The sequence below is a fragment of the Mangrovimonas spongiae genome (assembly GCF_003944795.1).
GTDB classification, from domain to species: domain Bacteria; phylum Bacteroidota; class Bacteroidia; order Flavobacteriales; family Flavobacteriaceae; genus Mangrovimonas; species Mangrovimonas spongiae.
The window spans coordinates 1-57671 of record NZ_RWBG01000004.1 but is presented as its reverse complement, the minus strand read 5'-3'; the positions used below and the strand labels follow the sequence as shown (position 1 = coordinate 57671).

Annotated in this window: 61 protein-coding genes; 17 read left to right on the top strand and 44 right to left on the bottom strand. The window is 34.8% G+C overall.

What is annotated here, in order from left to right; translation table 11 throughout:
- Positions 1 to 60 precede the first annotated feature (60 nt).
- The 3 genes from EJA19_RS12715 to EJA19_RS09175 all read left to right on the top strand — a co-directional run bounded on the left by EJA19_RS12715 (position 61) and on the right by EJA19_RS09175 (position 2947).
- A complete protein-coding gene (locus EJA19_RS12715; RefSeq protein ID WP_158611376.1) occupies positions 61 to 228 on the top strand; it encodes a DUF5522 domain-containing protein in 168 nt (55 codons plus the stop codon).
- Between the two features lie 167 nt (positions 229 to 395).
- Complete coding sequence (locus EJA19_RS09180) at positions 396 to 2384, top strand: urocanate hydratase (protein ID WP_125468078.1); 1989 nt, start codon at positions 396 to 398, stop codon at positions 2382 to 2384.
- Between the two features lie 23 nt (positions 2385 to 2407).
- Positions 2408 to 2947, top strand: coding sequence for a DUF4136 domain-containing protein (locus tag EJA19_RS09175; RefSeq protein WP_125468077.1), 540 nt, complete (start codon positions 2408 to 2410; stop codon positions 2945 to 2947).
- Positions 2948 to 3005: 58 nt separating this feature from the next.
- Here the strand turns inward: EJA19_RS09175 and EJA19_RS09170 are convergent, their stop codons facing one another.
- The 20 genes from EJA19_RS09170 to EJA19_RS09075 all read right to left on the bottom strand — a co-directional run bounded on the left by EJA19_RS09170 (position 3006) and on the right by EJA19_RS09075 (position 21635).
- The gene (locus EJA19_RS09170) at positions 3006 to 3353 is read right to left on the bottom strand and encodes a hypothetical protein (protein ID WP_125468076.1); all 348 of its coding nucleotides are present in this window, start codon (positions 3351 to 3353) and stop codon (positions 3006 to 3008) included.
- 103 nt (positions 3354 to 3456) lie between these two features.
- Positions 3457 to 5532, bottom strand: a complete 2076-nt coding sequence (locus tag EJA19_RS09165) for an alpha-ketoacid dehydrogenase subunit alpha/beta (protein WP_206075167.1) — start codon at positions 5530 to 5532, stop codon at positions 3457 to 3459.
- 82 nt (positions 5533 to 5614) lie between these two features.
- A complete protein-coding gene (locus EJA19_RS09160; protein ID WP_125468074.1) occupies positions 5615 to 6673 on the bottom strand; it encodes a branched-chain amino acid aminotransferase in 1059 nt (352 codons plus the stop codon).
- Positions 6674 to 6720: 47 nt separating this feature from the next.
- Complete coding sequence (locus EJA19_RS09155) at positions 6721 to 8040, bottom strand: dihydrolipoamide acetyltransferase family protein (protein ID WP_125468073.1); 1320 nt, start codon at positions 8038 to 8040, stop codon at positions 6721 to 6723.
- Positions 8041 to 8064: 24 nt separating this feature from the next.
- Positions 8065 to 8661 (bottom strand): acyltransferase, encoded by a 597-nt coding sequence (locus tag EJA19_RS09150; protein WP_125468072.1) that lies wholly within the window; start codon positions 8659 to 8661, stop codon positions 8065 to 8067.
- Entirely contained in the window at positions 8661 to 9419 is a 759-nt protein-coding gene (locus EJA19_RS09145) for an enoyl-CoA hydratase/isomerase family protein (RefSeq protein ID WP_125468071.1), read from the bottom strand. Before EJA19_RS09145 ends, EJA19_RS09150 begins: the two co-directional genes overlap by 1 nt.
- 2 nt (positions 9420 to 9421) lie before the next feature.
- The gene (paaZ, locus tag EJA19_RS09140) at positions 9422 to 11932 is read right to left on the bottom strand and encodes a phenylacetic acid degradation bifunctional protein PaaZ (protein WP_125468070.1); all 2511 of its coding nucleotides are present in this window, start codon (positions 11930 to 11932) and stop codon (positions 9422 to 9424) included.
- A 49-nt stretch (positions 11933 to 11981) separates the two neighbouring features.
- The gene (gene pcaF, locus EJA19_RS09135; RefSeq protein ID WP_125468069.1) at positions 11982 to 13193 is read right to left on the bottom strand and encodes a 3-oxoadipyl-CoA thiolase; all 1212 of its coding nucleotides are present in this window, start codon (positions 13191 to 13193) and stop codon (positions 11982 to 11984) included.
- A 103-nt stretch (positions 13194 to 13296) separates the two neighbouring features.
- Positions 13297 to 13701: a PaaI family thioesterase gene (locus EJA19_RS09130; protein ID WP_125468068.1), complete on the bottom strand. Its 405-nt coding sequence runs from the start codon at positions 13699 to 13701 to the stop codon at positions 13297 to 13299.
- Positions 13698 to 14117, bottom strand: coding sequence for a hypothetical protein (locus EJA19_RS09125; RefSeq protein ID WP_125468067.1), 420 nt, complete (start codon positions 14115 to 14117; stop codon positions 13698 to 13700). The genes EJA19_RS09130 and EJA19_RS09125 overlap by 4 nt, the downstream gene beginning before the upstream one ends.
- A 16-nt stretch (positions 14118 to 14133) precedes the next feature.
- Positions 14134 to 15309: a 3-hydroxyacyl-CoA dehydrogenase NAD-binding domain-containing protein gene (locus EJA19_RS09120; protein ID WP_125468354.1), complete on the bottom strand. Its 1176-nt coding sequence runs from the start codon at positions 15307 to 15309 to the stop codon at positions 14134 to 14136.
- Positions 15310 to 15362: 53 nt separating this feature from the next.
- A complete protein-coding gene (locus EJA19_RS09115) occupies positions 15363 to 15722 on the bottom strand; it encodes a four helix bundle protein (protein ID WP_125468066.1) in 360 nt (119 codons plus the stop codon).
- 45 nt (positions 15723 to 15767) lie between these two features.
- Positions 15768 to 16553 carry an enoyl-CoA hydratase-related protein gene (locus EJA19_RS09110; protein WP_125468065.1) on the bottom strand — a complete coding sequence of 262 codons (786 nt, stop codon included), beginning with the start codon at positions 16551 to 16553 and terminating at the stop codon, positions 15768 to 15770.
- A 107-nt stretch (positions 16554 to 16660) separates the two neighbouring features.
- Entirely contained in the window at positions 16661 to 17161 is a 501-nt protein-coding gene (gene paaD / locus EJA19_RS09105; RefSeq protein WP_125468064.1) for a 1,2-phenylacetyl-CoA epoxidase subunit PaaD, read from the bottom strand.
- Between the two features lie 52 nt (positions 17162 to 17213).
- Entirely contained in the window at positions 17214 to 17966 is a 753-nt protein-coding gene (paaC, locus tag EJA19_RS09100; RefSeq protein ID WP_125468063.1) for a 1,2-phenylacetyl-CoA epoxidase subunit PaaC, read from the bottom strand.
- Between the two features lie 45 nt (positions 17967 to 18011).
- The gene (locus EJA19_RS09095; protein ID WP_125468062.1) at positions 18012 to 18353 is read right to left on the bottom strand and encodes a four helix bundle protein; all 342 of its coding nucleotides are present in this window, start codon (positions 18351 to 18353) and stop codon (positions 18012 to 18014) included.
- A gap of 54 nt (positions 18354 to 18407) precedes the next feature.
- Positions 18408 to 18698, bottom strand: coding sequence for a 1,2-phenylacetyl-CoA epoxidase subunit PaaB (gene paaB, locus EJA19_RS09090; RefSeq protein ID WP_125468061.1), 291 nt, complete (start codon positions 18696 to 18698; stop codon positions 18408 to 18410).
- Positions 18699 to 18782: 84 nt separating this feature from the next.
- Positions 18783 to 19739 carry a 1,2-phenylacetyl-CoA epoxidase subunit PaaA gene (gene paaA / locus EJA19_RS09085; protein ID WP_125468060.1) on the bottom strand — a complete coding sequence of 319 codons (957 nt, stop codon included), beginning with the start codon at positions 19737 to 19739 and terminating at the stop codon, positions 18783 to 18785.
- Between the two features lie 133 nt (positions 19740 to 19872).
- Positions 19873 to 20946: a 2Fe-2S iron-sulfur cluster-binding protein gene (locus EJA19_RS09080; protein WP_125468059.1), complete on the bottom strand. Its 1074-nt coding sequence runs from the start codon at positions 20944 to 20946 to the stop codon at positions 19873 to 19875.
- 110 nt (positions 20947 to 21056) lie between these two features.
- Positions 21057 to 21635, bottom strand: coding sequence for a TetR/AcrR family transcriptional regulator (locus tag EJA19_RS09075; protein ID WP_125468058.1), 579 nt, complete (start codon positions 21633 to 21635; stop codon positions 21057 to 21059).
- A gap of 47 nt (positions 21636 to 21682) precedes the next feature.
- Here EJA19_RS09075 and EJA19_RS09070 point away from each other — a divergent pair, with 47 nt between their 5' ends.
- Positions 21683 to 21988 (top strand): rhodanese-like domain-containing protein, encoded by a 306-nt coding sequence (locus EJA19_RS09070; protein ID WP_125468057.1) that lies wholly within the window; start codon positions 21683 to 21685, stop codon positions 21986 to 21988.
- Here EJA19_RS09070 and EJA19_RS09065 read toward each other — a convergent pair.
- From EJA19_RS09065 to alaS, 7 genes are all read right to left on the bottom strand, one after another.
- Positions 21983 to 22597, bottom strand: coding sequence for a DUF4230 domain-containing protein (locus tag EJA19_RS09065; protein WP_125468056.1), 615 nt, complete (start codon positions 22595 to 22597; stop codon positions 21983 to 21985). The genes EJA19_RS09070 and EJA19_RS09065 overlap by 6 nt on opposite strands.
- Before the next feature lie 134 nt (positions 22598 to 22731).
- Positions 22732 to 23382 carry a response regulator gene (locus EJA19_RS09060; RefSeq protein ID WP_125468055.1) on the bottom strand — a complete coding sequence of 217 codons (651 nt, stop codon included), beginning with the start codon at positions 23380 to 23382 and terminating at the stop codon, positions 22732 to 22734.
- Between the two features lie 61 nt (positions 23383 to 23443).
- On the bottom strand, positions 23444 to 25258 hold the full coding sequence (locus EJA19_RS09055) for a tetratricopeptide repeat-containing sensor histidine kinase (protein WP_125468054.1): 1815 nt from the start codon (positions 25256 to 25258) through the stop codon (positions 23444 to 23446).
- Positions 25259 to 25369: 111 nt separating this feature from the next.
- Entirely contained in the window at positions 25370 to 25942 is a 573-nt protein-coding gene (locus tag EJA19_RS09050) for a hypothetical protein (RefSeq protein WP_125468053.1), read from the bottom strand.
- 240 nt (positions 25943 to 26182) lie between these two features.
- Complete coding sequence (locus tag EJA19_RS09045; RefSeq protein ID WP_125468052.1) at positions 26183 to 26704, bottom strand: DUF6252 family protein; 522 nt, start codon at positions 26702 to 26704, stop codon at positions 26183 to 26185.
- A 79-nt stretch (positions 26705 to 26783) separates the two neighbouring features.
- Positions 26784 to 27731: a GSCFA domain-containing protein gene (locus EJA19_RS09040; RefSeq protein ID WP_125468051.1), complete on the bottom strand. Its 948-nt coding sequence runs from the start codon at positions 27729 to 27731 to the stop codon at positions 26784 to 26786.
- Complete coding sequence (alaS, locus tag EJA19_RS09035; protein WP_125468050.1) at positions 27731 to 30343, bottom strand: alanine--tRNA ligase; 2613 nt, start codon at positions 30341 to 30343, stop codon at positions 27731 to 27733. Before alaS ends, EJA19_RS09040 begins: the two co-directional genes overlap by 1 nt.
- Before the next feature lie 132 nt (positions 30344 to 30475).
- On the opposite strand from alaS, the gene EJA19_RS09030 reads away from it, so the two are divergent.
- The 5 genes from EJA19_RS09030 (at position 30476) to EJA19_RS09010 (ending at position 33731) form a co-directional block, all read left to right on the top strand.
- Positions 30476 to 31447, top strand: a complete 972-nt coding sequence (locus EJA19_RS09030; RefSeq protein ID WP_125468049.1) for a M23 family metallopeptidase — start codon at positions 30476 to 30478, stop codon at positions 31445 to 31447.
- Positions 31447 to 31776 carry a MerR family transcriptional regulator gene (locus tag EJA19_RS09025; protein ID WP_125468048.1) on the top strand — a complete coding sequence of 110 codons (330 nt, stop codon included), beginning with the start codon at positions 31447 to 31449 and terminating at the stop codon, positions 31774 to 31776. Before EJA19_RS09030 ends, EJA19_RS09025 begins: the two co-directional genes overlap by 1 nt.
- 69 nt (positions 31777 to 31845) lie before the next feature.
- Entirely contained in the window at positions 31846 to 32469 is a 624-nt protein-coding gene (locus EJA19_RS09020) for a LemA family protein (protein ID WP_125468047.1), read from the top strand.
- 2 nt (positions 32470 to 32471) lie between these two features.
- Positions 32472 to 32909, top strand: coding sequence for a TPM domain-containing protein (locus tag EJA19_RS09015; RefSeq protein ID WP_125468046.1), 438 nt, complete (start codon positions 32472 to 32474; stop codon positions 32907 to 32909).
- A gap of 3 nt (positions 32910 to 32912) precedes the next feature.
- The gene (locus tag EJA19_RS09010) at positions 32913 to 33731 is read left to right on the top strand and encodes a TPM domain-containing protein (RefSeq protein WP_125468045.1); all 819 of its coding nucleotides are present in this window, start codon (positions 32913 to 32915) and stop codon (positions 33729 to 33731) included.
- Positions 33732 to 33790: 59 nt separating this feature from the next.
- On the opposite strand, the gene EJA19_RS09005 is transcribed toward EJA19_RS09010, so the two are convergent.
- Both EJA19_RS09005 and der read right to left on the bottom strand, forming a co-directional pair.
- Positions 33791 to 36607: an outer membrane beta-barrel protein gene (locus EJA19_RS09005; RefSeq protein WP_125468044.1), complete on the bottom strand. Its 2817-nt coding sequence runs from the start codon at positions 36605 to 36607 to the stop codon at positions 33791 to 33793.
- Positions 36608 to 36701: 94 nt separating this feature from the next.
- On the bottom strand, positions 36702 to 38006 hold the full coding sequence (gene der, locus EJA19_RS09000; RefSeq protein WP_125468043.1) for a ribosome biogenesis GTPase Der: 1305 nt from the start codon (positions 38004 to 38006) through the stop codon (positions 36702 to 36704).
- 85 nt (positions 38007 to 38091) lie between these two features.
- Between der and EJA19_RS08995 the strand changes: the two genes are divergently transcribed.
- Both EJA19_RS08995 and EJA19_RS08990 read left to right on the top strand, forming a co-directional pair.
- The gene (locus tag EJA19_RS08995) at positions 38092 to 38589 is read left to right on the top strand and encodes a GTP-binding protein (protein WP_125468042.1); all 498 of its coding nucleotides are present in this window, start codon (positions 38092 to 38094) and stop codon (positions 38587 to 38589) included.
- Between the two features lie 50 nt (positions 38590 to 38639).
- The gene (locus tag EJA19_RS08990; protein WP_125468041.1) at positions 38640 to 39371 is read left to right on the top strand and encodes an SIMPL domain-containing protein; all 732 of its coding nucleotides are present in this window, start codon (positions 38640 to 38642) and stop codon (positions 39369 to 39371) included.
- 2 nt (positions 39372 to 39373) lie between these two features.
- Here the strand turns inward: EJA19_RS08990 and era are convergent, their stop codons facing one another.
- Both era and EJA19_RS08980 read right to left on the bottom strand, forming a co-directional pair.
- Positions 39374 to 40258 carry a GTPase Era gene (gene era, locus EJA19_RS08985; RefSeq protein ID WP_125468040.1) on the bottom strand — a complete coding sequence of 295 codons (885 nt, stop codon included), beginning with the start codon at positions 40256 to 40258 and terminating at the stop codon, positions 39374 to 39376.
- 26 nt (positions 40259 to 40284) lie between these two features.
- Positions 40285 to 40743, bottom strand: a complete 459-nt coding sequence (locus EJA19_RS08980) for an RNA methyltransferase (protein WP_125468039.1) — start codon at positions 40741 to 40743, stop codon at positions 40285 to 40287.
- A gap of 144 nt (positions 40744 to 40887) precedes the next feature.
- On the opposite strand from EJA19_RS08980, the gene EJA19_RS08975 reads away from it, so the two are divergent.
- From EJA19_RS08975 to EJA19_RS08965, 3 genes are all read left to right on the top strand, one after another.
- Entirely contained in the window at positions 40888 to 41619 is a 732-nt protein-coding gene (locus EJA19_RS08975) for a sulfite exporter TauE/SafE family protein (RefSeq protein ID WP_125468038.1), read from the top strand.
- A 149-nt stretch (positions 41620 to 41768) separates the two neighbouring features.
- A complete protein-coding gene (locus EJA19_RS08970; RefSeq protein ID WP_125468037.1) occupies positions 41769 to 42332 on the top strand; it encodes a hypothetical protein in 564 nt (187 codons plus the stop codon).
- Positions 42329 to 42769 carry a hypothetical protein gene (locus EJA19_RS08965; protein WP_125468036.1) on the top strand — a complete coding sequence of 147 codons (441 nt, stop codon included), beginning with the start codon at positions 42329 to 42331 and terminating at the stop codon, positions 42767 to 42769. Before EJA19_RS08970 ends, EJA19_RS08965 begins: the two co-directional genes overlap by 4 nt.
- A 15-nt stretch (positions 42770 to 42784) precedes the next feature.
- On the opposite strand, the gene EJA19_RS08960 is transcribed toward EJA19_RS08965, so the two are convergent.
- Positions 42785 to 43108: a hypothetical protein gene (locus EJA19_RS08960; protein WP_125468353.1), complete on the bottom strand. Its 324-nt coding sequence runs from the start codon at positions 43106 to 43108 to the stop codon at positions 42785 to 42787.
- Between the two features lie 198 nt (positions 43109 to 43306).
- On the opposite strand from EJA19_RS08960, the gene EJA19_RS08955 reads away from it, so the two are divergent.
- A complete protein-coding gene (locus EJA19_RS08955; RefSeq protein ID WP_125468035.1) occupies positions 43307 to 44734 on the top strand; it encodes an amidohydrolase family protein in 1428 nt (475 codons plus the stop codon).
- Between the two features lie 15 nt (positions 44735 to 44749).
- On the opposite strand, the gene EJA19_RS08950 is transcribed toward EJA19_RS08955, so the two are convergent.
- The 12 genes from EJA19_RS08950 to EJA19_RS08895 form a co-directional block, all read right to left on the bottom strand.
- A complete protein-coding gene (locus tag EJA19_RS08950) occupies positions 44750 to 45667 on the bottom strand; it encodes a DMT family transporter (RefSeq protein ID WP_125468034.1) in 918 nt (305 codons plus the stop codon).
- Complete coding sequence (locus EJA19_RS08945) at positions 45668 to 46033, bottom strand: DUF2255 family protein (protein ID WP_125468033.1); 366 nt, start codon at positions 46031 to 46033, stop codon at positions 45668 to 45670. It lies immediately after the preceding gene.
- A gap of 14 nt (positions 46034 to 46047) precedes the next feature.
- Positions 46048 to 46446 carry a (R)-mandelonitrile lyase gene (locus EJA19_RS08940; protein WP_125468032.1) on the bottom strand — a complete coding sequence of 133 codons (399 nt, stop codon included), beginning with the start codon at positions 46444 to 46446 and terminating at the stop codon, positions 46048 to 46050.
- A 19-nt stretch (positions 46447 to 46465) separates the two neighbouring features.
- The gene (locus EJA19_RS08935; RefSeq protein ID WP_125468031.1) at positions 46466 to 47686 is read right to left on the bottom strand and encodes an alcohol dehydrogenase catalytic domain-containing protein; all 1221 of its coding nucleotides are present in this window, start codon (positions 47684 to 47686) and stop codon (positions 46466 to 46468) included.
- Positions 47687 to 47697: 11 nt separating this feature from the next.
- Positions 47698 to 48225, bottom strand: a complete 528-nt coding sequence (locus tag EJA19_RS08930) for a cupin domain-containing protein (protein WP_125468030.1) — start codon at positions 48223 to 48225, stop codon at positions 47698 to 47700.
- 273 nt (positions 48226 to 48498) lie between these two features.
- Complete coding sequence (locus tag EJA19_RS08925) at positions 48499 to 48855, bottom strand: cyclophilin-like fold protein (protein ID WP_125468029.1); 357 nt, start codon at positions 48853 to 48855, stop codon at positions 48499 to 48501.
- Positions 48856 to 49020: 165 nt separating this feature from the next.
- Positions 49021 to 50073, bottom strand: a complete 1053-nt coding sequence (locus tag EJA19_RS08920; RefSeq protein WP_125468028.1) for an alpha/beta hydrolase — start codon at positions 50071 to 50073, stop codon at positions 49021 to 49023.
- 7 nt (positions 50074 to 50080) lie between these two features.
- Complete coding sequence (locus EJA19_RS08915; protein ID WP_125468027.1) at positions 50081 to 50650, bottom strand: sugar O-acetyltransferase; 570 nt, start codon at positions 50648 to 50650, stop codon at positions 50081 to 50083.
- A 93-nt stretch (positions 50651 to 50743) separates the two neighbouring features.
- A complete protein-coding gene (locus EJA19_RS08910; RefSeq protein WP_125468026.1) occupies positions 50744 to 51613 on the bottom strand; it encodes a helix-turn-helix domain-containing protein in 870 nt (289 codons plus the stop codon).
- A gap of 186 nt (positions 51614 to 51799) precedes the next feature.
- Positions 51800 to 52465, bottom strand: coding sequence for a response regulator (locus EJA19_RS08905; RefSeq protein ID WP_125468025.1), 666 nt, complete (start codon positions 52463 to 52465; stop codon positions 51800 to 51802).
- On the bottom strand, positions 52466 to 54103 hold the full coding sequence (locus tag EJA19_RS08900; protein ID WP_125468024.1) for a tetratricopeptide repeat-containing sensor histidine kinase: 1638 nt from the start codon (positions 54101 to 54103) through the stop codon (positions 52466 to 52468).
- Between the two features lie 36 nt (positions 54104 to 54139).
- Entirely contained in the window at positions 54140 to 54880 is a 741-nt protein-coding gene (locus EJA19_RS08895; protein WP_125468023.1) for a DUF6263 family protein, read from the bottom strand.
- Between the two features lie 369 nt (positions 54881 to 55249).
- On the opposite strand from EJA19_RS08895, the gene EJA19_RS08890 reads away from it, so the two are divergent.
- Complete coding sequence (locus tag EJA19_RS08890) at positions 55250 to 55927, top strand: hypothetical protein (protein ID WP_125468022.1); 678 nt, start codon at positions 55250 to 55252, stop codon at positions 55925 to 55927.
- A 130-nt stretch (positions 55928 to 56057) separates the two neighbouring features.
- Positions 56058 to 57416, top strand: a complete 1359-nt coding sequence (locus tag EJA19_RS08885; RefSeq protein WP_125468021.1) for a hypothetical protein — start codon at positions 56058 to 56060, stop codon at positions 57414 to 57416.
- The last annotated feature ends 255 nt before the right edge of the window (positions 57417 to 57671 follow it).

The following is a 57671-nucleotide window of genomic DNA, read 5'->3' as shown; positions in this document are numbered from 1 at the left end:
AATAAATAATCACAGCAAACTCATTACAAAAATCACTCCAATTTACGTTATCTTTGTAACATGATAAAAAAACGAATCCCTATTGAAGATGGCGATTATTATTTAACGTCTGACGGCTATCGCTGTTTTACAGAACAATACCACTTAAAACGTGGCTATTGTTGTGAAAGCGGTTGCAGACATTGCCCTTATGGGTTTGATAAAAAAACTAATACTCAAAAAAAATAATTTGGATATTTTTTTCATGACATACCGCAATAAAGTCGCCTACACGCATCATCGTGTTGATATTAGGTATCCCTAGATGTTTTTAGTTATATCCAAGCAGCATATTGGATAGCTGTTTCTTCATACATACTAACAAAAACACCTATAATCATCATAAAACAATAAACATGACATTTCAAGAACACATATTACAAGGCATACCTAACGAACTCCCAAACACTAAGCCTTACGACAGTACCATAAATCACGCACCAAAACGTAAAGAAATTCTTACCAAAGAAGAAAAAAATCTAGCTTTAAAAAATGCTTTACGTTACTTCGATCCTAAACATCATGCAACTTTATTACCTGAATTTTCTGAAGAACTAGAAAATTATGGCCGTATATACATGTACCGTTTTCGTCCAGAGTATAAAATGTATGCACGACCTATAGAAGACTACCCAGCAAATTCTAAACAAGCTGCCGCAATTATGCTCATGATTCAAAATAATTTAGACTATGCTGTGGCACAACATCCACACGAACTTATTACTTATGGAGGTAATGGTGCAGTATTTTCTAATTGGGCACAATATCTTTTAACGATGAAGTATTTAGCCGAAATGACAGACGAACAAACACTAGTTATGTATTCTGGTCATCCAATGGGCTTGTTTCCTTCTCATAAAGATGCTCCAAGGGTAGTTGTAACTAACGGAATGATGATACCTAATTACTCCAAACCTGATGATTGGGAAAAATTTAATGCTTTAGGCGTAACACAATATGGGCAAATGACAGCTGGAAGTTATATGTATATTGGCCCTCAAGGTATTGTTCATGGTACCACTATTACAGTTTTAAATGGATTTAGAAAAATAAATAAATCACCAAAAGGTCACATTTTTGTAACGTCTGGACTAGGTGGTATGTCTGGTGCGCAACCAAAAGCAGGAAATATTGCAGGTTGTATAACCGTTTGTGCCGAAGTAAACCCAAAAATCACACAAGTACGACTAGATCAAGGTTGGATAGATGAAAAAATTACAGATTTAGACGATTTAGTATCACGTGTAAAACAAGCTAAAGACAAACAAGAAACCATTTCTCTGGCCTACTTGGGTAATGTAGTAGATGTTTGGGAAAAGTTTGATGAAGCTAATATTCAAATTGATTTAGGAAGTGATCAAACCTCTCTTCACAATCCTTGGGCTGGCGGTTATTATCCAGCAGGCCAATCTTTTGAAGCTTCTAATAAAATGATGGCCAATAACCCAGAACTATTCAAAGAAAAAGTTCAGCAAAGCTTACGTCGACATGCAGATGCTATAAACAAACATACAGCTAAAGAGACATACTTCTTTGACTACGGAAACGCTTTCTTACTGGAAGCCTCAAGAGCTGGGGCCAATGTGATGTCAGAAAATCCTACATTAGGCCGCGAATTTAAATACCCTAGTTATGTTCAAGATATCATGGGCCCCATGTGTTTTGATTATGGCTTTGGCCCATTTAGATGGGTTTGTACCTCTGGAAACCCAGAAGATCTTCAAAAAACAGATGACATTGCTTGCCAAGTTTTAGAAGAGATTAAGAAAGACTCACCCAAAGACATCCAACAGCAAATGGCCGATAATATTCAATGGATAAAAGGCGCTCAAGAAAACAAATTAGTTGTAGGTTCGCAAGCCAGAATTCTATATGCTGATGCCGAAGGCCGTATGAAAATTGCGAAAGCCTTTAACGATGCTATTGCAAAAGGCGACATTGGATATGTTGTTTTAGGGCGCGATCATCATGATGTTTCGGGTACCGATTCGCCTTATCGAGAAACAAGTAATATTTATGATGGATCACGCTTTACAGCAGATATGGCTATTCAAAACGTGATTGGCGACAGCTTTAGAGGCGCCACTTGGGTAAGCATTCACAATGGTGGTGGTGTTGGCTGGGGCGAAGTTATAAACGGAGGATTCGGCATGGTTCTTGATGGTAGTTCTGATGCTGAAAGACGTTTAAAATCAATGCTTTTCTGGGATGTTAACAATGGTATTTCACGTCGTAGTTGGGCAAGAAATGAAGGTGCCGTTTTTGCTATTAAACGTGCCATGGAATATGAACCGAATCTAAAAGTTACAATACCAAACTTAGTTGACGATAATTTATTATCTTAACTGTAAATTAAAAATAAAACGTTATGAAAAATGTATCTTCTTATCTAATGATAGGACTATGTACCATAGTTCTATCTGCTTGCAGCTCTATAAAAGTTGTTTCAGATTACGACAAAAATGCCAATTTTGATACTTACAAATCGTTTGCTTTTTATAAAGCTGGCATTGACAAAGCAGAAATAAACGATCTTGACAAACGTAGAATACTAAGAGCTATAGAAACTGAGCTTTTAGCCAAAGGTTTCTCAAAATCGGAAAATCCAGATTTACTAGTTAGTATATTTACGCAGTCTAGAGAAGAAATCAATGTGTATAATAATAATGGCCCTTACGGATATGGTTGGGGTTGGAGTCCTTGGTATTGGAATAATTATAATACAACTGTTTCTACCTCTACCGAAGGTATTTTATATATTGATTTAATCGATGCCGAAAGAAAAGAACTTATTTGGCAAGGTAAAGGTACTGGATATCTCTCTGAAAATAGAGAAAGTAAAATTGAAATTATAAACGAGTTTGTTAAAGAGATTTTAGCAAAATATCCTCCAGAAATTAAAGAATAACTAAAATTAAAAAAGGCAGCTAATTAGCTGCCTTTTTATTTTGTCATTTTAAAAGAAATTATTTTTTCTTTTCCTTTACTAATGATTTCTTATAAGTCACATATTGCTCTTCTGTCAATATTTTCTTCAATTCAGCATCAATGGTCTTGTTTATTGACTCTCTTCCATCGCTTTTAATAGCATTAGAATTATTCATTTTATTTAATTCTGCTAAATTTTGTTCAGCATTTACTAATACCTTAAAAACTTCTCCCTGCTGTTGTCCTGATAATGCCACTAATTGATGTAGATTGTATGTTTTTTCTTTAGCAATAGCTTCAGCCCTCACATTGTCTTGAGCAACAGACGATTGCATTCCTATAAAAAGAAACGCTATAAAACTTAAAAGTGATAAGTACTTTTTCATAATTTAATTTAATTAATAGTTTTCAAACAAAGTTCGATAAATATACAAATATTCATCTTAAAATAAACTTTAACATTAAGCTTTTTAAAAAATTATTGTTTTTTTAAAAGTTTAATAGCTCTTCAATCTTAACTTTCACCTTTTCTGTAGATGGAATCATGGTTTGCTCCAATGTTGAATTCAATGGAATAGCTGGCATATTCTCACTACCAATAGTCATTACTGGCGCATCTAAATATCGAAAACACTCCTCTTGTATTTTCCCTGATAACGCTCTAGCAAAACTATTATTACTTGGCTCCTCAGTTATCACTAAACATTTCCCTGTTTTTTTAACCGATTTCATAATCGTGTCTTCATCCAACGGATACAATGTTCTCAAGTCGATAACTTCTATTTGATCTTTTAAGCCTAACTCTTCTGAAGCATTCATGGCCCAATGCACACCCATTCCATAAGTTACAATAGTACACGTTTCTACATCATCTTGCTTCCAGATTTCTTGTAACACCCAAGCTTGTCCAAAAGGTAACACATAATCTTCAGCTGGTTCTACAGAGGTTGCGCCTTGTGTTCCTGGTACTTTAGACCAGTACAAGCCTTTATGCTCAAAAATCACAACAGGATTTGGATCGTGGTATGCAGCTTTCATTAAGCCTTTTAAATCGGCACCATTACTTGGGTAAGCAATTTTAACACCTCTAATGTTAGTCACCACACTTTCCACAGAAGATGAATGGTAAGGTCCGCCACTTCCATAAGCTCCAATTGGCACGCGTAAAATCATACTTACAGGCCATTTCCCATTACTTAGGTAGCAACTTCTGCTCACTTCTGTAAATAATTGATTGAGTCCTGGCCAAATATAATCGGCAAACTGTACCTCAACAATTGGTTTTAAACCAACCGCACTCATCCCAACAGTTGAACCCACAATAAAGGCCTCTTGAATGGGCGTATTAAACACACGATCGTCACCAAATTTTTGGGCTAATGTGGCTGCTTCTCTAAAAACACCACCAAGTCTACCTCCTACATCTTGACCGTACAACAAACACTCAGGATGCTTCTTCATCAACTCTTCAACAGCAAATAAAGCACAATCCACCATAACTACTTTTTCGGCACCTTTAGGTGAACGCTCGCCTTGTTCTTCTGTAATTGGTGTTGGTGCAAAATCATGCGTAAATAAATCTTCTGGAGTTGGATCCTCAGCTTTTAAGGCTTTTTGATACGCTTTTTCGACTTCGGTTTTGATTTCGGTTTCGATGTCTTCGATATCCTTTTGTGTGAAACCATTGTCTAGCAATTGTTGTTTAAGCACTGGATAAGGATCACGCGATTGGGCTTCTTCCAAGTCATCACGATACCATTCCATTCTCACACCAGACGTATGATGGTTTAACAACGGTACTTTAGCGTGAACTAAAATTGGACGACGTTCTTCACGTATGATTTTAATCACTTTTTCTAGTGCTTCATAACTTTCGATAAAGTTAGCGCCATCTATAGAAATGGCTTCTAAACCGTGAAATCCTTGGGCGTATTCTGCTGCACTTTGTGCTCTAGTTTCTGCTTCGTTTGCTGAAATATCCCAACCATTATCCTGCACTAAATACAAAATTGGCATTTGTTTTAAAGCTGCCATTTGAAAGGCCTCAGCAATTTCACCTTCGGTTACTGATGCGTCACCCAAACTACAAACGGTGATTGGATTTAGTTTAGATTCTTCACTATCGTTCTGAACAACATTTGAATTTTGAAGTCCTTGCTTTTCCAAATATTGCATTCCCTTTGCCACACCTGTTGCTGGGATGGCTTGCATACCTGTTGCCGAAGATTGATGTGGAATTTTTGGCTTGTCCGCATCTTTTAAACTTGGATGCGAATAATAGGTACGTCCACCCGAAAACGGATCGTCTTTTTTTGCTAATACTTGTAACATTAAATCGTAAGGTGTCATACCAAAAGCTAATAACATGGCATCGTCTCTGTAATAAGGAAACGCATAATCTTGAGGCAACAACTGCATTCCTAAAGCGGTCTGAATCGCCTCGTGACCACGTGATGTGGCGTGCACATATTTTGAAACTACTTTAAAATTGGCTTCGTACAACTCGGCCATTGTTTTGGCGGTTACTAAATTGGTGAATCCTTGTTTTAATATGTCTTTATTCATAACTATTTCCCACGAAAGTGGGAATCTTTTTTTGTTATACTATCCCTTTCTGCTTAAAGATTCCTGCCTACACAGGAATGAATTACTCTTCAACCTTTATCATCCAGTTAAATTTATCTTCAATTCTTCCAGTTTTAATATCATTTAATGTTTTGTTGACATCCAATCCTACCGGGCTTTCATCAGAAACGTGAATGTCGCCATTTTCTGTACCGATACTTTGAATGTATGCAATCCCAACTGCCGTTCCTGTTCCAAAAGCTTCTTCTAGAATACCTTTTTCTGAAGCTTCGCGAATTTCGGTTAATGTAATTGGGCGTTCTATAACTTCAAAACCTTTATCTTTTAAAATATCGATAACGCTCATTCTGGTAATGCCGTCGAGAATTGCACCATCGCGCTTTGGAGTAATAAACTTCCCATCTATTTTAAAGAAGATATTCATTGTTCCCACTTCTTGAATATACTCGTGTTCTGCAGCATCTAACCACAACACTTGATCGTATCCTTTGGCTTTTGCCAACTCGGTTGGGCGAATCGCTGCTGCGTAATTTCCGGCGGCTTTAGCTTCGCCTGTACCACCATCAACAGCACGAACATATTTCTTTTCTGCCCATAGATTGATACGCTTACTAAAAAATGGTCCTGCTGGCGATGCCATAATGATAAATTTATAGCTTGTTGCAGCGCGCATCCCGATAAAAGCTTCGTCGGCATACATAAACGGACGTAAATACAAGGCGCTACCATCTTGTGGTGGAATCCAAGCTTTATCCATTGCTACGAGTTGTTTTAACCCTTCTACAAACAAATCTTCTGGTACGTTTGGCATTCCCATTCTTTCTGCGCTAAAATTTAAGCGTGCCGCATTTTTATCGGCGCGAAATAGCATTGGTGTGCCGTCGTTATTTACCGTGGCTTTCATGCCTTCGAAAATGGCTTGACCATAATGCAATGCCATTGCTGCTGGATGCGTTGGAATTAATGCTAGTGGCTCTATCCTTGGGTTTTGCCACTGACCATCTTTATAATCACAAATAAACATATGATCTGTGAAAGAGGTTCCTAATGGTATATTGTTGAAATCGATAGTTTCAACGTTTGACTGTTTTATTTTGTTTATTGATATGTTGTAAGACATAACTTTAAATTGATGAGATCCTGAAACAAGTTCAGGATGACAGTTAATTATATTTTTCTATTGGTATCAAATTGTTCTAAATAATCGGCTACGCGACGCACGAAACTCCCACCTAAATAACCATCAACAACACGATGATCGAAAGACAATGACAAGTACATCATACTGCGTATGGCAATTTCGTCTCCTTTTTCGGTTTGGATAACTTCTGGGCGTTTTTTAATAATCCCTAAGGCTAGAATGGCTACTTCTGGCTGGTTGATAATAGGTGTCCCCATAACACTACCAAAAGTCCCCACATTGGATATGGTGAATGTACTTCCTTTTATATCGTCGCCGCCTAACTTATTTTCTCTGGCTTTTCCGGCTAGTTTATTTACATTTTCAGCTAAGGTTTTTAGATCTTTGGTATCGGCATTTTTTACAACTGGAACGATTAGGTTTCCACTTGGTAAAGCAGTTGCCATACCTATATTGATATCCTCTTTGACAATGATATTATTACCATCAACTGAGGCATTGATATTAGGAAAATCTTTGACCGCCTTAGCCACAGCTTCTACAAATAATGGTGTAAAAGTTAGTTTTTCGCCGTATTTTTCTTGAAACTTTACTTTATTGTCATTTCGCCAGTTAACTAAATTGGTTAAATCGGCTTCGACATAAGCGGTAACGTGTGGTGACGTGTGTTTGGAATACACCATATGATCGGCAATCATTTGGCGCATACGATCCATTTCTATGATTTTACCTTTGCCCTTATCAAATTCTAACTGCGGAATACGATAAGCCGTTGGATCTTGTGCCACGGGTTGCGCAAACTGATATGGACGTCCTTCTTCGATATAGCTGAAGACATCACTTTTACGCAAGCGTCCTCCGTTACCCGTTGCAGGAATTCTTGCTAATTCTTCAAAACTGATATGGTGCTGTTTTGCGATTGAAATTACCAACGGCGAGAAAAATCTATCTTCATTTGAAACCGTAAAAGATGAAGACACTGAATGAGGCATCTCAACTATACTTGGTTTGGAAGGACGCTTCTTTTTAAGTTGTTTTTTAGATTTTTGAGGTTCTTCGCTATCGCTCTGAATGACATCGGTTTTCTTTGATAATTTTGCTTTTTCAGAAACTTCCAATATGGCAATAATTTCACCAACCTTAACGACATCTTTAGCTTGAAACTTAGCTTCAAGCAAAGTACCTGATGCTGGTGCTGGGACTTCATTATCTACTTTATCGGTAGCGACTTCTAATAAAATATCTCCCTCATCGAAGGTATCGCCTTCATTGACTAACCAATTGATTATGGTGCCTTCTGTGATGCTCTCGCCCATTTTGGGCATTTTTAATTCGAATTTTGACATTCTTAATAACTAATGTTTGTTAGTTTATTTCTTCATAAAGTCACGTAATGTTTCATACGTATTTTCTTGTACTATTCTATCCTTCGGCACTTCACGAAGCGGCTCAACTTCACGTAAGGTGTCGTGACAGTCTTCTGGTAATTGTTGATATAATTGTGTGCCTTTGGTTTTCCAAGCAATCATCTCGTCTGTAACTTGCTTGATGACTTTTGCTGGATTACCAACCACCAAACTACGCGATGGGATTTTAGTTTCGGCTTTTACGAAAGCCATTGCGCCTACAATACTTTCATCACCAATTTCGGCATCATCCATAATCACAGAATTCATCCCAATTAGGCAATTACGACCCAAATTGGCTCCGTGAATTATGGCTCCGTGTCCAACGTGCGCACTCTCTTTTAAGGTAATTGATTTTCCAGGAAACATATGTACCGTACAATTTTCTTGAACATTAACACCGTCCTCCAAAATAATCTGACCCCAATCGCCACGAATGGCTGCTCCCGGACCTATGTAACAGTTTTTGCCAATAATAACATTGCCCGTGACTGCTGCCAATGGATGTACGAAACTGCTTTCGTGAACAACGGGTATGTAGCCTTGGAATGCGTAAACCACTATTTAAATCGTTTTAAGGTTTCCTTTGTAAATTCACTCAATACCAATCGGCCACTAATTATGGCGCGTTCTGCTAAAAGTGCATCCCAATCTTCTGTACCTTTCCAAAACATTGTTTTCATTTCCTTCATGGCTTCTGGGTTGTAACTGCAAAGGTTTTGTGCAAAGGCTTTTACTGCTTCATCCAATTCCTCTGTGGTTTCGAACACTTGTGTGAATAGCCCTTTTTGTTTTGCCCAATCAGCTGGATAAAAGGTGTTGGCATCTATGGCTATTTGTGACATTCCACTTAATCCTAATTTGCGCTGTACTGCTGGTCCAACTACAAAAGGCCCAATACCTATATTGAGTTCGCTTAATTTAATGGCTGCAAATTTTGTTGCCATACAATAATCGGTTGCTGAAGCAAGTCCAACACCGCCTCCAACAGTTTTCCCTTGAACGCGACCAATAATGAATTTTGGACATTTACGCATCGCATTTATCACATTGGCAAATCCTGAAAAGAATACTTTTCCTGTGGCTTCGTCATTGATATTGATAAGCTCATTAAAACTTGCTCCAGCACAAAATGTTCTATCTCCTCCACTTTTAAGAACGATGACTTTAATGTCGTCGTTATTGCCAGCATCTGTGATAGTCTGTGCTAGTTCAGCCAGAATGTTCCCTGGCAAGGAATTATGTGCAGGATGAAAAAACTCGATATATCCTACTTGGTTTTCTATTTCTAACTTTACGTAAGGTTGTTGTTCTGACATAATTATATTAATCCAAATTGTTCAAAATGATGATTTAAATGTTTTCTTTCCAATAGGTATGATTCGTAACGGTTCAATTCACCAAAAACCAAATTCTTCAATTTAGCCTCTGGATTTTCCTTGAAAAATGTGATGTATTTTTCACGTTGTACTTTAAACTTTTCAATAGCTGTTTCCAAATCTGGATATTTTAGATCTTCTAATTTATCTTTTTCAAGATTTGGGAATTGTGCGTTCTGAGGAAACTTCTTATAATCATACAAACTGGCGTGTACTTTATCTAAAATCTTTTCTGGTGTGGCGATTTCAAAATCCTGAATCTCGCCAGACGCAATTTTATAGGTGTACTCCAAATGCTCAATCATATGCTGTGGCGTCATAATACCCCATTTTGGTTTGGCATCTGCGGTTAGTTTGGAAAGACACTCATCAATTTTTTTATCGGTCATTTCCACAAAAGTCTCTTGTTTTTTCTGAACCATTGTTAAAATAGTTGCAATGGCTACCAATGCTTCTTGGTCTTCATCAGGATCCGTATCAAACACCTCAACATACCATTTTACAATACCTGAAGGGTGTTCGGTTCCTTTTTGTTCACGATCCACTTTTTCCTTACATGTTAATCGCACATAAATGGTGTCGTTATGGTATAATGGGCGTAAAAATCGAATACTATCCAAACCATAATTAGCGGCTACGGGACCTTTGTTAGGATATACAAACAAACCTGCTGCTGCCGAAATAATGAAATAACCGTGTGCCGTTCGTTTCTCAAAAATACTGCCATCTAAAGATGTAATATCTGTGTGGGCATAAAAATGATCCCACGTGAGATTAGCAAAATTGATAACATCGGTATCGGTTAATGTTCGCTTATGCGTTTCTAACGACATACCAGGCTGAATATCTTCCCAGTGATACGCAAACGGATGCTTTGGTGATTCTTTATAAGCTGACTTTGGCTGGTAAATGCCTGTAATTTCGGTTAGTGTTGTTGGCGAACCTTGTATGGCGCAACGTTGTAAATAATGTTTAATACCACGAACACCGCCCATTTCTTCGCCGCCACCAGCACGTCCTGGACCACCATGAATTAGATTTGGTAATGGTGAACCGTGACCTGTACTTTCTTTAGCATTTTCTCTATTCAACACTAAAATTCTACCGTGGTGTGTTGCTGCCGAAATAGTATAATCTCGTGCGATCGTATCGTCATTAGTAACAATGGAACTCACCAAAGAGCCTTTACCCATTTTCGATAACTTAATAGCATCATCCAATGTTTTATAAGGCATCAAAGTACTTACAGGACCAAAGGCTTCGGTAATGTGAGCCGCTTCGTTTTTAAACGGATCATCCTCACGAAGTAAAATAGGTTTTATAAATGCGCCTTTTTTTGCATCGGCACCAATAGTTTTGGCGGCATCAAAATCACCATAAACAATATCGGCTGTTTTTGCGATTTTTTCAATTTGTTCTTTTACCGAATTACGTTGCGCATCGTTTACCAAAGCGCCCATTCTAACTTCTTTTAATCGCGGATCGCCAATAGTAACTTTATCTAATTGCTTCCCTAAAGCTATTTGTACATCTTCAATAAGATTTTCCGGAACAATAATACGACGAATTGCCGTACATTTTTGACCACACTTCACGGTCATTTCATTTCTAACTTCCTTTATAAACAAGTCGAATTCTGGCGTTCCAGGGATGGCATCTTCCCCTAAAATTGAGGCATTCAAAGAATCGGCTTCCATAGTAAACGGAACCGATTCTGCTAAAATCTGCGGGTGGTTTTTAAGCAACTTCCCGGTGGATGCAGAACCGGTAAAGGTCACTACATCTTGCGACTGTACCGTATCTAAAATGGTTTTTGCCGTACCACTAATTAGTTGCAAAGCACCTTCTGGAAGAATTCCTGAAGCTATAATTTCTTTTACAACAGCCTCGGTTAAATAAGCTGTTTGCGGCGCTGGTAAAACCACTGCTGGCATTCCAGCCATCCAATTAACAGCACACTTTTCCAACATTCCCCAAACGGGAAAATTAAAGGCATTAATGTGAACAGCCACACCTTCGCGAGGCACCATAATATGATGTGCCATAAAGCGTCCTCCTCGTGATAAATCGATAGGTTCTCCTTCGACATGAAAGGGTTGATTAGGGAATAGTTTTCGTAGTGATGCGTTAGAAAACAGGTTTCCAAAACCACCTTCAATATCTATCCAACTATCAATTTTAGTGGCACCAGTACGGTAGCTTACTTCGTAAAAATCTCTTTTTTTCTTTTGAAGATAAAATGCTAATTTTTTAAGCATTAATCCACGTTCTTGAAAGGTCATTTTTCTAAGGGCATCACCTTTTACTCTTCCATATTGAAGGATTTCAGGAATATCCAAACCTTCGGTGGTGACGTTTGTAAAATGCTCGCCTGTTACCGAGTCTAGGATGGGCGTTCCTTCTCCTTTTCCGTCTATCCACTGACCTTGTATGTAATGTTGTGTTTTGTTCATACTTAAAACTTTATAGTAGATTCCGCTTCAAGTGCGGAATGACAAATCATTATTTATTTACATTTTCAATTACCGCAGCATATCCTTGGCCCACGCCTACACACATCGTTACCAAAGCATACCGTTTATTTTGTTCTTTCAACTCTAAAGCCGCTGAATACGTAATTCTTGCTCCTGTAACTCCAAGCGGATGCCCGATTGCAATAGAACCTCCGTTAGGGTTTAATCTTGAATCATCATCTGCCAATCCCCAAGCTCTAGTACACGCCAATGCTTGTGCGGCAAAGGCTTCGTTAAGCTCAATAACATCCATATCGTCCATTGTCAACCCTGCTTTTGCTAACGCTTTATTAGACGCTTCCACAGGACCAATACCCATAATTCGTGGCTCGACACCAACTACGGCCGAACTTACTATTCGCGCCATTGGTTTTAGGTTATATTTTTTAACCGCTTCTTCTGAAGCTATGATTGTTGCTGCTGCACCATCATTTAATCCTGATGAATTTCCTGCCGTCACACTTCCGCCTTCTTTTTTAAAAGCTGGACGAAGTCTTGCTAAAATTTCTTTTGTGGTTCTTGGTTTTACAAATTCATCTTTTGAAAAGATGATTGGATCTTTTTTACGTTGTGGAATTTCAACCGAAATAATTTCTCTTTCCAAACGTCCATTTTCTTGTGCTTTGGTAGCTTTCATCTGGCTCCAATAGGCAAAAGCATCTTGATCTTCACGTGAGATATTATATTTATCAACTAAATTCTCGGCAGTTACTCCCATACCATCCGTGCCGTACATCTCGTGCATTTTTGGATTGACAAATCGCCATCCAAAACTACTATCATACATTTTGGAATCGTTACCAAATGCGCTTGATGGTTTCGCTACCACATAAGGGCCGCGAGTCATATTTTCAACGCCTCCAGATATAAACAGATCGCCATCGCCTGCTTTTATCGCTCGATTGGCGTGAATAATTGCTGATAAGCCCGAGCTACACAATCTGTTGACTGTTTCGCCCGGCACCGTAAAAGGTAACCCTGCTAACAATGCGCACATTCTAGCGACATTACGGTTGTCTTCGCCTGCCTGATTGGCACAGCCCATAATAACATCGTCATAGGCCTCTTTTGGAATGTTTGGATTTCGTTTTACAATTTCTTTAATGACTAAGGCTCCTAAATCGTCTGTCCGTACAGCAGATAAAGTTCCTTTGTAATTTCCTATTGGTGTTCTTATGCCGTCTATAATGTATGCTTCCATATTATTTTGAAATCGAAGCCGAAATTGAAATCGAACTTCTTACGTTTGTTTTTCTTTATTTTTTAAGATCCTGAATCAAGTTCAGAATGACAAATATTTTCTTTTACTCCCAATCTTTTTGTGTACGATAAACCACGCCCTTAAAAAGTGCTACAAGTTCATCGCCTCGTTTTACTTCTATGATATTAAATCCTAGTTTGTTTTTTACGTTTTCTATAACCGATTCGGCTACTAAATAATCGCCTTCTTCTAATGCTTCAATGTGATTAATACTCGTTTCTATGGAAACTGCAAATTTACCGTGCGTATTGGCGGCAAACCCGAAAGCGGTGTCTGCCAAAGCATAACTAATGCCGCCATGTGCTTTCCCCATACTATTGAGCATTTCCTTGCGAACTGTCATTGCCACACGACAACGACCTATTTCACATTCTAAAATTTCAATACCCAACCACGTACTAAATGGGTCTAGTGATAGCATTTTATGTGGAATTTGTTCGCCTTTCAAAATCTATTATTTTTTTCTACTAATTTATAACCTAACCAAGCCATTGGAATATAGGCTGCTGCCAAATCCAAAATGATAAACCACGTTGGCGCTGGAATCATAAATGCTGCTGAAATACCTCCTAATAAAAAGAATACTCCTATAAACATTGCATAAGCAAATTTGCTTTTCGTGACTATTTTTGCTGTAATCAATGCACCTACCAACGTCCCTATGGCGTGTGCCAAAAATGGCATAATGTAATGTTTAGCTTCCAATAAATCTGCTGCTGCTTTTATGCCTTCGGCGGTAGATAAATCGGCACCTTCTGGTGGTGGTATAATGGAACCACTAATGGTGATAATTCCCATATTTACTATTCCCCCAATAACTATTCCTGCTATGATAGCGAGAATACTTCTTAGTGTTGTGTTCATAGTCGGCTCGGTTTAGTTAGTAAAACGTTCTATTGTCTTTATTCATTTTTCGTAATAATGGGCTACAACGGTAACGATCTTCGTGATATTCGTTGTAAAGTTCCTCCATTTTCGTCACACACCATTCTATTCCTTTTTCATCAGCCCAAGCTAATAATCCTTTTGGGTAGTTAACACCTTTGGTCATAGCATTATCAATGTCTTCAGCAGAAGCGATATTTAAAAACAAGGCGTCTGCTGCTTCGTTTATGAGCATAACTAAAACACGGTTGAAAATACTTCCTGCCAGTTCTTTATGAGATTCTGAATCAAGTTCAGAATGACAAGTACTTATTTTTTTACCATTATCGTCATAATCGTAATAGCCTTTCCCTGATTTTCGTCCTAAATAGCCAGCTTCACTCAAGCGTTTTTGTGTGAAACTTGGCTTGTAACGTGGATCGAAGTAAAAGGCTGTAAACACCGTTTCGGTTACGGTATAATTGACATCGTTCCCAATGAAATCCATCAATTCGAAAGGCCCCATTCTGAATCCTCCAATATCTTTCATAGCTGCATCAATCTCAGAAAAAGATGCGATGCCTTCTTCATAAATCCGTAGAGCTTCTCCATAAAATGGACGTGCTACACGATTAACAATAAAGCCAGGCGTATCCTTGGCTACGGCAACCGTTTTTTTCCAGCTCGTAATTGTCTCAACTGATTTATCCAAAACCGCTTTTGAGGTTTGCACGGCTGGAATAACCTCAACCAGTTTCATTAACGGTGCTGGATTAAAAAAGTGAATGCCCACACAACGTTCTGGTTTATGCAAGGATGATGCGATAGACGCAATGGACAAGCTTGATGTATTTGAAGCTATAATGCAATCGTCTGACACATAGCTTTCCAATTCTGAAAACACCTTCTTTTTTATGTCTAGGTTTTCAATAATGGCTTCGATAGTTAGATTTGAGTTTGCTAAATCCTTCAAACTATTTACATACGAAATGTTACTTTGAATTCTCGATTTCTCCTCAGTATCAATACGTCCTTTTTCGATAAGACGATTTAATATTTTTTCAAGGCTAGCTTTGGCTTTGTCTAAAGCTGCTTGATTGGTGTCATATAATTTTACAGAACAACCAGCAGTTGCCGCTACTTGTGCAATACCGCTTCCCATTGTTCCAGATCCGATTACTCCCACAAGCATTGGAGATTGGAGATTGGAGATTGGAGATTTTTGATTTGACATATCCAAAATTATTATTTTAATTTATTTGAGGCTGTTTTTATACTTGCAACGAAAATTGAAATTAACTCATCATTTTCTTTCATAAGCTTATCTATTAAATTAGTTTCAGATATAAGTTTTGCACCTTTTTGAATTTTCATATTTATTAAACATTCACGAAGTTCTTTTAAACAAATTTTCATTTTATGAAGAAAATCTCTAGTAGATTCACCACTTCTAGCTTCGCCATAATTTAAAGCTGATGATGTTGCTGACCTGATAAGCTGTTTAGCTAAATGTTCAGATGCAAATGACTTATCAATACTTTTGCAAACTACAATACTATCTATTGCAAATTGAATAAGTCTGATTTCAAGTTCGTTTGCTTTCATAATCTAAAATCTGATATCCTAAATCGTTAATCTTCAATCAAAAAATTATCTTCCTTTAAATGCTGGTTTTCGTTTTTCTACAAATGCCGAAACACCTTCTTTGTAATCTTCGGTTTGAGCAGCTTCTATTTGTAATTTGGATTCTAAAGCTAATTGTTCTTCCAAGCTATTCGTCAACGATTGGTTAAACGCTTCTTTTATCTTCCCTAACGCTAAGGTTGGCATATTGGCTAGTTTCAACGCCAGTTTGTTAACTTCTTCTTCAAAATTTTCTAATGGTAGTACTTTGTAAATCATCCCCAAACGTTCGGCTTCTTCTGCAGATACTTTATCGCCTAGCATCGCCAATGCAGATGCTTTTTGAAACCCAATAAGTCTAGGCAAAAAAAACGTTCCTGCACTATCAGGAATCAATCCTATTAAGCTAAATGCTTGAATAAAACTCACTTTTTCGTGTGCTACAACCACATCGCAAGCCAAAGCAATGTTGGCTCCCGCTCCTGCCGCGACACCATTAATAGCTCCAATAATTGGTTTTTTAATGGTTCTAATTCTTGTGATAATGGGATTGTAGTGTTCTTCTAATATTTTTTTGAAGCCTGGGTTTAATTCTGGCGAAGTCACTTCTTTAAGGTCTTGACCTGCACAAAAAGCTTTACCATTTCCCGTTAGAACGATTGCTCTAACCTCTTTGTTAGTTTCACAGTCATCAAATACTTGTTGAAGACGTAACGCCATTTCGCGATTGAAGCTATTAAACACTTCTGGTCGGTTTAGCGAAATGTACGCAATATTGTTTTCAATTTTTAATTCAATTGAAGTGTTGCTCATACCTATGTGTTGTTTTATTTAGATTCCGTATCGCGTACGGAATTACTATTTTTTAGCTCATTTTATTTAATGAGACCCTGAAATTAGTTCAGGATGACAGCTTACCGTCATTTCAAACATTTAAAATAATCGAATGGTTCTTGGCAATCGTTGCATTTAAATTGCGCTTTGCAAGCCGTTGAACCAAACTGACTAATCATTGTTGTGTTTTTGCTTCCGCATTGCGGACATTTTACTAATTGCTTACCTTCTAACAACACCGATTTGTCTGCCTCGGCATCTAAAGGTGCTGCAATACCATAATCTTCTAGTGCCTGTCGGCCTTTTGGTGTTATCCAATCGGTTGTCCAAGCAGGGTGCAAAATTAAATCTACTTCGGCTTTATATCCTGCTTTTTTTAAAGCGCTTTTAATATCGTCACCTATAACATCCATTGCAGGGCAACCGCTATAGGTTGGTGTGATTTCTATTTTAACGGTATCTCCTTCAATTACAGCAGAACGCACAACACCCATATCCATAATGGAAAGCACTGGGATTTCAGGGTCTGAAATTTGCTCCAAAATAGGAATGAGCTTTTCGTTTATGTTTTGTTGCGTTGTTGTCATAGTTTATAATTAAGATTCTGAAACAAGTTCAGAATGACAAATCAAAGGCTTGTTACCACTCCATATTTGGGTAGGCGCGTTGCATATATTGTAAATCGGCTAATAAATACCCCATATGCTCGGTATGTATACCTTGCTTACCTCCTTTTTGGAAATATTTGCTTTCTGGAATATCTAGTGTTGCTGTTTCCAGAACATTTTCTACTTCTTTATAATACGCCTCTTTTAGCTTGGTAACATCTACGCCAACACCTTCCTCAACCATTGCTTTGTCCGCTTCGGTTTGATGAAATAATTCATCGGTGTACGTCCATAAATCGTTTATGGCTGTTTGGATGCGATCGTGACTTTCTTTAGTGCCATCACCTAGACGTTTTATCCAATCGGATGAGAAACGTTTATGATAACTCACTTCTTTAATCGATTTTTTTGCAATCGCCGATAGGTTTAAATCGGTGCTTTTTTCTAATTCGGTTAGCATTAAAAAATGATATACATCGAACAAGAATTGTCTTGCTATTGTATAACCGAAATCGGTATTGGGTTGTTCTACCAAAAGCACATTGACATATTCACGTTCTTTACGAAGCATAGCAATATCATCTTCAGTTCTACCGTCGCCTGCGATTTTTGCTGCATACTGATAGTAACTGCGCACTTGCCCCAATAAATCCAATGACATATTGGTGCACGCAATGTCGGTTTCTAAACTTGGACCGTGACCACAAAGCTCCCCTAATCGCTGACCTAGTATTAGGCTGTTGTCTGCAATGCCAAGTATGTAATTGTATAAGTTTTGATTCATAGTATTCTTTTGAAGACGAAGTTGAAGATGAATTCGAAGTCGAAATTAATAGCGTTTTAATATTGTTACTACAATTCTTATCAATTCGTCATTTTCATTACGTAATGGTTCTAATTTCTCAATCTCAAATAAATCAGCTTTAATCTGAATATTAATATTTCTTAAACACTCTCTTAATTCCTTAAGTGTTATTCTCAACTTATTGGCCTTATCTTTATCTGAAGCCGCACCAAGATATTCTCCAAAATTTAAAGCAGATGAGCACGAAGATCGAATGAGTTGTTTAGCTAAATAATCAGCTGAATAGCTAAACGGTTTTTTGTCGTAAAAAAGAATAATTGAAGCGGCAAAATCTTCAAGCCTACTATCCAAATCATACTTTTTCATTAAAAAACAATTTTCATCTTCAGTTTCTACTTCGTCTTCATCTTCGTTTTCTTTCTACATATGCTTCACATCGTCTGGTAAATCGTAAAAGGTTGGGTGACGATAGACTTTATCTTGAGCTGGCTCAAATAATTCGCCGTTATGTTCTGGGTTTGATGCTGTTATATGTTTACTTTCTACCACCCAAATGCTCACACCTTCGTTTCTTCTAGTATATACATCACGTGCATTTTCCAAGGCCATTTCGGCATCGGCAGCGTGAAGGCTACCAAAATGACGGTGTTCTAATCCATTTTTACTTCTTACAAAAACCTCCCAAAGAGGCCAATTTTTCTTTGCTGACATAATTATTCTTGATTGCTGATTGCTGATTGCTGATTGCTGATTTAGTTCTAAAATCAAAAAATCGTTAATCTTCAATCGTTAATATCAAACTGCTTGTTTATCTTTTTTATCTTGTTGTTTTTCTGCGTGAGCCATTGCTGCATCGCGCACCCATTCGCCACGCTCCCAAGCGCCTACTCTGGCTTTCATTCGTTCTTTGTTCATTGGACCATGACCTTTTACAACTTGCCAAAACTCATCCCAATTGATTTCACCGAAATCATAACTTTTTCGGTCTTCGTTCCACTTCAAATCTGGATCTGGAATGGTTAGTCCTAAAATATCGGCTTGCGGTACGGTTTGGTCTATAAATTGCTGGCGCAATTCATCGTTTGTTTTACGCTTCAGCTTCCATTTCATACTTTGTTCGGTATGTGTGGACTCGGCATCTGTTGGTCCAAACATCATTAAACTTGGCCACCACCAACGGTTTAAAGCGTCTTGCGCCAGTTCTTTTTGCTCGGGTGTACCTTCACATAACTTCAACATAATTTCGTACCCTTGACGTTGGTGAAAACTTTCTTCCTTACACACACGAACCATTGCTCTGGCATAAGGCCCAAAAGAGGTGTTGCATAACGGCACTTGATTGATAATAGCCGCTCCATCTACCAACCAACCAATGGCGCCCATATCGGCCCAAGTAACAGTTGGGTAATTAAAAATGGACGAGTATTTAGCTTTACCTGAATGAAGCTGATCATATAATTCGTCACGAGAAATCCCTAAGGTTTCACAAGCGCTATATAAATATAATCCATGACCAGCTTCGTCTTGAACTTTGGCCAATAATGCCACTTTACGACGTAGTGATGGTGCACGAGTTATCCAATTACCTTCTGGCAACATCCCCACAATTTCGGAATGTGCGTGCTGACTAATTTGCCTAATATGCGTTTTGCGATATTTTTCTGGCATCCAGTCTTTAGGTTCAATTTTCTCGTCACGTGCAATACGTGCTTCAAATTCTGCTTCTAGGTTTTTTATTTGTTCTTCACTCATCGTTCTTCGAAATTGAAATCGAAGTTGAAACCGAAATCGAAAACTCTTCGATTCTATATAGCTTTAACTTCAATTGAGTTTCTATTTTATTTTTCCTTTTCAATATTATGAGATTCCTGCTTTCGCAGGAAATTTATACATCAAAATCGACTACCACTTTTTTAGTCGTTGGCACCGATTGACAGCTTAACACATAATGTTGTGCTACTTCATCGTCTTCTAAAGCATAATTGATTTTCATTTCAACCTCTCCTTCAACTACCTGACATTTACAGGTACTACAAACACCGCCTTTACAAGCAAAAGGCAAATCGGCTCCGGCAGTTAATGCGCCATCAAGAATATTATCGTCGTCTTGCTGCATTGTGAAACGGAACTCTTTTCCGCCATCGATAATAACCACTTCAACACCATCTATTTTTTGTTCTGATAAACGCTCGACACGCTTTTTATCTTCTTCGGTTAGTCCTTTAACAAACAATTCGAAGTGAATTAAATGCTTAGGCAAACCTGCTTGAGCAAGATAGTTGCTCACGTAATTTACCATATCTTCGGGACCACACAAAAACACTTCGCTAGTATCTGGAATATCGATAAATGTTTTGGTAAGAACCTTCATTTTATCGTCATCAAAACGCCCATTAAACAAGTCGATATCACGCTTTTCTTTGGTGAGGAAATAATAAATTTCCAACCTTCCAAAGTAAGTATTTCTTAATTGTTCTAACGCTTCCTTAAAGATAATGGATTTTGCCGTTTTATTCACATAAAACAGCTTACAAGTTGCCTTAGGTTCTGCTGCCAAATGCGCTTTAATCATAGACATAATTGGTGTGATACCACTTCCAGCAGCAAAAAATAGATAGTTTTTAGCATTTTTAGAATCACATTCTACACCAAACGTTCCACTTGGCGCCATTACCTCGAGTTCGTCTCCTGTTTGTAAAGTGGTATTTACAAAGGTTGAAAACTTACCTCCAGGAATTTCCTTAACGGCAACTTTCCATTCATTATCAAATGGGCTTGAACATAATGAATACGAGCGACGCACATCTTCGCCATTAATTATAGTCTTTAAAGTAAGGTGTTGCCCTTGCGAAAATTTGAATTCGCTTTTTAAGTCTTCAGGAATTTCGAAAGACACTACTGATGTGTCTTTGGTTTCCTTATATATGTCTTTTACTTTTAATTTATAAAACTCAGCCATTAACAGTTATAATCTCTTGTATATACTTATTTTTTCAACCGAAAACGTTTGCGCTTTCAATCAACAAAAAAACTAACACTTGTTAGTTTGCTTGACAAATTTACAAAAAATTAATTGATTTTTTTGTTAATACCATTAATAAGCACTTGGCTTAATTGGCGTGAAAGTTCTTCTGGATCTAAGTCTTCTTTTTTAGGAATCCATAGATAAAGTGACCGAAGTGTTGACAGGATTGAAAAGAGCATGACATCTTCGTTTTCAGAAATAATTTCGTTGTTTTTTATACCTTTAACAATAATATTTCTAAACTCGTTTTCGTAATTATAGCGTAACTTTAAATAGTAATCGCGATTGTCTTCAAGATGCATCCAGTCGTTATTTAAAGATGCCATTCCGTATGTATTTTGCGACGTTATACTAACGTGTAGTTTTACAATTTCTTGAAGTTTTTCAATATTTGAGAGGTTAGATTTTTGAATATCTTGCAGACCTTTGGTAAATTCTTCAGCCAAGGAAATGATAATTTCCTTTAAAATTTCCTGCTTTGACTTGATGTGATTGTATAAACTTGCCGCTTTAATTCCCATTTCTGATGCCAAGTCACGCATTGTTACAGCACTGTAGCCTTTTTCCTTGAATAATTTGGCTGCTGTTTTTATTATTTCGTCTTTACGAGTTGGGGGTTTCAAATTCAATTGTTATTATTTAAGTGTAAATTTATACAAAAAGTAAAACTATGGGCTTTTTATCATTTTTATTCGGTAATAGAGACAAAAAAATTAAAACATATCTAGACAATGGTGCTGTTATTTTGGATGTACGCACACTACAAGAATACAATAACGGCCATATTGACGGCTCGAAGCACATTCCTTTAAATGAGTTAAACAATCGTGTTGATGAGCTTAAGACATTAAACAAACCCTTAATTGTGTGTTGCGCTAGCGGTGTGCGTTCTACAAAAGCTGCCAAATTTTTAAACCTTAATAATCTGGATGCTATTAATGGTGGTGGTTGGAAAAGCCTAGAAAGCAAATTATAATTTTACGTCTTGAAAACCCTGCTGATTGGCAATAGTGCTATTGTTATACTTTAACGTCCACCCTAGTGAATTGGTTAAAATATAGAATTTGGACAACTCGCTAATCAATCGGTTTTGAGCATTGGATTTTAAGTCGGATTGCTCTATTTTTTGAAGCAACGATTGTTTTACTTGTGCTCTAATTTTGTTGTGATCTTCAGCTTCAAATTGATTAAAAAAATCGGCTTGCACATCGTAATATTCCAAATCGGGATGGATTTTTATTTCCTCTTTGGGAATATACGTGATTTCCAGAGTTTTTGTAGCTTCATCTAGCTTATACTCCAACAGACTTAAATCGTACATTATAGAAACATCGGCATTAACTACGACAAGCGCTTTTTTTTCGGCATTTAACCAATCACCAAAGTAGGTTTTTGAGTTTTTGTAATTGAATACTTGACTAAAATGACCTTCGGTTACGACTAGCTTCCCTACGTTTTTTATTTGCTCTTGTATTAAAGCTGAATTTTCAAGCAACTGGTGTTTTTCATCTTTTTTATTGTCGCAATACTTAAAGGTAAAAAGGATGATTAATGTTATAACAACGCCAAATAGAATTTTTCTCATAGCCCTAAAATACAAAAAGCATCGGTTGCTTCGACGTTGAAGCCTAACCAATGCTTGAATCCTTTTTAAAATAATAGCATTACGAAAATAAAACCTCTTACAAAACTTGCAATTACCTTAACTTTAAATAATGGTTAAATGAGTTTATTTTGTTTGGCTTTTTCTACAGCTTCTAGTTTGTTATGAACTTGTAGTTTTTTATAAATATTTTCTATGTGTTTCCTAACGGTTCCTGGCGATATAATAAGGTTTTCGGCTATTTGGTGATAATTTAACCCTTTACTTAAATGCTCTAGCACATCGGTTTCTCGGTTAGTTAATTTAATATCTTCTTTGTCTTTTGGATTATCAACATTAATTGGATTTCGTAATAATTTTAATGTTTTTAAGGCTATTGATGGGTTCATCGCTGCGCCGCCATTAAGAGTCTCTACAATGCCATCGTGAAGTTCTTTAGCATTAACTTCTTTAAGTAAATACCCATCGGCTCCTGCTTTTATAGCTTTAAATATATTTTCATCATTATCAAAAACAGTAAGCATAATAATTTTAATGTGCGGGTATTTTTTTTTGACAACCTCGGTAGTTTCAATGCCGTTTAAAACAGGCATTTCTATATCCATTAATATTAAATTTATGTGTTGATTTTCTTCTAGCTTTGTTAGCAACTCTGAGCCATTTAACGCTGAAAATTTAAATGTTAAATCTTCGAAAAAAGAAAGTTTTTCTTTTACCGTATTAATTAAAAAGGTATTATCGTCTACAATGGCTATTTTAATGGTCATGGTGTTTTTTTATGAAATTAATAAACTCAAGGTGTTTTTCATATACGGAGTTTGCCGTATTTTAAAGTAACAGTTTAATTGTTGTTCCTATTTCTTCTTTAGAAACAATTGTTAATTCACCATCTATTTCTTGTGCGCGTTTTTTCATGTTGTTAAGGCCATTTCCCAGGGTTGCTTGCGCTTTGTTAAATCCCTTACCGTTATCTGTAATTTCTACTTGTAGTTTGTTATTAATCTGACTAACTTTTACTGAAATTATAGTTGCCTGAGCATATTTAATTGCATTGTTTACAGCTTCTTGAATAATACGGTAAATATTCATTCCGTTTACCGAAGTGAATTCTATATTATCGTTAATGCTTTTATCATTTTCAAAATTAAATGTAATACCTTCTGAAGCTATATGAGCTTTATCTATAAAGTTTGAAATACGAGATTGTAAATCTTCTAACGAAATGGCATTTTTATTCATAGCCCAAATAGTATCGCGTAACTCGTATATAGTTGCTGATGTAAAAGCACTTATATTTTTAAGTTTACTATCTAAGTTTTCCGGAAGTTTAAAGCCGTATTTTATATTATCTAAAGATGAAATTATAAAGGTTAATTGTGCACCAATATTGTCGTGTAAATCGCGAGATATTTGTAAACGCTGTTCTTGTAGCCGATTTTGGGTTTCAATTTTTGTTAGAGCATCTTTTAACTGGTTTTCGCGAATTAATTGTTTATTCTTAATTTTTTGTTGACTGTAAACAAAATATCCTAACAACACTAAAACTATAGCTAAAGCAACTAAAATTAATATGTAATTGTTTTTTTGACTTAAATCGAGTTCTTTTTCGGCTAAATCGGCACGTTGCGATAGGATTTCTTTTTCTTTTTTTTCGGTTTCAAATTCAATTTTTAACTGTTCTACTTTATTATTGGTTTCAACATTTAAAACACTGTCTTTAAGCACTTGATATTTATTTGCAAAAAAATAAGCCTCCTTGTAATTATTTAATGCCACATAGGCTTTAGAAATTGTTTCATAACAATACCGCTCTAGTCTTTTATAACCACCTTTTTTTGCCAAGGCAGCACTTGTTTGATAGTTTTTTATGGCTTCTTCAAAAAGGTTTTGCTTATAGAGAACATCGGCTAAATGAGTATAGTTTACGGCAATTCCATAGTTATCTTTTATTTTGGTTCTTATGGCTGTAGAACTATCTATGTATTGTTTAGCTAGATTAAATTTATTTATTTCGGCATATACTGTTGCTACATTAGCATACCCAAACCCCATCCCAACACTATCTTGCAATACTTTTTTTAGCTTTAAAGACTTTTGGGTATAATACAATGCACTATCGTACTTTTTATTTATGGTAAGCATAATGCCATAGTTATCATATAGTGGATCTATCTTTGTTTTGTTATGGTTTTGTTCTAACAATTTAATACCTTTTCGCATATAGCGAAGGGCATTATCCATATCGCCATATTTTAGGTTATACCCTAATTGCCCATAAGAAACCCCTGCTTTTACATGCTCTCCTAATAACTCGTATATTTTAATAGATTTTAGCACATAATCTGTTCGTTTTTCCAATTGCTCTTTGTAAGCATAAATTTGCCCTAACTTAAAATACACATCACTTAACGACATGCTATCGTTGGCTCTTAAAGCAAGATCTATAGCTTTTAAAAACATCGCTTCCGATGCTTTAACATTACCTACATATTTATCGTAAGGAATTGCTGTTATGTGTTGTAATTGTTCTTGTTTTGATAATGTTTTAATAGATTTCTGAATACTATCTATGTATGTGCTATGCTGAGAAACTCCCTTAAATGTGGATAAGACACAACACACTAAAAACAAAAATGATTTCATGTGAATTGGATTAATTAGCCTTGTTAAATTTAGATATTAATTTAGAATATAACGCTCATTTACTCTCTTAATATCCCTGTAAAAGTAGCCTCAAATACTTTCGTTACAAGGTTATCCCTCCTTATTCATAGTAACAATAGTATTTTGTAACTCTTTCATGGTTTTATCTGTAAAAAGATGAATATTATTCAATTGCTTAAGAAGCGTATTATCCTGAATACTAAACTCGTACTTTAAGCTCTCAATAGATGATATAATGCAAGAAAGATTTGTTTCAACATTAGCATACAGTTCTTTTGAAAGTTTTAAATGCTGCTCTTGAAACTTATTTTGTATTTCTAAGCTCTTAAGAGTTTCTTTAAGTTTATTACTTAGTCTAAGGTGCTTCTTTTTTTGTTGTTGTAAATTGTATAACAAATGCCCCATTAAACTTAAAACAACTATTCCCAACAAAACAGTATAAAGTATAAACTTTTTATACTCTGTATGGCGTTTTTGTTTTGCTAATTCTACTCTATGAATAAGTATTTGTTTTTCTTTTCCTAGTAAATCAGTTTTCTCTAAACCCTCTTGATTATTATTAATCTCATAAAAAAATGTTGTACTATTTAATTTATAGATATCACTATTTATTAAACTAGATTGAAAAAGAAAACAAACAACAAAAAACAGAAAGAGTTTCATAAACGTATGACCATAAAAAAACACCAATTACAAACTAAAAAAGCTTAGAACTGGTGTTTTCTAAAAAGTTGACTAATAGCATATTAAATATACAACAAACTAAGCTATCTAAATTAAAAAATCGATAAAATGCTTTTTAAAAAAGATTAAGCGTAATTTACAATTATGGGATTACGCTCAATCTAAACAGACCTCAACAACAAGGTAACATTGTCAAGATTTTAAAAACATGTCTTAACCTTATTGTTTGTTAAGGTTAAATGATCCTTCTGATATTACTTTCGTTGAACCATCATTTGAATTTTTTGCTGTAAAGCTAAAAGTTCCTTTAACTTTCGAATCGGTTTCCTCGCTTATTTTAATTTCACCAGCAACACCAGAATCTTGATAAGGCGCAGACCATGTTTGCGTATTTGCTGGGTTACTAATATCTGGCTCGATGTAAGATGCTATAATAAAAACATTGGAGTCTGACAACTCATAAGTTCCTTCACCTTCATAACCATTTATAGTCATATTTATAGCTTGATCTTGGGTGTTTCCTTGCAACACTAGAGTAGTTTGTCCTCCACCCGATGCTTTATTGGCAAAAGAAGTCATTTCTAATGAAGTAAAATTACTACCATCAATTTTTGCAGAAATAGTTCCAGAAGCTGCCCCAACACTACCCGGATCACCTCCATCATCATCGCTTGAACAAGCTGTAAAGGTTACAAAAGTAACAACTGTTAATAATAACATTACGTTTTTTAAAATTCTCATTGTTGAATGTGTTTTGGTTAATAACACTCCAAAATTGTAACAATATGAGACTGAAATCAATACGACAAATGCCGTATATTTAAAATACGATATGCGGGAAAGCTTCTAAAATGGCACTTTTTTTAAGTTCTAGCTTATCTAGAAACACCTGATGTGCTTCAGATGTTGAATTGAAAGGTTTGTGCTGCAACCCTTTCTGAATTTCATTAATTGTTTTCATTGTAGGCAAAGCGTCATCTGCAATCCAAATGTTTTGAAACCGCTCCCAAATATAATCGATTGCTGTTTCGTTAGGATGTAGCATATCCTTGGCATAAAATCGGTAATCACGGAGTTCGTCCATCATTATCTCGTAAGAAGGAAAATAATAATTTTGCCTTTTATTTACTACTTGATGAATGGCTGAAATTAAATGTGCTTTACTTTGCGTGTTTTCCACAAAACCATCTTTTAAATGTCTTATGGGCGAGACCGTAAAAACCACTTGAGTTTTAGGGTTGTATTCATTTATCAATACTAAAATGGCCTCCAAAGATTGGACAATAGCATCAACAGATAACAGTTCTTTTTGAAAGCGCTTTTGCGGAACTTTATGACAATTAGCCACAATAGTATCCTTTTCAATATACCTATAAACCCAAGCTGTTCCTAAAGTAATAACAATATGAGACGCTGAATTTAACCATTGTTTAGTTGTTACTGTTTGCTGATTTAATTTCTGTAATAATTCTTCTTTTGATGGTGAACTTAATTTGGAATTTGCGCCAAAATAATGCCATAACTCATTATGTAAAAAAACATCGTCTTCTGTAAACTCTTTGTCGTTAATAGCATTAGTTATTAAGGTTTCGATAGCCAATGGATGAAACAAAACACCAAACGGATTTTGAAGTGTTTGAAATTTATAATACGAGAGTTTATCTCCTATATTTTCAACAAAACACGACCCTAAAAGCAATACTTTGGAATGATAATCTACAAGATTATGTTGCTGCTTTTGTATGGGTATTTGTGTTCTAAAATCCATTATTCCACATACGCTTTTACAGCATTTAAAGCGTCTTTTATACCATCGGTATTTTTTCCACCAGCAGTAGCAAAAAATGGTTGTCCGCCACCACCGCCTTGAATATACTTTCCTAATTCACGTACAATTTGCCCTGCATTTAATTCTCTTTCGGCAACCACTTTTTTAGAGATATAGCAGGTTAAAATAGCTTTACCATTTTGGTTAGACCCAAACAGCAAAAACAGGTTATCAAACTGACTTCCTAACTCAAAACAAATATCTTTTATACTAGCCGAATCCAAATCGACTTGCTTAGCCAGAAATTGTAATCCATTCACCTCAGCTAATTCATTTTTTAAATCTCCTTTAAGGTTTTTAGCTTTGTCTTTTAGCAAACCTTCTATTTCCTTTTTTAAAGTAGCATTTTCATCTTGCATGCTTTTTACGGCATCGACAGGATTTTTAGGATTTTTAAGTAAATCTTTTAAAGCTTGATAATCGTTATCTATACTAATAAAATAATCGCCTACTTCCTCGTTTGTTATGGCTTCTATTCTTCTAATTCCTGAAGCCACAGCACCTTCTGAGGTGATTTTAAAATACCATATTTTCCCTGTTTCCTTAACGTGGGTTCCACCACAAAGCTCAATGGAATTCCCGAATTTTATGGCACGCACGCTATCGCCATACTTTTCACCAAAAAGTGCAATTGCTCCAGCATCTATAGCTTCTTGCATTGGAATATTACGTTTTTCTTCTAAAGGAATATTCTCTCGAATTCTAGCATTAACAAAATCTTCAATTTGTTGTAATTGATCTTTATCAACTTTTGAGAAGTGTGAAAAGTCAAAACGCAATCCTTTAGCTTTTACTAACGATCCTTTTTGCTCTACGTGTGCACCTAACACATTTCTAAGAGCTTGATGCAACAAATGTGTCGCCGTATGATTACAAGCCGTTAAATGCCTTGATTCTTCATTTACTACCGCCTTAAACGTATCGGTTAAATGCTTTGGAAGGTTTTTAGTAAAATGAATAATAACGTTGTTTTCTTTTTTTGTATCTAAAATATAAACCACATCGCCATTAGCACTTTCTAAATGACCTTTATCGCCTATTTGCCCACCACCTTCGGGGTAAAACGGCGTCATATTAAACACTAATTGATACATTTCGCCATCTTTTTTAGTGGTTACTTTTCTGTATCGTGTAATACGAACGTCTACTTTCAACCTATCATATCCTACAAACTCTTCAACATCGTCTTCTTTTAAAACTACCCAATCAGACGTTTCTGAAGCCGATGCTTGACGCGAACGTTCTTTTTGCTTTTTCATTTCCGCATCAAACCCTTCAACATCTATAGTGTAACCTTTTTCGCGGGCTATTAATTGGGTTAAATCTAGAGGAAATCCATACGTGTCGTAAAGTTCAAAAGCTTTTGTTCCTGCAATGGTATCTGTTTTGGTATCTTCCATAACGCGATCTAAGAGTAATAACCCTTGATCTAAAGTTCTTAAAAAAGATTGTTCTTCTTCTTTAATCACATTTTCGATAAGTGTTTTTTGACTTTTAAGTTCTGGAAATGCTTTACCCATTTGGGCAGATAAAGTTTCTACTAACTTAAAAATAAAGGGCTCTTTTTGATTTAAAAAGGTAAATCCGTAGCGAATGGCACGACGTAAAATACGACGAATCACATAACCAGCACCTGCGTTACTTGGCAACTGCCCATCGGCTATTGAAAAGGCCACAGCACGAACATGATCTGAAACCACACGAATGGCAACATCAACCTCATCCTCTTTACCATAATTACTATTGGTTATAGTTTCTATTTCGCAAATTAACGGTGTAAATACATCGGTATCGTAATTACTTTGTACACCTTGCAATACCATACACAAACGCTCAAAGCCCATTCCGGTATCTATATGTTTGTTTGGTAAATTTTCTAAAGAACCATTGGCTTTACGATTGTATTGCATAAATACCAAATTCCATATTTCCACGACTTGTGGATGATCTTGGTTCACCAAATCTTTTCCTGGAACTTGTGCTTTTTCTTCGTCTGAACGGATATCTACGTGAATTTCGCTACAAGGTCCACAAGGGCCTTGATCGCCCATTTCCCAGAAGTTATCTTTTTTATTCCCCATTAAAATACGGTCTTCGGGAACAATAGCTTTCCAAAAATCGTATGCTTCTTGATCCATTGGGATACCTTCTGACTCGTCACCTTCAAAAACAGTGACATAAAGTATGTCTTTATTGATTTTAAAAACTTTGGTTAATAATTCCCAAGCCCAATCAATGGCTTCTTTTTTAAAGTAATCGCCAAAACTCCAATTCCCTAACATTTCAAACAACGTATGATGATAGGTATCATAGCCTACTTCTTCCAGATCGTTATGCTTTCCAGAAACACGTAAACATTTTTGGCTATCGGTAATACGGCTACTTTTAGGTTTGGCGTTTCCTAAAAAATATTCTTTAAAAGGAGCCATCCCCGAATTAATGAACATTAACGTTGGATCATCCTTAGTTACCATTGGTGCAGAAGGCACAATGAGGTGTTTTTTATCTTCAAAAAAAGTTAAAAATTTAGATCGTATGTCTTGGGATTTCATATAGATTATCTTTGTCAAGCTTATGTTAAAATTACCACATCTACAAAACAATTTTTATCTTTGATGGTTTGCAAACGGGCACATTGTTTTATACAATGTTTTTATTACATGCAAAAATAGTAAAATTAGGCAATGAGTAAGGTAAAATATTATTACGATCCAGAAACGCTTTCCTATAGGAAAATAGAACGTAAAAAACGTCGTACAGCAAAATACATTTCTATGTTTGTTTTGGCATCGGCTTTATTTGGGTTTGTATTTGTTTTTATTGCCAGTCAATACATTGAGTCTCCTAAGGAACGTGCTTTAAAACGTGAACTAGCCAATATGCAATTACAATATGAATTGCTTAACAAAAAAATGGATGAAGCACAGTCTGTTTTAGCTAATATTGAAGAACGCGACAATAATATTTATCGTTTATATTTTGAAGCTAACCCTATTCCTGAAGAACAACGCAAAGCAGGATTTGGTGGAATAAACAGATACAAAACTCTTGAAGGTTTCGACAATTCGAAATTAATTATTGAAAGTAACAAACGAATAGATGTGTTACAAAAACAAATTGTTATTCAATCGAAATCTCTTGATGAAATAGCAAAACTTGCCGAAGAAAAAGAAAAGTTACTATCTTCAATTCCAGCCATACAACCTGTAAGTAATGAGGATTTAACTAGAATGGCTTCGGGTTACGGCATGCGTACCGATCCCTTTACAAAAGCCAGAAAGATGCACTGGGGCATGGATTTTACCGCACCAAGAGGCACACCGGTTTACGCTTCGGGAGACGGCGTTATTACAAGAGCCGATAGTAATTCTTCGGGTTATGGTCGTCACATTCGTATAGATCATGGGTATGGTTATGTGAGTCTTTATGCGCATTTATACAAATATAATGTACGTAGAAATCAGAAAGTAAAACGTGGCGACCTTATTGGATTTGTAGGCAGTACTGGTCGCTCCGAAGCACCGCATTTACATTACGAAGTCTTTAAAGATGACCAACGCATAAACCCTATAAATTTCTATTACGGAAGTTTATCTGCTGAAGAGTTTGATGAACTGCTTAAGCATGCGTCAATGGAAAACCAATCTCTCGATTAATGCATATCAATTTACCCGAAAAACGCTATTATAGTATTGGTGAAGTCGCCAAGGCATTTGATGTTAATGCCTCTTTAATACGCTTTTGGGAAAAAGAATTTGATGCACTTAAGCCTAAAAAAAACGCCAAAGGCAATCGTAAATTTACCCAAGAAGATATTAAAAATCTCAAATTTATTTACCACTTGGTAAAAGAACGTGGATTTACGCTTGAAGGTGCCAAAACACATTTAAAAGAAGAAAAGAAAAAATCGCTCAGTAATTTTGAAATTATCAGTAAATTAGAGGGAATTAAAGCGCAGTTACTTAAAATTAAAGAGCAGCTGTAACTTTTTTTGTGTTTACGCTACTTATAAAGTGTCATAAACCAATATCATTAACACTAAAACATCACTATTATGAAAAAAAGAGTTATTGCAGGACTAGGTTGTGGAGCTATTACCATAATCGCTGTAGTAGTTATTGGAATTATCTCTGTTATTTATGGAATAAGCTTCAACAATACAACTATCGAACTCAATGAAAATGTAAGCGAAGCTTGGGGTAATGTACAAACCTCTTACCAACGCCGTAACGATCTTATAGGCAACCTTGTAAATACCGTAAAAGGTGCGGCCGATTTTGAGCGAAACACATTAACCGATGTTATTGAAGCCCGCGCAAAAGCAACATCTATAAGTATTGACCCAAATAACATCACCCCAGAACAATTAGCACAATACAATCAAGTTCAAGGTGGTTTAAGTGGCGCTTTAAAAAGTTTATTGGTAACCGTAGAACGGTATCCAGAACTTAAAGCCAACCAAAACTTTTTAAAACTTCAAGACGAACTTACCAGTACCGAAAATACCATACAAACTGCAAGAACACGATATAACGAAGCCATAAAACCATATAATAACCAAGTGAAAAAATTCCCTGGTTCTGTATTTGCTAACATTTTAGGCTTTGAAGGGAAACCATATTTTGATGCTGAAGCTGGAGCAGAACAACCTGTAGATGTAGAATTTGATTTTGAATAACCATGTCTAAAGTAGAAGATTTTCTTACTTATCAAGAAGAACAAGACATTATAAAAGCTATTAGGCAAGCCGAAATGAATACATCTGGTGAAATACGTGTTCATATTGAAAAAACGGCTAATAAAGATACGTTTCAACGAGCCTTAGAGGTATTTCATTATTTAAAAATGGATAATACCAAACAGCAAAATGGCGTGTTAATTTACGTCGCTGTCGAGGATCATGCTTTTGTAATTTATGGCGACAAAGGCATTAACGATGTTGTTCCCAAAGACTTTTGGGATGACACCAAAAATAGTATTCAAGAACATTTTAAACACGGACGCTTTAAACAAGGTCTTATTGATGGCATTTTAAAAGCGGGTCAAGAATTAGAGACTTACTTTCCTTGGCATCATACAGACATTAACGAATTACCTAACGATATTTCCAAAGGATAGCTCATGCCCAAAACAACATTATATAGTACTTTACAAATAAAATCAATTGCATGTATTTTGGTCTGTTTTTTAAGCTGGAGTTATGTCTCTGCGCAATTTGATATTCCAGACACACCAAAAGAACAAACAAGCGTTTACGATTATGTTAATTTACTGTCTAATTCTCAAAAATCGCAACTAGAAGAAAAACTTATTCGGTATTCTGATACCACTTCAACACAAATTGTTGTCGCCATTATCGCCACTACAAAAGGCGAAAACATTGGGCTTTTAGCTCCTAGATGGGCTCATAAATGGGGCATTGGACAAGCCAAAGAAGATAATGGTGTTTTTATACTGCTTGCAAATGATGATAGAGAAATATGGATTTCTCCTGGCTACGGTGTAGAACATAAATTAACCGCAGGTATTACCGGAGAACTTACTAGAAACGTTATTATTCCTGAATTTAAACGCGGTGATTTTTATGGTGGGCTTGATAAAGGCACCGATGCTATTTTTCAAATCTTACAAGGAGAATATCAAGGAACGCCTAAAAAAAACTCTTCAAATGGGTTCCCTATAGGAGCTTTTCTCCCTTTCCTTATTCTGTTTATCATTGTGCTTATTGCATTATCAAAAAACAGACGTAATGGCGGCAATGGAGGCTCTGGCGGCCGTAAAAACAAAGACTTTACTATTTGGGATGCTATTATTTTAAGCAATATGGGGCGTGGTAGTTATGGTGGCTCCTCTGGTTGGGGAAGTAGCTCTGGCGGTGGATTTGGTGGCGGTTTTGGCGGCGGCGGATTCTCTGGTGGCGGCGCTGGTGGTAGCTGGTAAAAAATAAAAGCCATTTTTCAATATTGAAAATGGCTTTCTTTATACTGATTACTTTACATTTAATCCCTCCAAAAACCTCGGTCGTTAACCTCGCCTTTTTTACCAAGACTATTAAATTTCCAGCTTAAACTCAGCATAAAGTACTGTTTTAATACGGTACTTTGACTATCCTGAATATAGTTTTGTGTTGCCGTTCTTCTAGCATTGGTATTTTGGTCTAACAAATCGTAAACTTTTAATGTCGCTGTCATTTTATCCTTTAAGAAAGAATACGCCAATGTCGCGTTCCAAAACCATGCACTTCTTTGAAAGCCCGCGGCTACGTTAGGGTTATAAACATAATTTATATCGTTACGCCACTCGAAATTTTTAGGTAAGAAAAAGGCTGTTCGTAATCGAAGTTCATGAGACAAAAATTCGCGATCGTCAAAAGCTTCAATATCATAAGTGTTTTTTGTGAAATTGACGCTGTATCTAGGTCTTATTTCAAAAATGTCTTTCCATTCAAAAGTGACATCTAATTCTGGTGATATCGATCTTACTTTACCTGCATATTGCACATCGTTATTGTAGTTGATGCTTCTATTAAAATTACCGTAAACACCTACTCCTAATTTTACTGTTCGTATGGAGTCTAATTTTATACGTTTATCGTAATCAAAACCACCATAAACATTGTAGTTCCCATTTACGTTGGTATAGGTTGTTTCACGCACTAAGTCGTCGTTAATTGTAGTTTTTGACACCACTTGATTATCTGTTATTTGTGCGCCAAAATAACTGTAAAACCCTGTTCTATCTTGAAAATTATAAGAATTGAATCCAAAATAAAGTCGGTGATTATTAGAAGGGTCTAAGTTTGGATTACCTGTTACTGTATTTAATGGATTAGACACATCCTGAAAGGCTTGTAATTGTGATAATTGCGGTGCTTCGTTACGCAAACGGTAATTAAAATAAACCGAGGAGTTTTTGCCAAATCTGTAGTTTAAATAAGAATTTATCTGCATGTTTTCAAATTTGCGCTTAATAGATAATTGCGGCCTTAAAAAATCGGTGTTTTCCATAGTTCTAAACAAATAGCTCACACCTATTCTAGAGTAAAACTTATCTTTATTATAGTTAATGGAAATTCCTGGTGTACTTTCTTCATCTAAATACTCGAAATCTGTACTTAAATCTTGATTAAAATCGGTAAACTCGTTACTCGTCCCGCTTCTATCCAGCGTTGTTTTAACATCGTTAGTTTTACTGCGACTATAATTGTACTGAAAGTTTAAAAACAAGCTTTTAGCCACAATAGGCAACCTGTAAGTGATACCTGAACTTATTGTATTAACTTCGTTTTCAGAATCGGTGTATTGATCTCTAGCTTCTTGATCTATTAACACAAAATCGGGGTTATTAGGGTCGGTCACATCTTCACCATAAATATTGGTTTCAGAATTTAAGTAATCATCGGATGTTCTTGTGCTTATTTCGTTGTTTATATTCATCCTAATATAACCGCCTTTATCGCCAAAACGTTTGGTTACATTTAAACGGTTACTAAAGCTTCTTGCTTGGTTTTCTACATAAGAATTGGTGTACGAATCGTTAGTTAACTGTCCATCTTGATTTCTAGAGTTCTCACGACTGTTATATGTTGTTTTTCCATCTGAAAATCGGAACGAAGGGTCTACATTTATAAGGAAAGTGGAATCTATTTCTACATCAAACCCCATATTTACACTATGGCTATTGCTATCACTATTTGATACCGAGTTGCTGTTAGTAAAATACCTAGAATCTGGTAAAATATTTTCACGTTGCGACGCAGTTTCGTTTTCTGAGCTACTTCCAGAGTGGAAATAATCGGCAGAGATATCTACATTGTCCTTTTTTCCTAATACGTCGGCATAATTAGCGCCTATACTTCTCGATTCGGTAATACCTTGTCCACCACCAAATGTTCTTCCATCTATAGTAAATGTACCATTACTAGACATAGACATGCTTCTTGCGCCGCCAAACATTTTACGTATTTCGCCAAAACTAAACCCTGGCGAATTAATGTTGTTTCCACCAGCTAAAACACTTAATCGCCTATCGTTATTAAAGTAATTAAGCATACCTGCAGCTTCGTAACGCTCGTCTGTTCCTACGCCAGCTGCTACACGCCCAAAGACGCCTTTGTTTTTATCTTCACTTATGGTTAAGTTAATGGTTTTATTTTCGCCATCGGTTGTTTCTCCAGTAAAGGATTCTGATTTTGATTTTGTATCAACCACTTGAATTTTATCGATAATTTCTTTAGTTAAGTTTTTGGTGGTTATTGTTGGGTCGTCACCAAAAAATGGTTTTCCATTAACTAAAATTTTATTTACGGGTTTTCCATTTACCGTAATTTGCCCTTCGTCATCAACTTCCACGCCAGGAAGTTGTTTTAATAAATCTTCTACTGTGGCATCTTTTTTAGTTTTAAAAGACTTTACATTAAACTCTAAAGTATCTTTTTTAATGGTTACAGGTGCTGCTGATTTTATAACGACTTCGTCTAAGGCGTTAGAGTTAACCTGCATTAAAATTTCTTTAAGATTTATTTTTCCTTTCTCTAAATTTACTTTTTTAAAGTAGGTATTGTACCCCACATAAGACACAAACATATTAGCCGATTTCTCGCTAGTTTTGTTCTCTAGCATAAACTCACCGTTCTTATCGGAGATTGTGTATGTAATTAAAGAACTATCCTTTTCTTTTTGTAAATATACTGTTGCTGATTCTAAAGGTGTACGATCTTCTTCGGCTAATAAAGTTCCTGAAATTTCAAAGTGTTTTGATTGGGAAAACGACATTGATATACAAAGCAATGCCAAGACAACAAGTAGTCTGTTCATACGATTTTGATTGATTACGTTTCGTTTAGCTTAGTTATTAGATAACGAATATATTATCTTTTTCGTATGACTTTTCTTAAAAAAGACTTAAATCTTATTTTTTTCGCATATAAACGGTTACTGGAGCCCCATGAAAATCAAAGTTCTCGCGAAGCTTATTTTCCAAAAAGCGCTTGTAAGGATCTCTAACATACTGTGGTAGGTTGCAAAAGAACGCAAACTGCGGCTGAGGGGTTGGCAACTGGGTAATAAACTTAATTTTTACATACTTCCCTTTGTAAGCTGGTGGAGGCGTATGCTGTATAATAGGTAGCAATACATCGTTAAGTTTTCTGGTTTTAATTTTCTTACTACGGTTTTTATAAACTGTTACAGCTGTTTCTATAGCTTTGTAAATACGCTGTTTTGTAAGCGCCGACATGAAAATAATAGGCACATCGGTAAACGGCTCTATTTCCCTTTTAATTTGCTTTTCAAAAGCTTTCATTGTAGAATTGTCCTTATCGACTAAATCCCACTTATTTACTAAAATAACGATGCCTTTTCGATTGCGTTCGGCTAACCAAAAAATGTTTTGTACTTGAGCATCGAACCCACGTGTGGCATCTAAAACCAACAAACACACATCGCTATGCTCGATAGCACGTACGCTTCGCATAACAGAATAGAACTCTAAATCTTCTTTTACTTTAGATTTACGTCTAATCCCAGCTGTGTCTACCAGATTAAACTCAAATCCAAAACGATTATACTTGGTGTCTATAGAGTCTCTTGTGGTTCCCGCAATATCGGTAACAATATATCTATCTTCGCCAATAAGCGCATTAATAAAAGAGGATTTTCCGGCATTTGGACGACCTACGACAGCAAATCGTGGTAAATCTGTTTCTTGTTCTTTATCTTTTTCTGGTAAAGCTTCAACCAAAGCATCTAATAAATCGCCTGTTCCACTACCATTTATACTAGCAATGGTATAATACTCGCCTAAGCCTAAACTGTAAAATTCTACAGCATCTTCGGCGCGTTTGGCATTATCTACTTTGTTTACAGCAAGAAAAACGGGTTTGTCTATTTTTCTAAGCAACTTAGCAACGTCTTCATCCATTCCTGTAACACCAGCTTCAACATCAACCATAAAAATGATAGCATCGGCTTCATCTATAGCTAATTCTACTTGTTTGTCTATTTCTGCTTCAAAAACATCATCACTTCCTACAACATAACCACCAGTATCTATTAAGGAAAACTCCTTACCATTCCAATCGCTTTTACCATAATGACGATCACGGGTAACACCGCTTACCGCATCAACAATGGCTTCACGGCGTTGTATTAATCTGTTAAAAAATGTTGATTTCCCTACATTTGGGCGACCTACTATGGCTACTATGCTACTCATATGCTCTTTTAATTGGTTGCAAAGTTACGGTTTCCTATTTTAAGAAAAAACACTTATTTTAATTCCCTAAAAAAGAACCTTTTGAATGTCCAACACCAACGAAATAGTATTAAGGCCGCGTTTTAAGAAAACACTTAATATTCCTAACGATAAAGCTTTACAAGCTTTTGAACATGTTAAAACCTCGCAAAAAGCTTTTATCGTGTCACGAGTAGATGACCATATTTTTATAAAACTCCCTATACAACAACGCCATTTTTGGACACCACAACTTCATTTAGAAATTAACCATATAGATAAATCAAGTAGTATACTTTATGGTTTATTTGGCCCTAGCCCTACTGTTTGGACCATGTTTATGTTTTTTCATTTTATTGTTGCCACCTTATTTATTGGTTTTTCTATTTGGGCTTATACCAATTATAACCTTGATCAAGACTATATAATTCAAATATTTTTAATGTTTCTTATGATTGTTGTTTGGTTTGTACTTTATGCTTTTGGAAGACTTGGCAAACAAAAAGGACAAACAGACATGAAACGTTTGTATAATTTCATGAAAAAAACCCTAAATTTATCCTAATAAACAACTTTTCAACCTCAAATTATCGTATTTACTTAAAATAACGCATCATGAAGAACAACCTTACAGCTACTATTTTTTCAATCGCTATTATCATTGCTGCTTTTTTATTGGGCAATTCTATTATGAATAGAAATAAAACCGATGGGACTATCTCGGTTACTGGATTAGGGAAAACCAATTTCACATCGGACCTTATTGTTTGGGAAGGTTCCTTTTCTAAAGAAAATAGTGATCTACAACAAGCCTATAGTGACTTGGAGAAAGATAAAAAAGTGATTTCCGATTATTTAAAATCGAAAGGAATTACCGATGAAGAGTTAGTTTTTGATGCTGTTAAAAGCAGAAAAAACACCCGAGCAAAATATAGTGATTCTGGAAAATATATAGGCAATGAGTTTTTAGGCTACATCCTTACACAATCTATTCAAGTAGAAAGTAAAGATGTTGAAAAGGTTGAAGATATTTCTCGTGAAGTTACCGAATTACTTAACAAAGGAATTCAGTTTTATTCGCAACCACCACGCTACTATTACACGCAATTATCTGATTTAAAAATAGAGATGATTTCTCAAGCCACTGCCGATGCTAGACAACGCGCCGAAAGAATTTCGGAAAACTCTGGCGGAACGTTAGGAAAATTATTATCAGCTAAAATGGGGGTGTTTCAAATTACGGGGCAAAACTCCAACGAAGAATACTCTTGGGGCGGCACTTACAACACCTCATCCAAAGAAAAAACAGCTTCAATTACCATGAAATTAGATTACGAAGTCGATTAAATTTATTTTTGATTGTATCCAAAACGCTTAAGTTGTTTTTGGTCGCTTCGCCAATTTTTATTGACTTTCACATAAAGTTCTATGTGGATTTGTTTTCCAAAAAAGGCCTCTAAATCTTTTCTGGCTTCAGACCCTACACGTTTTATAGCAGTTCCTTTATGACCAATAATAATGCCTTTTTGGGTATCTCGCTCTACCATAATAACAGAACGAATTCTAATAATATTCTCATCTTCAAAAAACTCTTCGGTTTCCACCTCAACGGCATACGGAATTTCTTTTTTATAATGTAACAGAATTTTTTCGCGAATAGTTTCGTTTACAAAAAAGCGCTCTGGTTTATCGGTTAATTGATCTTTAGGATAAAATGCTGGTGATTCTGGCAATAATTCGACAATACGCTGGAACACATTTTCAACATTAAATCCTTCTAAGGCCGATATGGGATATATTTCGGCATTAGGCACCTGCTCTTTCCAATGGTCAACTTGAGCTTCTAATTGTTCTTGATTTGAAATATCGATTTTATTTAAAAGCAATAACACTGGAATTTTTGAGTGTGTTATCTTCTTAAAAAAGTCGGCATCTTTTAAAGTTTTTTCACCAACCTCTACCATATATACCAACACATCGGCATCTTCAAAAGCAGACTTAACAAAATCCATCATAGAGGATTGTAATTCGTAAGCGGGTTTTATAATTCCAGGCGTATCACTTAATATCACCTGAAAATCGTCGCCATTAACAATACCTAAAATACGGTGTCTTGTTGTTTGCGCCTTAGAAGTAATGATAGATAATTTCTCTCCTATAAAGGCATTCATTAATGTTGATTTACCAACATTAGGATTGCCAATAATATTTACAAAACCTGCTTTATGAGCCATTGATTTTAATTTTGTTTGTGGCAAAGTTACGACCTTGGTTTGTTTATTCCTCTATCATACATAACAATACTTCCCGCAACCGATACATTTAAACTTAATTGTGACTTAAATTTGACTAAAAAATGACTTTTCTCGATAGCTTGTTTAGATAATCCATGGTCTTCTGCTCCTAGTAAATACACACATCGTCTTGGGTGATGAAATGTTTCTAAAGGTTCTGCGCTCTCTGTTAGTTCCACGCCAACTAATCGCGCGCCTTTAGGTAGATTATTAAAAAACTCGTTAAACGTATCGTAATGAAAGTAAGGCATAGCTTTTACAGCGTTATGAGTATCGCAAGCCTGTTTTGCATAGCGATTGCCAATGGTAAAAATAAAACTGGCGCCTAAATTTTGGGCCGTACGCCACAGTACGCCTAAGTTTTCTGGAGTTTTACCGTTTTGAATACCTATGCCAAAAAATTCGTTTGTAAAATTATCGTTCATAGAAAGCAAAAGTACAAACAAATCGATTAACGTAAGGACAACTCGTTAAGGCAAATAACTAAATAAGCTGGATATTGTAATAATTAGGTTACATTTGAGATATTAAATGACAAAAAAATTGTTACCAAAAAAACCTAGCCTAACATGAAAGATATTAACTTTATTTTTTTGCTATTGGCGCTAGGTGCCGAAATAATTGGCACCATTGGTGGTTTTGGATCATCGGTGTTTTTTGTGCCTATTGGTAATTTTTATTTTGACTTTTATTCGGTTTTAGGGCTAACTGCTATTTTTCATTTATCTAGTAATTTGAGTAAGATTTTCTTATTTAAAAAAGGACTAGATAAAAAACTATTATTATACATTGGTTTACCTTCTGTTGTTTTTGTAATTGTTGGCGGTATTTTATCTAAAGTACTTGATAGTGTTCTCCTTAAAATATTTTTAGGATTATTTTTGGTAGGATTAAGTTTGTTATTCCTTATTAAAAGTAATTTAATTCTTGCACCAAATAAAAAAAACGCCATTGCAGGAGGTGCTTTCTCTGGGTTTTCTGCCGGATTGCTAGGAACAGGCGGTGCTATTAGAGGACTTACTATGGCTGCATTTAATTTAGAGAAAAGTGTATTTATTGCCACCTCTGCTTTTATAGATTTTATGATTGATTTCTCGAGAACTTTTGTCTATTACAATAATGGATACATTCATAATCATGATTTAAAGTATGTCCCTTTTCTATTTGTTATTGGAATACTAGGGTCTTACATAGGAAAAAGGATTTTAAATTATATCCCACAAACTAAATTCCGAAAACTCTCTTTACTCTTTATATTTTTTATAGGGATTGTTACTTTAATACAACTAGCCGTTTCTTAAAGTTTAGCTTAAAAATACAACATGTCTCTTTACACATGGAAGTGGAAGCTTTTTTGATAAAAAAATATGGTTTCCAAAATTTGTATACAATCGTATTGTAAAAACACTACAAAACTTATAATATTACACCCTAAAATTAAGTGCATCTTATGAAAAAACATAAAGCCATTAGGTTTTTTGTAATTATCCTGTTTTTAATTTTACAAACTGTGTTTTTAACCATGATTGTAAAAGAAAAATACAACACAGGTGCCATAGATATAGTCCTAATAACTCTTGCTATTACAGGCATTATGTGGTTTGCGTACAAAGAGTTAGACCTACATCATGAAAAACATGCCTACGACAAACTTTTAGTGGTTGTTTGGGTTCCTGTTGGAGCACTAGCCTGTTATGCCCTAAATATTTATGCGGGTTTAGGAAGTGTTATTTCGGCAAGTGCTGTAGGTACCGTAGCCTCGTTTGTACCAATAATAAACAAATCGTCTAGTTATCTTAAAAAACTTCCTGCAGTAATTTACTGTGGCACTTTTATTGGTATGTCTAGTACTGAAATAGCCCCTTCTATAGGATTTGTATTATCTGCTGGAATTTTTGCAGGCGTACTTTTATTACTTTCAAAAAATCTATTCTTGGGTATTGGAGGTAAATTAGGAACCATTGCTTTTGCAGGCGTTGTTATTGCATCATTAATTTATTGGATTTTAAAATGAATACCTTAATTATTATCATAACTGGAATTTTAGGCGCTACACTTACTTTTTTTGTAAACGAGCATTTAAAACAGGGAGCTGTTAGGGCATCTGCACTACTCTCGTTAGCTGTAGGACTATTCTTTTTCTGGTTTCCAGACATCCTCAACAATTACTTAACTCAAAATATTCCTCCTGCTTTTATTGGCGCTTCTTTTATTGGCATGGTATCTTCCAAAGCTATAACACATTATAGTTGGTTAATTATTGCTGGAATATTATTTAGTATTATTTACCTAAATGCAAGTCATTTTTTTAATGGATATGGTGGCGCACTTGGCACATCGGCAGCTATTGCTTTATTAGCCACTTTAGGGATTCCTGTTACACTTTCAAAAAGAAAAAAGATAACCAATGGTATTTTAATTTTTAGAAAGTGGATTTTTAAAAAGAAGTAAGTTTTTATCGAAAAACTAAACACCTAAGCAAGAACCAAAATCTGGACAAATATGAGGCAAAATAATCCAGACATGAATAAAAAACAATACAATAAAAATCACCCCTACTACCAAAGCGTGTGTTATATAAATCTCATCGCCTTTTGGTTTAATTTTTGGCCATAATAAACCAAAGGCTCCTGTTGCAAATAATAAAAAAGGAACGCCTGAGAAAAAAATAAGAAATTTCAAACTAAATTGACCCTGTAAAAAGTTGTAAAAAATGTAACCAATAACTATTGATAGAATTAATAAAACCCAAAAAATCCTTTTTGTAATATTACCTTTAGTTGTCTTCATAATATTAATTTTAAGTTTTCCCACCCTAAAATACGCTATATCTAAAACCCACCAAATGACTTATATCACCCTAAAAAAGAAACATATACAAACATTTTACCGTATCTTTTATAAAACTTTTCGTTTGTGTTTTTAGTTTTTTGTAAATAAATTCACATGGTAAAAATTTATTTATCAACTCACAACTACATTTTTAAAATGAAATTATTAAAAAAACTCCTTAAAGCCACCTTCTTTATTATTAGTTGTTTGATTTTAATAATAGTAACTATCATTTTAATTGATGGTCAAAAAACCAGTTACCTTAATACAAATAAGCTTCCTGAGAAAAACACCTTCATCATTAAAAATGCAAATATTATTCCAATGAAAACAGATACTGTTTTAACTAATAAAATGATTTACATTAAAGAAGGTATTATTAACACTATTTCGCATAAAATTGACACAACCAATATTACTGTTATAAACGCTCAAGGAAAATACCTTACCCCAGGACTTATAGATATGCATGTACATATTTGGGATAAATATGAGCTTGGATTATATCTAGCCAATGGTGTTACTGCAGTAAGAAACTTATGGGGCATGCCTATGCACTTAAGGCTTAAAGAGGATATTAATAACAATAAAATTGTCACCCCGATAATATTCACTTCAAGCCCAAAACTAACCGGACCAGAGTTTATAGGTGACGATAATTTAAACTTAACTACCCCAGAACAAGCTAAAGAAAAAGTGATATCATACAAGAAAAAAGGCTACGATTTTATAAAAACCTATTATGGGTTAACCGAAAATATTTTTGACGCCATTATAGACGAAGCAAAAATTAACAACATAGATATTGTAGCGCACCCATCTCAAAAAGTTGCTTACTCCTATCATTTTAACCCTCAAATAAAATCAATTGAGCATACCGAAGATATCGTACAGCAACCATTAAACTATACATTAGACACCCTAATGCTAAAAAAAGTTGTTACAAGTTTTTCAAAATCGAAACATAGTGCTTTTAGCCCAACCTTAGTTGTTTACAACAACATTTATCAAATGCTTATTAACGATACTATTTTAAACTCAGAACAAATGAGCTTCATGAATCCGCTTATTAAAATGGTAGATGGTAAAGCTCAATTTAGTCGTTGGCATAATGCAAAACTTGAAGACAAAATGATTGTTAACAGAATAAAAGACCAACACGATTTTCATTTAAAAATAATTAAACAACTTCATGAAGCTGGTGTTCCAATTATTTGTAGCACTGATGCAGGTATTGGGATTACCCTACCCGGGTACTCTATCCATAAAGAATTATCCTTTTACAAAGAAGCCGGACTTTCTAATTACGACGTATTAAAAACAGCTACAGTAAATGCAGCTCAAACTCACAAAATTATGAATAACATGGGAACCATTGAAGTAGGCAAAGTAGCAAACCTCTTACTCGTTGATGCTAATCCTTTATCAAACCTCTCAACTATGCAAACCCCTAAAACTGTTTTTATAAAAGGAAAAAAACTGGAAGAAACCCATTTAGATTATTTTAAACAAAAGGCTAAAAATCGAAAAAATCTTATAGCTTCTGCTTTTAGGTACATAGAAAACCTAATGATTGAAAAATAATTAATAAAAAACCTACTAACCTCTTACCTTAACTAATCCTTTCGATTTCTTTTTATGAGTTACCATATACACCCCAATAACAACTAAAATAACAGCTAAAGGTTTATCCCAAGTAAATACATCTTGCCCCACAATCATAGCTACCACAGAAGCTATAATGGGCTGTAAGTTCATAAAAATACTTACAGTGCTTGCTTCTAATCGTTTTAAAGCATAAGGCATTAAAAAAAAGGCCAAAGTCGTTGAAAAAAGCAATGCAAATACCAAAAACAAATACGACATTACAGTAGCCTCATTAGTGTAAATAGCTTGATGATTCAATTCTTGAAAGCTAAAAGGGAAGGCAACTAAAGCCGACACTAAAAACATCCATTTAGCAATAGTAACAGGTCTGTATTTCATAGAAACTTTTCTTGTTAGCACTAAATATCCTGCATAACAAAACACACACATAAGTGAGAATAAAATACCTAAAAACTGATTTGTAGAAAGGTTACTCTCAGTATTATTTAAAACAATAATTAAGATAGCTCCAGAAATACTTAGTAATATTCCTAATACTTTTTTTATAGAAATAGCTTCTTTTAAAAAAATGGTGGACAACACTAAAACTACAACGGGAGTAAGCGCCATTAACAACGAAAAAATAACTGGTGTTGTATATTCTAGGGCTTGCGAAAATAAGAATTGTGTTCCCACGAACCCCATAAGCCCACCTATAAATATAATAGGAAAATCTTTTTTATTGACGCGTTCTTTTTTCAAGAACAAGCTGATGAGCCAAAATATAAGAACCCCAAAAAACATGCGGGTAATTGTATATCCCAAAGGCGTCATCCAGTTATCCATTAATGCTTTTGTAACTGGAATATTAAGACCAAAAATAGTATTTGCTGTTAAAATAGCTAAAAGACCTTGCTGTCTTTCTCTCATTTAAAAAACCTTAACTGTTGCTGCTTTTGCTCTATCACTTATCATGGAATTTAAATAAGAACTTGTGGCATACTTTTTCCTGTAAGCTTCGTCTATTTTTTCATTGATATGACCTAAAACAGGTTCAAATTGCACTTTTTTTTCTTTACCTGCTGCTTTTATTTTACCTGCTTTTTGAGATATAGCCGATTTATACCAACGCGAATTAACGCCATTGTAGGCTCTCACATATAAGTTTCCTTCAACCTCAACAGACCAAATCCACGTTAATGTACCATAAGTTTCACCATCTTCGCGAAAAGGAGCAATATGAAAATCGTTACGCTCTGCTATTTCTGTTATATCGGTGTTTGTTAAAGTATCCATTTTTTTATCATTAATTATTTTGAGTATTGTTCGTCTGTTACTTGTTCCATCCAAGTAACCACTTCTCCTTCAACTTCTTCTTGAACAGCAATATGGCTCATAGCTTTATTGGCTGAAGCACCATGCCAGTGTTTTTCATTAGGTTCGAAATACACGATATCGCCAGGACGAATTTCCTCAATAGGTCCGCCTTCACGTTGAATCCACCCTAGTCCAGATTGTACAATTAATGTTTGTCCCGCAGGATGTGTATGCCAAGCTGTTCGTGCGCCTGGACTAAACGTAACAAGAGCGGCAGCTCCTTTAGTGACGTTTTCAATATTTTGATATAATGGATCTACTATAACATCACCAGTAAACCATTCTTTTGGTCCCTTCATGGAAGGAATTTCACCATTTCTATAAATTTTCATTGTTATATTGTTTTAATTATTAAAAAGTAGCGGCATCAATTACATAACGATAGCGTGCTTCTTTGTTAACCACTTTTTCCCATGCTTCATTTATATTTTCGGCTTTAATAACTTGAATTTCTGGTTTAATACCATTATCCGCACAGTAGTGAACTACTTCTTGTGTTTCTGGAATTCCACCAATTAAAGACGCATTAAAATTAACGCGCGCAAAGGCTAACATTAAGTTGTTTATGGTAATCTCGGACTTAATAGGCATTCCTACAAATGTAAATGTACCTCCAGGTTTTAAACAGAAAATATATGGGGTTATATTAAATTCGTAAGGAATTGTACAAATCATATAATCTAGAGTTTTAGCATAAGCTTGCATATTTTTAAATGCTTCATCTACAACAATAACTTCTTTAGCTCCCCAAGATTTAATATCATCAACCTTATCTGGAGACGTCGTAAATGCATAAACTTCTGCACCTTTAGATACTGCTAGCTTCACTGCCATATGTCCTAATCCACCAATACCAGCAACTCCAACTTTTTCACCAACTTTTAATTGTGCATCCATTAATGGGGAATATGTTGTAATACCCGCACATAATAATGGTGCTGCTTCTTGAAAGCTAATGTGTTCTGGAATATGAACGGCAAAATGATCTCTTACCACTATTTTATTAGAATAACCGCCTTGAGAAATCCCTGTAGGTTCGGATTCCAATGGGTAACCATAAGTAAAAACGGTTTCGCCGCGATCGCAAAAATGCTCTTCACCAGCTTTACAACTGTTGCACTCCATACAACTATCTACCATACAACCAACACCTGCTCTATCACCTACTTTAAACTTGGTTACATTTCTTCCTACAGCTGTAACAACACCAACAATTTCATGACCAGGAACTTGTGGATATTGTTGTTTTCCCCAGTGTCCTTTTTCTTGATGAATATCTGAATGACATATACTAGCAAATTTAACGTCGATTAAAATATCGTCATCGCCAACAGGTCTACGCTCAAATTCGTAAGGACTTAGTTGCCCGGATTCATCTGTAGCGGCATAGCCTCTTGTTTTTATATTTTTTGTTATATCTATCATGCTAGTATGGTTTTCCGCGTTAGTTGATTCATCTGCAAAAGCTTTCATAGTTCCTCCTAACACCATTCCTGCTCCAGCTATTGCTGATGTTTGAATAAATTGCCTTCTAGAGTGTGATCCGTCTAGTTGTTTATCTTGTTTTTTCATAATATCAAGTATTAAAAGTTATTATATTGCTCATCAGTAACCGGTTCTAGCCAATCAACTATGCCTTTTTCCGTGTTAGGTACTATATACATTTGTTGCAATGCTTTGTTTGGACTTGCCCCATGCCAGTGTCTTGTATTTGGCGGACACTTTATAACATCTCCTTTTTTCATAATCTGAATAGGTTCACCTTCTATTTGATGGTAGCCTTCACCATCAGTAATAATTAATATCTGACCTCCTGGATGTGTATGCCAGTTACTTCTAGCACTAGGCTCGAAATATACATTCCCAACTAAAGTTGTAAACGTTGAATCCATAGCTACCAAACCCGTATTATAGGCATTCCCTGTAAAAAACTTGTCGGTCCCTTTTTGTCCTTTTGGAAAAATAAAATCTGTTTTAGAATCTGACATTTCTGTAGTTACAGAATTAGCAGCTTCTTTAAGGTCTGTGGTTTCTACTTTTTTAGGGTGTTCTTGACAACTCTGTATTAGCAATGTTGACAAAACAGAAATTGTAAGTATTAAGTTTTTCATAGTATTTATTTTTAAGTTAATTATTGTTTTTTATAAGATTCAAACTCTAAAGCTCAACCTTTAATTAAGGGAAATAAGCATTATTTTATACTTAAACCATCTTCTTCAAGACGCAAATAAACCTCACAAAAGGCTTTATTTAAACAACTTAAAAGACAAAACTAAATTACAAAAAACATGACAAGAAAGACTTAAAACATTCAAACTTATAATTACAATATTCAAACCAACAGATGAAATTTAGATCTGTTTGTTTATGTTAATTTCGATATATTACTCTTCTAACAATTCAAAAGTTACTTTTTCATTCCCCACATTTTTCAGCTTTTTAATACCATCACCATGTATTTTTCCAATACTTATTAACCCAGAAGAATAACTAAAATCTTTATAAAAAATCGCCACATCTCCCCAAGGGGCATAGTAAGTTATATCTCCTGTTTTTGGCTCATATCCTGATGGAGCGCCTTCTTTTGTAAGTTTTTCTTCAGGATAAAAAATCTTTTCGTTACTGGCATAATCTTCTAATTCTGTTGTTATGGGCAACATAGAAATAAAATCTCTTGACGTTGGATTATCATACATAGTAGCTGTAAGCTCTACATTAGAAAAAGTGATTTTTAGCTTCATATCTTTTATCGTTTTTTGCTGCACAACATCTTCTTTAAATTCAGCTTTTAATGCTAAAAAACTTAAAACAAGCCTAAAACTGAAAGTTGAATCAAAGATTTCATTGCAAACACCATCTTATATTTGATTAAAAAAATGGCTCTAAATATTTAGAGCCATATTGTATTATTTTAAGTTTTCCGTAAAAAATGTTTCCAACTTATCAAACGGAATCACATCTAACTGATCGTATAAATCTGTATGCACTTTGCCAGGAATAATCATTAGTTCCTTTGGTTCTTGTGCTGCTTTATAGGCATCTTCGCTAAAGTATTTTGAATGCGCATTTTCACCAGCAATTAAAAGTATTGGTCTTGGGGAAACCTCTTTAATATACGTTAAAATTGGCATATTCATTAGAGAAAACGCATTGGTTTTTGTCCAAGAGCTATTAGAATTTATGGAGCGTGGATGAAAGCCTCTTTTTGTTTTGTAATAATTAAAATACCCTTGTACAAACTCTGGCTCATTACCTTCAATTTTTTCAGGCAATCCTAATCCTGACAATTCTGAAGTTCCTTTTTCTGCATCCACCCATCTTTGTTGGCTCATTTGCTCTAACATTTCCGAACGCTGCTCTGGTGTTGTAGAATCAAAATACCCTTTAGCGGTTACTCTAGACATATCATACATACTTGTAGTTGCTACAGCTTTTACACGCTTATCAACTGCTGTAGCGTTTAAAGCGAAGCCTCCAAAACCACAAATACCAATTATTCCTATTTTTTCTCTATCAACATTTTCTTGCAAGCCTAAGAAATCTATTGCTGCACTAAAATCTTCAGTATTGATATCTGGTGAGGCTACGTGACGAGGTTCGCCACCGCTTTCTCCTGTATAAGACGGATCAAAAGCCAACACCACAAATCCGCGCTCTGCCATTTGATTAGCATACAAACCTGAAGCTTGCTCTTTTACGGCACCATAAGGTCCGCTAATTGCTAGAGCTGATAATTTTCCTTCTTTATTCTTTGGACTGTATAAATCACCAGCCAAAGTAATTCCATATCTGTTTTTAAATGATACTTTTTCGCGAGTTACATTTTTACTCAATTCAAAAGTATACTGATCTTTTTCTGTACTCATCTCTTTTTGATTTTCATTTAAATTTTGACCAGACACTTTCGCAAATGAAAGCGTCACGGCCATTGTTATTAATACTAAACTTCTCTTTTTCATGTATTTTCTATATGTTTTTTATAATTTTCGCAGGAATACCAGCCACTACAGTTCTATCCGGAACATCTTTAGACACCACAGCTCCTGCCGCTACAATAGCATGCTCACCAACAGTTACTCCTGGTAATATTGTTGATGCAGCACCAATCCATGCCCCTTTTTTAATATGAATTGGTTTTCCTATCAATGCCTCTCTAGATTCTGGATCCAAAGGATGTGTTTCAGACAGAAGGTTAACTCTTGGACCGATCATAACATCATCATCAATGGTAACTCCACCTAAATCTAAGATTTGACAATTTTGATTTATGAATATATTCTTACCAAGTTTTAGATTTTTCCCGTAGTTGACACTAAAAGGTGTATATATGGTTGTAGTAGAATCAATTTCGCTTTGGATAAGTTTGCCTAAATGCTGTCTAATATCATTAATAGTTTTAGAAGCATTTAAATCTGCTAAAATTGCTATAGCGCGCTCTGACTGTTCTGGCAACTTATAATATTCTGGATCCTTAAAAGAAACTGTTTCCCCAGATAGTATTCTATCAAAAATAGTATTAGTGTTTTCTGTACTCATATCTTCAACTTAAAACTATGGTACAAAGATACTTTCGCTAACCTATTACCGGATAACGAAAATCAAATCAAAAATTATAAAATTCAAACTTATTTAAACTCTAACCGTTTTAGGCGTTAACCCAGTTTGCTTTTTAAAGAAATTATTGAAGTACGTAGGATATTCAAACCCTAAAGCATAACCAACCTCACTAACATTCCAATTTGTATGTTGCAACAACGCTTTAGCTTCGTTAACTATTCGCTCGGTAATATGTGTCGATGTCGATTTTCCTGTAACTGATTTCACTGCTCGGTTTAAATAATTAACATGCACCGATAATTGATCTGCATATTGCTGTGCAGTAGTAAGCATTAATGGCGAATCTGCTGTCTCAATAGGGAATTGACGCTCTAGAAGCTCTAAAAAGACCGATGTTAAACGTGATGCTGCATTAGCATGTTTCTCAGCCTGTTCTGATGGCTGCATTTTCATGGCTTCATGTAGAATTAACTGAATATAATTTCTGATTAAATCGTCTTTAAAGGAATAATCTGTTTGTTGTTCTTGCATCATTTTCTCGAAGATACCATTCAGAAACAAACGCTGCTCTTCAGTTATTTTTAAAACTGGTGTTCCACCTAATTTAAACAAAGGTGATTGCAACAAGCTATCTGATCGTTCTGATAACTGCAAAAACTCTTCAGAAAACAAACATGTATAACCGACATAAGTTGTAGAAAGTGTTTCCCAAGAATATGGCACATGCGGATTTCCAAAAAAGAGAATAGTTCCTTCTTGCTCGTAACTTCTGTCTGCATAGTGAATTATACTCTTACCTGTAGTTAGGCAAATTTTATAAAAATCTTTACGACTGTAAATTTTAGTAGCACTACTATCTTCTTCGATTCTAAAGACATTAAAGCCTTTTAACTTTAACTCACTATTAAAAGGCGATACCGAACGTTGTGTTTTTGTTTTCATAATACAAAATTATGAAATTCAAACCAAATTTTTATTTAAAAGTTACTTCTAATATAATTACCCCATAAAAAAAGCGCCTCCGTAAATTACGAATAGCGCTTACTATTTTGCCCCCTTTAACTGACTAATAGTTACACAAATCTATAGACTTTAATTAATAAATACTTACGGGTTTCCGTAACATTATTAAATTATTCCCATATCTTTTGCAATAGCCACTAAATGAATGGAATTGTTAGCTTGTAATTGTATTTTTAATTTGTTTAAGCGTTTTTCTATACTACTTAAACTACTTGGTGTTATCTTTTTTTCCTTAAACTGTTTACTAATTTCATCTTGACTAAGCCCTAAAGCTAATTCATTTAGTAACAATACATCAAAATCATCAATTTCGTTAACTTCTTGCCCATTGACTGCCGTTTCTACTGAAGGTGACAGGTAGGTACTATTTTTATTCACAGCTGCAACAGCTTGTTCTAACTCCTTAAGACCATATCGTCCTTTACAAACATAGGCTTTAGCTTGGTATTGATGTATTAAACGTCGTATGCGTTGAATTTTATCTTCTATCGAATACACAATGACCTTTAAATCTGGCCAAGTCATATTTACAGTCATGACAAGATCTTCGCCGTTTTTTAGTTTTTGCTCTCTGTGGTCTTCTTTAAAGGACAAATCTGTAATAAGCAAATCGAAAGGTTCCCCGTCTTGCTCGGCACGTTTTAGTTTTAATATAGCTTCATCACAATAATGTGCATACACAACATTTTGCGTATAGCCATTTTTAAGCATGGCATTAACCCCTAGATTAATACTCATTAAATCATCAACAATTAATACTTTTTTAAACATTTATATGGTTATTTCGGCTTTAAACCCTTTACTAGGCATAATGTCAAAAGTAAATGTTCCATTACAGTTTTTTATACGGTTTTCCGCATTTTGAAGTCCGCTGCCTGCTTCAATCTTTCCACCAACACCATTATCGGTATAGGTTATTTTAGTTTTTTTTCCTTGCTGTGTAAAGTTTAACACCACTAAAGTCGCTTGACTATGTTTTCGCATATTAACTAGCAATTCTTGTAATACACGGTATAGTGTTATTTTTTTATAGTTTGCTAACGCTTCCCACGACATTGCAGAAAGACCTTTTACCAGAATAGTAACTTGAGCTGTTTGAAAACTTACAATAAGATCCTCTAAAGTCTGGATAAAGTTATTGTCGACATTAATATCGCCTAAATCTTTTGAAATATCTCGGGTTTTAAAATACATGGCTTCCAAATTGTCTAACACATCATTATTAGGATTTTTTTGAATGGTTGCCATAAGCTTATACACATCATTAGCAACTTCATCGTGAACACGTTTGGCAATATTTGTTTCGGTTTGATAAATATTCTTCAATGTATCCTTTTTGTGCTTTTCACGATAAACCAACAGTATGGCAATAGCAACAACAACAATAATCCCACCAACCGCTTGATAGATAGTTTTTAAGCGTTTTTGGCGTTCGGCAATTAACTCTTGTTGTTTAGCTATACGTTTTTGACGTTCGTAGGCATATTTTCTAGCAATATATTTGTTTTCTGCGGCTAATTGGGTCGCTCTTATACTATCCAACAGTTGTCCGTATTGCGTAACCAAACTATCGTTATTAAGTTTAACATACCATGACAACGCTTCCTTTAAGTAAACTGTTTTTTGTGACTGATGCGCCATTTGTAACATTGTATCCAGATACGTTTTGGCCAAAGCTATTTCATTATGATGAACATAATGTTTTAATAAGTGATTATAGGCTGTAAACACACCGGGCTTATCGTTTAATTGTTGCCGTAGACCTAAAGATAATTTTAGCTTTGTTATAGCAGTTGTATCATTGAGCTTAGATAAGGCTTCTCCTAAATTACCTAAGATTCTAGCTTTATTTTTAGGATTATCTAAGTTTAAACTTTCTTGATAGGCCACATGTAGTATTTGTCGAGCTTCCTTATAACGCTTTTGCTTAATATAGATGGTTCCTATATTATTCTTTATGATATTTCTTCCTATAACAAAAGTGTCTACCTCTAAAGCTTTATTGTAATATTCTAAAGCAATCTTAGGATTATTTAAGGCCTTATAGACTCTTCCCAAATGGTTGTACAATCGCAACTTATCTGCATTAACCCAATCTCCTTGTTTGCCCTCTAGTAATTGAAGTGCTTGTACTGCGGAATGTTCACTATCGTTTAAAGCGCCTAACCGATTTTGAATTATAGCTAAATTAATATAACCATATACCGTATGTTGTGCCTGATTTTGCTCTTCTGAGTGGTTAACATAAGCCCTGTAAAATTCATAGGCTTTAACAAGTTGATCATTGTTTTTTGAGGTTTTCACCACATTATAGTAATACGACAAACTATCGGACAATGATTGGCCATAACTTACCGTAGACACTAGTATATAAAAAAAAGAGAACGCTATAAATTTGGGTAATTTCATAGCCCAAAATTACAGTATTTTTTCACACTAAACCCTTTAACCCTTTGTAATCTTAGCCACCATATTAGTCGTGGCATCTTGACCTTGAACTGTCATGGTCATATTAATTTTTGATTCTATAGGCATTCCTGATTCTCTATCTATATCCATAGCCCCAGTAATATCACCTTCGGCAGCTCCTGTAACATTTCCAGAAATATCTATTAAAACATTTTTTAAAGAAATAGATTTCACTTTATAAGTAAAGTTAAAATTCATTGCACCATCAGTGGTTGTTTTTGTCCAAGTATCACCTACTCCAACAGCCTCTTTAGGGTAAACAACATTATTAGATTGTTTTGCAAAATCTTCTGCGCCTTCAATATCACTAGGATCAACCGTTGTTTCTAAAATATTACCTAAGTCATCTCCTTTAGTCATAATTGTAGCAGATAACATAGGATCCATTTTAGACTTCATCATTTTTCCTGTTTCACTTAACTCGTCTTCATTTTTTGTTGAATCGTACGATATACTCATCCCTGATTGATTCATCTCCATAGCCATTTTGGTAATTTTCGCACTACTTTCATACGTATTACCTGAAACGCTAGTAATGTTATATTTCATTTGAATGTGCATATCGTTTGTCATTACACCAACACCCATAACCTGAGCCATATTCATATCCATAGTGTACTGTTGGCCTTTTTCATAGTTTAAACGAAGTAGTACTTTTTCTTGTGCTGTGCCCACTATTGTTACCCCTAACAAAAGTGCTAATAAAATTTTTTTCATTTTTTAATGTCCTGTTTAGTCGTTTAAAGAAGCTAATATAGGTAAAATATAAAGGGATTGTTTAAAATATATAATTACACATATTTTTTGTTAATGAGAGTAGGTGGTTTACAATATGTTTAAACATTAAAACCAAAGTATAGATATTGAATTTTAAAAAGTAAAAGTCGATTGGTTTTAGATATGATTAATACTGAAAGTGTATTTAAATACGCATTTCTACGTATTGGTAAAATGTTATAATTTTTATATTTTGCTAACTGAACGTTAACGATAATAAAAACTCTCGTTTTACCTAGCAAAAAGTCTGGATATCGTGACTTTTTATGTTGATATAACGAGTTGTGTGCAAGCTGAAAAAAACAAAATTTGAGTAAAGACGAGAAAATTCAATCATTAATTAAAGAAGAACTAAAATCTGAAAGTTCAAGAGAAAAATACTTGAACATTTTAGACCACAGAATTGATGACAACAGAAAGTCAATGGGAAAACATTTTCTAGTTTTACTATTGACAGCTTTAGCATTTCCGCTTCTAATGGAAACTAAAATATCGGAAATTTCGATTGGACCTTTAAAAATTATTGACAGTAAAATTGCTTTAAGTCTAATTCCGACTGTATTCACGTTTGTTTATTACAAATATTTAATGATTTGGTTTGATTTAGTTGAGCAAAAAAGGACTTTTAAATTACTGACTGCGGAATTATTTGGCATTGATGTGAAATCATTCTTGAATGACAGACTAAAACCATTTTCAATAACTGACTCGATTGACAAACATCACTCTCAACGGAAATTAGATTCAATTGGTTGTATAACTTACTTCTTCTGGATTCCGACAGGATTTATCCTAATTCTATTCCCATTTGCATTTGAATTTTATTTAATAAAAAAAGTATTTGAAATTTTAAACCCTAAATCAATATTTGAATGGCTATTATTTATTGCACCTATTCTTATTGGATTATTTACAATATTAATGCTTATTCAAGTAATTAGAAATGACCTAAAAAAAGATAAAGCCAGCACACAACAACGTGTATAGCTCATTGCGGCTGAATTCCTAATCGGAATTCATTGCAATTTGCTATCTTTAGGTTACGGCGGAAAATCATAGCTGATTTTCCGCAACGAGCCATACACAAAACCGTTGGTAACAATATGACAACAAACATATGAACATAATAAAAAAGCTTTTTATAAAACTAGGATTTGGTAAAAATTCCAAAATGATTCAAACCGAATTTTTAGAATTAAAATCTAATCTTACATCACTAGAGGAAAGTATTAAGACCATTTCTGAAAAGAAGAATTCTGAAAACATAAAAACAGAACTTTCCTATATAAAAACTAATTTTACTAGTCTAGAATGTTCAATAAAAAATATTGAAAATAATAACAAAATCAATCAAAATGAAAGGAAAATAATAGAAAACGAATTAGTGAAAATTTCTCAACTATTAAAACCTAAAAAAACCATAACAAACGAATTTAAAATTATTGATACGATTTCTAATAAAAGCCTTTTCTCATTTAACAAATTAAATCCAACTGATAACTTATCAATAAAAAATTCAAAAATAATAGATGATAAACCAAATAGAATTTTACAAGCAATAGGTAGTATTCCTGAATTTTTATCTGGCGGTTTGTTAGCGAATTCATATGTTTTTAAGTTCCCAAGTGGAATAGCAGGCTCTGTAATGCAAATAGGTGGTGGACAAGGAACTGCGATAATGAATGGTGGACAAATTGTAAAACACGGTGCTTATTTTTCAAATTTATTATTAGCTGCACCATTATTAGCTTATAGTGCAGGAAATATGATAATTAAACAACACTACCTTGCTAAAATAAACGCTAATTTAGAGAAAATTGACAGGAAATTAGATACTCTCATTGATTTTGAATTTATAAAGAAAAATGCTGAAATTGAAGCAATGATAATTTTTTTCAAAAGAGCATTTAGTGAATATGATTTGATGAAGGATAATGAAAACTATAGAAATGCAATGTTATCAAACATAATATCTCAAAACATTAAAATTTATGAACTGATTCACTTTTATAAAAATGCACTAAAAAAAATTGAAAAAGACAGTACTACAGAATATCAAAAAAATATAAAATATTATTTTTCACTTCAGGAATTATTTGTTTTTGGTAAAATTTTAGAGTTTAATTATGCAAACGAATATAACCCTATTATAATAAACAATGTCATAAGTGATTTTAAAGAAATGAAAAAAGACTATTCAAAAATTTTTGCTAGCCTATTAGACAATCAAGATGAGTTATTTAAAATTAACGTGGATAATTTTAAATGGTATGATTGGTTTATTGGTAAAGAGAAAAAGAAAGATGAAATAGTTGACGAAATAATTATAAAGTATAATTATGTATACGAAATACAGAAAGAAAATAATAGCAATTTTGATATAAGTATAGATTTATTAAAAAACTTATTAAGTGATATTGAAAAACCAAAAGAATTCTTAATAGAAAAAGGTAAATTGTATGAAATAAATGAATAAAATACTGTTACCAACAACGTGTATAGCTCATTGCGGCTGAATTCCTAATCGGAATTCATTGCAATTTGCTATCTTTCGGTCACGGCGGAAAATCCTCGCGGATTTCCCGCAACGAGCCATACACAAAACCGTTGGCATACATACAAAACAAACTGACCAAATGAAACAAACCGAAAGAATTCTTGGAGTATCAATAATCGTATTAATGTCATTAAGACTGTTTTTTAATTATTCTTTTTCATCGCTTCTAATAAC

Coding starts and splice junctions, on each gene's coding strand:
- EJA19_RS08945 (WP_125468033.1), bottom strand. CDS start 46,033: ATGGATACTTTAACAAACACCGATATAACAGAAATAGCAGAGCGTAAC.
- EJA19_RS09040 (WP_125468051.1), bottom strand. CDS start 27,731: ATGGATTTTAGAACACAAATACCCATACAAAAGCAGCAACATAATCTT.
- paaZ (WP_125468070.1), bottom strand. CDS start 11,932: ATGAACAAAACACAACATTACATACAAGGTCAGTGGATAGACGGAAAA.
- EJA19_RS09045 (WP_125468052.1), bottom strand. CDS start 26,704: ATGAGAATTTTAAAAAACGTAATGTTATTATTAACAGTTGTTACTTTT.
- EJA19_RS09065 (WP_125468056.1), bottom strand. CDS start 22,597: ATGAGAAAAATTCTATTTGGCGTTGTTATAACATTAATCATCCTTTTT.
- EJA19_RS09145 (WP_125468071.1), bottom strand. CDS start 9,419: ATGTCAGAACAACAACCTTACGTAAAGTTAGAAATAGAAAACCAAGTA.
- EJA19_RS09010 (WP_125468045.1), top strand. CDS start 32,913: ATGCCCAAAACAACATTATATAGTACTTTACAAATAAAATCAATTGCA.
- EJA19_RS08955 (WP_125468035.1), top strand. CDS start 43,307: ATGAAATTATTAAAAAAACTCCTTAAAGCCACCTTCTTTATTATTAGT.
- EJA19_RS08885 (WP_125468021.1), top strand. CDS start 56,058: ATGAACATAATAAAAAAGCTTTTTATAAAACTAGGATTTGGTAAAAAT.
- EJA19_RS09110 (WP_125468065.1), bottom strand. CDS start 16,553: ATGAGCAACACTTCAATTGAATTAAAAATTGAAAACAATATTGCGTAC.
- EJA19_RS09115 (WP_125468066.1), bottom strand. CDS start 15,722: ATGAAAGCAAACGAACTTGAAATCAGACTTATTCAATTTGCAATAGAT.
- EJA19_RS09170 (WP_125468076.1), bottom strand. CDS start 3,353: ATGAAAAAGTACTTATCACTTTTAAGTTTTATAGCGTTTCTTTTTATA.
- EJA19_RS08900 (WP_125468024.1), bottom strand. CDS start 54,103: ATGAAATTACCCAAATTTATAGCGTTCTCTTTTTTTTATATACTAGTG.
- EJA19_RS09025 (WP_125468048.1), top strand. CDS start 31,447: ATGCATATCAATTTACCCGAAAAACGCTATTATAGTATTGGTGAAGTC.
- EJA19_RS09070 (WP_125468057.1), top strand. CDS start 21,683: ATGGGCTTTTTATCATTTTTATTCGGTAATAGAGACAAAAAAATTAAA.
- EJA19_RS08950 (WP_125468034.1), bottom strand. CDS start 45,667: ATGAGAGAAAGACAGCAAGGTCTTTTAGCTATTTTAACAGCAAATACT.
- EJA19_RS08915 (WP_125468027.1), bottom strand. CDS start 50,650: ATGAGTACAGAAAACACTAATACTATTTTTGATAGAATACTATCTGGG.
- EJA19_RS09060 (WP_125468055.1), bottom strand. CDS start 23,382: ATGACCATTAAAATAGCCATTGTAGACGATAATACCTTTTTAATTAAT.
- EJA19_RS08965 (WP_125468036.1), top strand. CDS start 42,329: ATGAATACCTTAATTATTATCATAACTGGAATTTTAGGCGCTACACTT.
- EJA19_RS09055 (WP_125468054.1), bottom strand. CDS start 25,258: ATGAAATCATTTTTGTTTTTAGTGTGTTGTGTCTTATCCACATTTAAG.
- EJA19_RS08975 (WP_125468038.1), top strand. CDS start 40,888: ATGAAAGATATTAACTTTATTTTTTTGCTATTGGCGCTAGGTGCCGAA.
- EJA19_RS09160 (WP_125468074.1), bottom strand. CDS start 6,673: ATGTCTTACAACATATCAATAAACAAAATAAAACAGTCAAACGTTGAA.
- EJA19_RS09155 (WP_125468073.1), bottom strand. CDS start 8,040: ATGTCAAAATTCGAATTAAAAATGCCCAAAATGGGCGAGAGCATCACA.
- paaB (WP_125468061.1), bottom strand. CDS start 18,698: ATGTCAGCAAAGAAAAATTGGCCTCTTTGGGAGGTTTTTGTAAGAAGT.
- EJA19_RS09165 (WP_206075167.1), bottom strand. CDS start 5,532: ATGAATAAAGACATATTAAAACAAGGATTCACCAATTTAGTAACCGCC.
- EJA19_RS08960 (WP_125468353.1), bottom strand. CDS start 43,108: ATGAAGACAACTAAAGGTAATATTACAAAAAGGATTTTTTGGGTTTTA.
- paaA (WP_125468060.1), bottom strand. CDS start 19,739: ATGAGTGAAGAACAAATAAAAAACCTAGAAGCAGAATTTGAAGCACGT.
- EJA19_RS08970 (WP_125468037.1), top strand. CDS start 41,769: ATGAAAAAACATAAAGCCATTAGGTTTTTTGTAATTATCCTGTTTTTA.
- EJA19_RS08925 (WP_125468029.1), bottom strand. CDS start 48,855: ATGAAGCTAAAAATCACTTTTTCTAATGTAGAGCTTACAGCTACTATG.
- EJA19_RS09175 (WP_125468077.1), top strand. CDS start 2,408: ATGAAAAATGTATCTTCTTATCTAATGATAGGACTATGTACCATAGTT.
- EJA19_RS08940 (WP_125468032.1), bottom strand. CDS start 46,446: ATGAAAATTTATAGAAATGGTGAAATTCCTTCCATGAAGGGACCAAAA.
- der (WP_125468043.1), bottom strand. CDS start 38,006: ATGAGTAGCATAGTAGCCATAGTAGGTCGCCCAAATGTAGGGAAATCA.
- era (WP_125468040.1), bottom strand. CDS start 40,258: ATGGCTCATAAAGCAGGTTTTGTAAATATTATTGGCAATCCTAATGTT.
- EJA19_RS08895 (WP_125468023.1), bottom strand. CDS start 54,880: ATGAAAAAAATTTTATTAGCACTTTTGTTAGGGGTAACAATAGTGGGC.
- pcaF (WP_125468069.1), bottom strand. CDS start 13,193: ATGGAAGCATACATTATAGACGGCATAAGAACACCAATAGGAAATTAC.
- EJA19_RS09020 (WP_125468047.1), top strand. CDS start 31,846: ATGAAAAAAAGAGTTATTGCAGGACTAGGTTGTGGAGCTATTACCATA.
- EJA19_RS08930 (WP_125468030.1), bottom strand. CDS start 48,225: ATGAAAAACTTAATACTTACAATTTCTGTTTTGTCAACATTGCTAATA.
- EJA19_RS08990 (WP_125468041.1), top strand. CDS start 38,640: ATGAAGAACAACCTTACAGCTACTATTTTTTCAATCGCTATTATCATT.
- EJA19_RS09050 (WP_125468053.1), bottom strand. CDS start 25,942: ATGAAACTCTTTCTGTTTTTTGTTGTTTGTTTTCTTTTTCAATCTAGT.
- EJA19_RS08995 (WP_125468042.1), top strand. CDS start 38,092: ATGTCCAACACCAACGAAATAGTATTAAGGCCGCGTTTTAAGAAAACA.
- paaC (WP_125468063.1), bottom strand. CDS start 17,966: ATGAATCAAAACTTATACAATTACATACTTGGCATTGCAGACAACAGC.
- EJA19_RS08910 (WP_125468026.1), bottom strand. CDS start 51,613: ATGAAAACAAAAACACAACGTTCGGTATCGCCTTTTAATAGTGAGTTA.
- EJA19_RS12715 (WP_158611376.1), top strand. CDS start 61: ATGATAAAAAAACGAATCCCTATTGAAGATGGCGATTATTATTTAACG.
- EJA19_RS09180 (WP_125468078.1), top strand. CDS start 396: ATGACATTTCAAGAACACATATTACAAGGCATACCTAACGAACTCCCA.
- EJA19_RS08905 (WP_125468025.1), bottom strand. CDS start 52,465: ATGTTTAAAAAAGTATTAATTGTTGATGATTTAATGAGTATTAATCTA.
- EJA19_RS09005 (WP_125468044.1), bottom strand. CDS start 36,607: ATGAACAGACTACTTGTTGTCTTGGCATTGCTTTGTATATCAATGTCG.
- EJA19_RS08980 (WP_125468039.1), bottom strand. CDS start 40,743: ATGAACGATAATTTTACAAACGAATTTTTTGGCATAGGTATTCAAAAC.
- alaS (WP_125468050.1), bottom strand. CDS start 30,343: ATGAAATCCCAAGACATACGATCTAAATTTTTAACTTTTTTTGAAGAT.
- EJA19_RS09030 (WP_125468049.1), top strand. CDS start 30,476: ATGAGTAAGGTAAAATATTATTACGATCCAGAAACGCTTTCCTATAGG.
- EJA19_RS08920 (WP_125468028.1), bottom strand. CDS start 50,073: ATGAAAAAGAGAAGTTTAGTATTAATAACAATGGCCGTGACGCTTTCA.
- EJA19_RS09095 (WP_125468062.1), bottom strand. CDS start 18,353: ATGAAAAAGTATGATTTGGATAGTAGGCTTGAAGATTTTGCCGCTTCA.
- EJA19_RS09080 (WP_125468059.1), bottom strand. CDS start 20,946: ATGGCTGAGTTTTATAAATTAAAAGTAAAAGACATATATAAGGAAACC.
- paaD (WP_125468064.1), bottom strand. CDS start 17,161: ATGACAACAACGCAACAAAACATAAACGAAAAGCTCATTCCTATTTTG.
- EJA19_RS08935 (WP_125468031.1), bottom strand. CDS start 47,686: ATGAAAAAACAAGATAAACAACTAGACGGATCACACTCTAGAAGGCAA.
- EJA19_RS09015 (WP_125468046.1), top strand. CDS start 32,472: ATGTCTAAAGTAGAAGATTTTCTTACTTATCAAGAAGAACAAGACATT.
- EJA19_RS09125 (WP_125468067.1), bottom strand. CDS start 14,117: ATGAACACAACACTAAGAAGTATTCTCGCTATCATAGCAGGAATAGTT.
- EJA19_RS09120 (WP_125468354.1), bottom strand. CDS start 15,309: ATGCTTGTGGGAGTAATCGGATCTGGAACAATGGGAAGCGGTATTGCA.